The sequence below is a fragment of the Chitinophaga agri genome (assembly GCF_010093065.1).
Classification (GTDB): Bacteria; Bacteroidota; Bacteroidia; order Chitinophagales; family Chitinophagaceae; genus Chitinophaga; species Chitinophaga agri.
In genome coordinates, this window is the sequence record NZ_CP048113.1 from 807399 (window position 1) to 865069 (window position 57671).

The window sequence follows — 57671 nt, forward strand, 5'->3', positions numbered from 1 at the left end:
CAGTCGTAAGGAACATTTCGCTACGCAGGGAGATAGTGTCAGATTTGTTTATGAGCTGACTCCACCGGTCTTACAAAAACAGAACTGCAAGGATACAGCTATCTGCTACACTGGTATGTATGATCTGGAGATCCGTATCACAGATGATGTATTTAGCCAGCACCTGCCAGGTGGCAAACCAGTGGATACTGTGTTACGGGCTAAGCTGGACACAATCAGTGTAGACTGTGATCAGCCTGTTAAACCGATCCGTTTAGCATTCAGTCTCTGGCTGGATAAGGGTAGCTATACTTTTACGAAGACATTAACGATCAGTCAGGCTGCGATGGATTACTATCGTGATAGCGTGTTCCTGAAAAGTAATGTATGTAAGAGCTATGAGCAGATCCTGGAAGAACAAAAGGCGATACAACGTACGATCCCATGTGAGCCTGACTGTGCGAGCTGTCTGGCGGGTATCGGCCTCTGGGAAGAGTACCGTATCCGTTATATGACTGATAATGGTTACGTAGGTGATAGTGTCAACTACCGCGCAGAAGCATGGGCATCGTATAATGAAGCGTTGGCAACCTGTAACGAGTTATGTGGTAAAGGTACGGAGACAGACGCGATGCGTCAGGCGATGCTGCTGGACATGTCCGCTCCTGGCGGTCAGTATGCGCTGCCACGTGATACGGCGAACAGGTATTCTATCTTCTATCTTGACATGAAGGATACGACGTATAACTATGCAGATACATCTATCCACTATCTGAACGAGATCGGCGAGCGTGACATGGTGTATGATATAGCCGGTGGTCAGTATGTGTTACCGCAGAAATTAGGTCCTGCGGAGTTTGCGGCAGCTTTCAAGTCTTCGTGGGCGGAGGCATTACTGCCGTTGCATCCGGAGTATTGCAAGCTGTTGACTAAAAATGGCTACCGCCTTAGTGAGGAATGGGATATGGCGTTTGAAAAGGTAGAAACCTATCAGGAGGCGCGGGATGCCGGTTATCTGAACCCGCAGGGGATGAGTAATAGAAATTTCCCTATTAATAAGAAGGATCCCTTAGATAATACAACCTTAACGGGCAAGCTGATTAGTCAGTTGGAGCATTTTAACGGTGGTAGTTATGATATGTGGCGTGTGGCGGTAGCGTCAGTGAAATGTGACGAATCCGGAGCTGGTTGTATCAACAGTTATAGTTCACCAGAGGATGCGTTTAATTCGGCTAAATTATGCGAAGGCGATCTGAACATGGCATGGCGTAGTTTCCGGAGCATGTACCTTGGTGCTAAACGTACGGTAATAGATGACTACCTGAAGAGTCTGAATTGTGGCGCGAGTGCAAAAGAGCTATTGGACTCAGGTAAGGTATTACGCTTTACGTCCAGTACCGACCAGCTGGCGAATGCAGGCCTGGGTGCATCATCGGCTTATCTGAAAGATAAGAATGCCGCAGAGACGGCGTCAAGGACGCTCTCAGACAGTGCGTACACCGCCAACTGTACTGCGTACGTATCTTATTGGGTACAACAGTTATCTGGTTGTTATGATACAACGGCTATTAAAACTGATATTATCCCCAAACTGTTAGCGGTTTGTAAGGAAGGTTCAGATGTGGACCATCCCGCGGCTCCAGTTCTGTAAGGCCTGGTAGCACTAATGCTTACCGTAGTTTCGAGGAAGTGATAGATGAGTATAATCGTCTGCGAGGTAGAAGTAAAGACCTGGTGTGTAATGCGGATGTGATCACGATGCCGAAACCCTATGACCGTCAGGTAAGTTATGGAGATCAGCCGACGTATGCGCCACCAACTGATTGTCAGTGTGATAAGATATCCGAGCTGAAGCAGGAGTACGCGGCGATGAAGCATAGTGGGGAGACGTTTTCAGCTTATATCAGTCGCAAACGAGGTGTAAGTATCAGTCAGGACGACCTGGAAGCGCTGGCGACGGCGTGTAACAATCGCAACAGCAGCTGTAACTGGTTGCCGAAGCAACTGGTATTACCATCAATCTTCCAGTGTAATGTAGCGCCGGCGTGTGCGACATGTGAAGAGGTAACGCGTTTATATATCTCCTTTAAAACGAGTTATGGTATTACGCCAGAGATGAAGGAAGAAGACAGTGTGCAGGATAAGAAGAATGCATTATTTGCAGCGTATATGAACAACCGCCTTGGCTTTGCGAAGCAGGCGTGGGAATACCTGTCGTTTATCAATGACAGCTGTAAACAGCCTTCAGGTAATGTTGTACAGGTATGTAAGCCCGGATCACTGAAGGGTAATCCTCAGGTAAGCACGTATTCGAATGGATCAGTAGATGAGATCAATGATATCGTTCGTAGCCGTGATGGCGGTTACTTACTGGCTGGTTGGACAAGAGGTTGCAGTAATGGTGAGGAGGATGCGTACCTGATCAAAACGGATAGTACGGGAGCATTATTGTGGTCAAAGACCTATGGCGCAGAGAATCATGAAGAGATCAAACGTATCCGTCAGACGCGTGATGGCGGCTATATCGGTATCGGCTCTACAAACTCGTATTGTTATGATAATGGTGCTATCTTATTAGTGAAGTTTGACAGTGCAGGTGTGATCCAGTGGAATAAGGCGTTGGATCTGGGTAGTAATGGTTACACCGGTAAGGGTACTGATGTGATCGAGACGCTTGATAGTAATTATGCATTTGCAGGTCAGGGCCTTCCATCGAAATGGATCATGGGAGTCGTTACAGGTGAAGGTGAACTGAAGTGGAGCAAGGTATTGTCATCCAGTGACCGTAAGGAGCAGATGAATATAGTGGAGAATGGAGACACTTTGGTAGCCGGAACGGCGATAGCTATAGGTAGTGGTAAATATGATGCCGCAATATTGAAGTTCAGCAAGGTAGATGGTAATCTGCTGGAACAGAGTGGTTACAGTGCTGATAACAGCGATCATATCCCGGGTAGTATCCTGAAGACAGCCATGGGTTATAAGTTGGTTGGTCTGAATAGTGCGACGTTGGTTGATATTAGTAGTACAGGTTCTATTGTATCTGCGAGAAAGGCAGCGGCACCAGGTAGCATTATAGCTGGCTCAGTGACGGCGACAGGAACCAGGGATGGTAGCTTGTTGTTATCACAGTCCGTATCAGGTAGTACTGGTGGTGCATACTGGCAGAAGATAGGTATCAATAATGGTGTATTATGGAGTAGTCATGTAGGTGTAAGTGGCCAGGAGTATCTTCGCCACATTGTTTCCAATACTGACGGTACGATGGCCGGCGGTGGTGTAATGGATGGCAAAGCAATGCTGATGCTGGCGAATGCGAGTGGTAAGACAGGATGTAAGGACAGTAGTGAAATAATTAATAGTGTAGATATTCTAACCTCTACGTTGCGCAAATCACTGCCAGCACAAACCATTACCGATCTGAATCCGAACTTACTGAGTGCGGTAGCATTAAATGAGAAGAACTGTTCGCCAATAAGAAATATGAGCAGTTGTCCGGGCATGGATAGTTGTTATACAGTGTATGATCTGCCGTTACTGTGTGGTAACATGGGCGTATTCCCGACGGTACCGTTGGATGAGTCAACAGCCTGTTCCGATAGTACTTTCTTTGCGGAGAGTGCAGCGATGACCATTTATAAGGCTTACACAGACTCCGTGAAGAACGACTTTAATGAGAAATATCTTGCTACTGCCCTACAGGCAGCATCGTTAGAGAAATTCGCAGTGACGTATGCAACAAGTGAGTATCATTATACATTGTTTTATTACGATCAGGCCGGCAATCTGGTGAAGACGGTGCCGCCAGCGGGTGTAGTCAGAAATCTGCGTCAAAGCTGGGCGGATAGTGTGACGGTGGCAAAGGCAACAAATCAGCAATTAGTTCCGCCACACACACTGGCAACAGAATACAGATATAATTCACTCGATAAAGTGGTAGTCCAGAGAACACCGGATGCTGGCAGTAGTAAGTTTTGGTATGATAGATTGGGTCGTCTCGTAACTGCTCAGAATTCGAAGCAGCAGCCTATGCAACATTATGGCTACACGACCTATGATCCTTTAGGTCGGATAACAGAAGTGGGTGAGATCAGCAGTAGTACGTTCATGAGAAATACACTTAGCCGTAGTGTAGATAGCTTACAGTCCTGGTTTACTGAAGGCAGTAATAGTCGTACACAGATTATACATACATTCTATGACAAACCTAATGACTTCCTGGCATCAGGCATGATTTCTCAACAGAATTTGAGGAACCGTATTTCCTGGACAGCATTGTATAATGCTGCTGCAGAACAACTGTCGGGGAATTATGTTACCGGAACCCTTTATAGTTATGATATCGCTGGAAATGTGGATACTCTGGTGCAGGATTATAAGAGCAGTATTCTGAGAGATCTTGGAAACCGCTGGAAAAAAGTGGTATATAGATATGATCTCATCAGTGGTAAGGTAAATCATGTAGCTTATCAGCCAGGCTTTTCAGATGCGATCTATCATCGTTACAGTTACGATGCTGAGAATAGAATGACCAATGTGGAGACAAGTACAGATAGTATCTATTGGGAGAATGATGCTTTTTACCAGTATTATAAGCATGGTTTGCTGGCACGTACCGTATTAGGGCAGCAATCAGTACAGGGAATAGACTATGCTTATACATTACAGGGTTGGTTGAAAGGAATTAACAGTACAACGGTAGACGGTGAATTTGATATGGGGCATGACGGTAGTTCAGTAGCAAAGGATGTGTATGGACTTGCTTTGCATTACTATGGAGATAAAGACTATCAGCCGGTTAGCGATAACCGCCCTTTCGCTTCTTCGACAGGAGCAGGCTTTAGTCCGTTATATAATAGCAATATTGCTGCAATCAGTCAATTTATTCCATCTTTAGGAATACCATTGCAGTATAGGTATAACTACGATGTTTTGAACAGGTTAAAAGGTATGGTCGCCTATAAGGGACTAGATGCTGTTAGCAATGTCTGGAATGCGATCGAATTGCCAGACTTCAGAGAGCATGTGACTTATGATGAGAATGGTAATATCCTGACATATGGTCGAAAAGGGAATAACACATTCGCGAATAAGCCGCTGGAGATGGATAACCTTACTTATCATTACAAAACGGGTTCAAATAAGCTGGATTTTGTCCATGATAGTGTAGATCCTGCTTATTATGATGTCGATATTGATGGCCAGAATGCCGGCAACTATAATTATGATAGTCTTGGTAACCTGGTGGGAGATGTTGAAGGGAGAATTACAGATGTACAGTGGACAATCTATGGTAAAATCGCCAGTATAACTAAAGCTGATGGCGCCGTTATCAGGTATACCTATGACGCCGGAGGAAACAGGGTAAGCAAACAGGTAGGAGACATTTATACATGGTATGTAAGAGATGCTACAGGTAATGTGATGGCAGTTTATACGCAGGGAGACAAAGGAATAAACGGCGGAAAACTAACTAGGACCGAGTCCCACCTGTATGGATCTGGTCGTTTAGGTATTAATATACTGAGAATCAATGTTGAAGATAATAGTAGTTTGAATACTGATTTAGTGAATGGATTAGGTTTGGGATTTTATACTAATTTCATAAGAGGTCAAAAAGTCTTTGAATTAACCAATCATTTGGGTAATGTACTCGTGACGATAGGAGACCGGAAATGGTTGAAGGATGGGGAATATGTGGCAAGTGTAGCATCGGCGCAGGAGTACTATCCATTTGGGATGCAGATGGTAGGAAGAGGAATAGCAAGCGCTGGTGGATACCGTTATGGTTTTAATGCGCAGGAGAAAAGTGATGAGATTATGGAACAGGGGAATAGCTATACTGCGTTACATTGGGAGTATGATCCGAGGATAGGCAGGAGATGGAATGTTGATCCGAAAACAGATGTATCGATTAGTTCTTTTGCGACTTTTGCAAACAATCCTATCTTATTAACAGATCCCTTTGGTGATGTCGTTAGATTGAAGCGAGAGGACGGGGTTACGAACAAGGAGTTTAGACAGATGAAAAAGAATATAAAGGAGTTACGTAAACATTCAGATTCATTTAGCCAAATGTATAATGATTTGGATAGCCGCAAGGAAACTTACTATTATACTGCAACGAATGCAGATGGTGGTAAAACTCCGGATGGAGGTGACGAAATAAAAATTGGCGTTCATTTTAAGTTTAATTCGCCTGCTAATGGAGAAGAGTCCCAACATTATGCACTTCTTGGAATGATAGCACATGAAACAGGGCATAAAATAAGAGAACTATATCATTTAGATCCTCCGGCGGCGACTCTTAATCCTGATGCTTATAAAGAGAAGGGCAATTCATTATATAATGCTTATAATGTGGCATATCAAAAACAACATGAGGTTTCTGAATTGGGAGCACAGTTTATTGAGAATGTTGTTCGAGGTGAGTTGAAACGAAGTAATCACAATGATATTAAGTTACATCGATACTATTCACCAGGTTTTGAATTGGACTATAAAATCGATCCTAAAAAAGGAGTGATAACATCTGTTAAAATAGGGAAGGACTATGATTTATTTAAAAAGTATCCCCCTGAATATTTTCAGAATAGAATCAAACTTTATGAAGTACTTGGCATTATTTCTCATTAGTATGATATTAAAAGTAAATGGTGCAGTTGCGCAGGATTGTACTATTTTTATTGATTCATCTGAAGTGAGATCATCCTATTTTAATACTGACTACATTGACAAACAGGATGATTTTTCCATAACGTTAGCTACTATTTCAGGTAGTCAGTATTCTTTTTTTAAATTGTTCAGAAATAAAGAGAATTATTATGTAGAATATGGGATTAAGGGGCAGCCAACATCGTTATATAAAGTTGATTCGGTGATGCCGATACTAGATACATGTCAGATAAATAACCTGGATTATTACATATTATCCCGAAAATTGGTATTTCATTATTATGACATGATGATTATTAGGCGGGGGAGTCAATATCTGCAGATAATCCCCACGGGATCAACTATATTTGATAATAGAGAGTGTATCATCGAATGTGATAAAACTATAGGCTTTTTGTTTCTTGAGTTTGAAAAGGTATATAAAGCGCATTTAGGAAGAAAAAAAAAGAAGTCGAATGAAATTGCTGATTAAATAACATTGATATCTTCGTTCCGGATTGAGAAAATGCAATTAGCACTGAATGTTCGTATCATTTCTCCCTATACGTTAGACGGCGTATTGACGTAAACAGGCGGTTTGCTTACACTTTAATACCACACAAATGCCTGTTCGGCGAGCTGTATATTGTTTGAAGTACCAGATTTTCCCGTTTTTTTATCTCCGCCCCCAAGATTCTGCAGTTCACGTACATGTTCTTGCAGTTCACGCACATTGTCTGAAGTCACCTTGATAATACTCCTAACATTGTAACAGCAATCACCACATGTAAAGCAGCAGCCGTAGATCCGCTGTTTTACCTGGTGAGCATGATTGCGTGTGCTTTTCGTCGCATCCTGCTATATGCATGATATGCAGCACTTAGTCTATATTAAGACTAAGCGCTGTGTATAAAAACACAGGTATGCACCGGGAGCATACACACAGTTCTTTGACATCTTTACCAGCCGGTAATAACCAGGTGAATGCATCTCCTGATAACCGGCTTGTAATAACGGATTATTATTAACTAACTATTCATGACGTCATCTACGTCATTGTTAGCTTCATTGGAAAATGCGCTGATATCGGGAGGGAATTGTCCAGCGGCATGCACCATCATCATACCTGCATCTGCGTGTCTGCAGACATACGGATGCAGGCTTAATGATGGCATGATAATGGCACAATAATGATGAAATTGCACCCAATCAGCTGTTTAGTATGTTCGCTTATATAAAATTATAATAATCTCATTTACAATAATTAATAAGGTATTATTTCATATGTTACTTAAATCGCTTTCGCCTGCAATCTGCAATGAATCTCCGCAGCACGCTCCAACAACTTCGGATCCTGTATATAATCAACAATATTCAGTTTATCACTGATCCTGTTCTCATTGTACAGCTGCTTAAAGTCGTAGTACTCGAGATCAAACTGCCACTCATCAGACAAGTGCTTGTATATCTCCTGACTACTATTCTTTAGCTTTGGATGATCTACAACGATGTAATTAGAATCCGGCAACTGCTCTATATGTTTTAAGATCGCTTCATTATACGTGATCCATACCGCGAGATGCTCATTGCAATATTTCCTTAGCAATTGCTCTTTGCGAAACGGCTTCCTGAAATACCGCCATATCACACGCGTGAAAATATCACACTGCTCATACTTCCAGTCGTGCAATTGAAACATTCGCTGCACCAGCGAACTGACCACCGTCTTATAATCACGTACAATCGCCAGATACCTTGCTTCCGGCAGTATCTCTCTATAGAACGGCAAGAACAGGCACGTACGCGGATCCTTCCAACCCCACTGCGACTGCGCAGAAGACTTCCTGCTCACTAATGCTTTCAATGTCGTACGTTGATGGCCTGTCAGCGGACCAGGATGTGCAGGCACCAGACCATCCGCAGAAAGCCCATGCTCCAACAACACTTTCTCGTGATACGTGTAAAAATCGAGGTCTTCATAATGACCATCCACATTCCCGATGCCAGGAGGTAGGAGTTGATCTCCTACATGCAATCCGCATTTATTCAACCAGTGTGTAAGCAATGAAGTGCCCGAACGGTGCATGCCCGTTATAACCAAAACGTTGTTATTCATAATGTCTGATTAAATGGAAGCTGCCCGACTATACTTCGCTTCCTGGTGTTTTATATTTTGCAGAATAAATTGATACAGTGTATTTGTGCAGGCGGTAATACTATGTTCGTCTGTTCTTAAATGGAGATCCGGATGTGATGGCGCTTCAAACGGATCATTTACACCGGTGAGATTGTTGAGTTTATCAGGATGGTTATCAGATAATAGTGCTCGCTTATATAAACCTTTCGTATCGCGTGTGATCAGCTCATCCAGAGAACAATCAATATGCACTGTCTTCACGTGCGCATACTTCATTTTCAGCTCTCTGCGAACAGTTTCATATGGATTGATCGCGCTGATGATACAGATCACGCCATGATCTGAGAGCCGGCTGGCCACAAATCCCAGGCGTCGAATATTCTCGCAACGGTCTTCTTTTGAGAAACCCAGATCTCTGCAAAGTGATTCCCGGTAAGCATCTCCGTCTATTATTTCAATGGGTAATCGTGAAGCTGCCGCTTTACGCTGAACACTCCTGGCAATAGTAGTTTTTCCTGCTCCCGACAGGCCACATAGTTGTATAATCATCGCATATTGATTTACAGGTTGAAAAGCTGACAGCAGGGAGATGTAGGAAAAATGGAACAGTCTTCAATAGGTCAATGGCTGGGTGTATAGCAATGCTAAAAGTGCGCAGTTACAGGTTAATGGCGATGTGATTGATTTGCTCGTCGCTAAAGTAGATAATTAATATTCAGCGTGCAACAAATAATAGATAAAATTCAGAAATCTGCCGATATACTGTAGAATTTCTCTTATATATTTGTCTGCTATCTCAATAGTGTAGTATAGAGGGCTACCGATCCCCATACTTAACCCATCGATCAATTCGCCACGTAATAACTTGATATGCAGCAGAAAAGCAATCTATCCCGACGCTCATTTGTCAGAAACGCGGGTCTGTTAACCGCCGGATGGCCCGTACTGTCTTGTTTACCAGGAACCGCCGCAAATCATGCTGGTACGGCCGCGGCATCTTCAGTGAACTTACACTGGCTGGGTGGTAGGGCCCCTTCATTATCTGCCGGTGCTACCTGGGGTGTTCCCTGGCCGAGGGGAACAGTGAAGCAGAATGCTGGCTTCCGCCTTACAGGGGCAGATGGTGACCATATTAATATACAGTCCTGGTCTCTGGCCACCTGGCCGGATGGTTCTGTTAAATGGAGCGCTCATGCGATCGGTGCAGGTAAAGGATTGCCATCAGCTGCATTCACATTATCAGTAACAAAGCGTGAGACTGCCAATGGGGAGATACAGATCACCGACAATGCTGATCATATAATAATAGATACCGGCGTGCTACAGTGCGATATCGGTAAATCCGGTGCGCAACTCATACGCACATTAAAAAGAAAAGAACAGCTCATTGCAAAAGAGGGTACATTGGTGCTGCTGACCCAGGACATCCCTGACGAAGGCAACGGCCAATCTCCTAAACATGACGCATTCCTAAGTAATATATCATCTGTTACACTGGAACAGCAAGGCCCCGTCAGAGCCGTGGTGAAGATCGAAGGAAAGCATGTGAATGCTGCAAAACGTGCCTGGCTCCCTTTTATCATACGACTGTATTTCTATGAAGGCGCTGAGTCTATTCGCATCCTTCATACCATTACTTTCGACGGCAATGAGCAACAGGACTTTATCTGCGGACTAGGGATTCGTTTTGCCGTCCCGCTTAGTGGGGAACATTACAACAGGCATGTCCGCTTCACGGGTGAAGAGCAAGGCGTGTTCGGAGAAGCAGTAAAAGGCCTCACTGGTCTGCGTCGTGATCCCGGAGCAGCCGTCAGGACCGCCCAGGTGGATGGGGACGAGATCACAGGTGCTTTGCCGGCTGTTGTCGATAAAAGATTACAATACATCCCTTCATTCGGCGACTATACATTATTCCAGCCGACCCCCGACGCATTTGAGATCCAGAAGCGGACAAAAGCTGGTCACGGCTGGATACAGTCGGCCTATGGACGCAGATCGTCTGGGACAGGCTACCTGGGTACACCTGCCGGCGGACTCGCATTCGGCATCCGCAACTTCTGGCAGAGCCATCCCGCGCAACTTGATATCAGGAATGCTCATACGGAAGAAGGTAGTATCACCATGTGGTTCTGGGCGCCAAGGGCTAGTCCCATGGACCTCCGGTTCTATCATGATGGCATGGGACAGGATACTTTCGAAAAGCAACGTGAAGGCCTGGAAATCACCTACGAGGACTATGAACCAGGCTTTGGTACGCCATTCGGTGTGGCACGTACTTCGGAAGCACAGATATGGGTGCTACCATCAACACCATCCCACGAGCGGCTCGCCAGCATCGCCACTTATATCCAGGACCCGGCCATGATCACCTTTGATGTACCTCAGTGGCAGACCGCCGGTGTATTTGGTGGCAGCTGGGTCGGTCGGCAGACGCCATCTGCGGAAAAAGAGCAACTGCACCAGCAACTTGACTTCTACTTTGACTACTACAAACGACAAGTGGACGAGCAGCATTGGTACGGTTACTGGAACTACGGAGATGTGATGCACTCATATGATACAGACCGCCATGTGTGGAGATATGATGTGGGCGGCTTCGCATGGGATAACTCTGAATTATCTACTGACCTGTGGTTATGGTACTATTATCTCCACACCGGCCGTAAAGATGCTTTCCGCATGGCAGAGGCCATGACCAGACATACCGGAGAAGTCGATGTGCACCATATTGGACCTTTTGCACCTTTAGGATCAAGACATAACGTGCAGCACTGGGGATGCAGCGCCAAACAATTGCGTATATCCACCGTTACGAACCGTAGGTTTTATTATTATCTCACGGCAGATGAAAGAGTAGGAGACCTTATGCATGCAGAGATAGATGCAGCAGATACATTACGGACAATTGTGCCCGGTCGTAAGATCGGTCAGCAGAAAGGTGATCCGGATGGAAAGTATGCAGGCGTATCATTCGGTACAGACTGGGGATCACTCGCCGGGGCGTGGTTAACAGAATGGGAGCGTACCGGTAGCAAGACAGCGAAAGACCGTCTGCTGAACAGCATGCAGACCATCGCTGCCCAACCACATGGATTCTTTACTGGGAGTGCTCAGATGGAACTGGCCACGGGTAAATTCCAACCAGCACCTGCTGAACAGTTTGGCGCATCCCACCTGAGCGCAGTATTCGGTTTACCGGAAATCTGTACAGAGCTGATCGCCCTGGTAGAGATGCCTGCTTTTGAGAAAGCCTGGCTGCAATACTGTGAGATGTACAACGCACCGGAGGAAGAGCAAAAAGCTGTCCTGGGCAAATCATTGGGTAAGCTCAACCTGAAACAGGGACATGCCCGGCTGACGGCATTCGCAGCTGTCAGAAAGCAAGATAAACGCCTGGCACAACGCGCCTGGGTAGAGTTCCTGGAAGGAGAGGCCGGCATCCGTAAATTCTCAAAAGAAATACGCACATTGAGTGGTCCACTGGTATTGAATAAGGTAGAAGAAGCGGACGGCATCTCTACAAATGCTGTCGCACAATGGGGCCTGACAGCAATGGCTTTACTCGATTATGTAAACGAAGACTATCCGGCTAAATAATATGAAAAGAGTGATGGGAATACTACTGCTGATCAGCGGTATGGTGACAGCAGTCACTGCACAGAAGGTAGGAAGCGCACTGGTACAGGACAATTTTTGTAAACCATTGAATACGTCCAGATGGATAGTGGAAATGGTGCCCACGCCACAGTCATCCGGATGGCCACTGATCTCCGCAATAGACACCTGTTTACGCGCAACGGCGTCTTTGAGTCGTATGACTCGTTAAGTCTCTATTATGTCGGCATGGGTGGCAATACGAACACGACTACCCGCTTCCGTAAGTATGAAGGCAATGGTCAAAAGATACTGTTGCAGGAATACCTGGACGCAGCACATCTGCTGACAGCCAATCAGACATATCATGTTGATATTGTTGTCAGAGATGGCGTGGTGACGTTTTCCGTTGATGATATTGTTTACTTTTCCTACAATGATCCTTCACCATTACAAAAGGGGTATTTCGGGTTCCGTTCTACCTGGTCGAGACAGGAGATCAGTAACTTTTCCGTGAAGCAGCTGCCCTGAACTATACGGCAAACCGCTTGAATGTTTCTTTTGTGATGATCCGGCAGTTTTCTGCTATCTGATCCAGTGTACAACTCATGATCTGGACGTTATATGGAAGGTTATCCCGCATCTCTATATACTCAATGCACAGGCCACACTGATCGGTAACATCACGATTACCTTTTAGCTGATGAAAGATTTTGTCGGCTACCGTCTTATCATCGCCAATAGAGAATTTACCAAAATTTTCATGTCCATCTGTAGTCTTCAGGTGTAACAAAATATAAAAGGTAGTTTCCATATGAACTTCATTTAGGTAACAAAACTGTTGACAAATTTACCTTTTTCAGCCCGGAAGGATCGCAGAGATATGTTAAATTACTTTTTATGAGATTGGATGAGATTGCCCGGGTTACTGTCTCCCAATAGTTTACCCCATGGCTTCAGGCCATCAATATGATCAAAAATGATTTTCAGGATGGCGACAAAAGGAATGGACAGGAACATCCCGCTGACGCCCCATAATGCACCACCCATGAGTACTACGACAATGGAAATGAGTGCATTGATCGATACTTTGGAGGCAACGACTTTCGGTACGATCAGGTGGTTATCAATGAATTGTATCAGTAAGTAAACACCAATAATCAGCAGGGGAGTCGTGAAGCTATCATTTGTCACGGTGGCGATCATGACAGGCAGTGCAATAGCTATCAGTCCGCCGATATACGGTATCAGGTTCAGGATCGCACCAATAGTACCCAGCAGGATCGCATATTTTACACCCAGTATCAACAGTGCAATGGAATTCAGCACAGCAATAATGGCCGTTTCAATGAGTAGTCCGGCGATATAGCTCTGAATAGCGCCTTTTGTAGATTGCAATACATCCTGCACATGTTCTTTGTGTGCACTCCCGAAACTCTCGTACACAAAATTCACCAGTTGCTCCTTATACAGCAGTAACAGAAACGTATATACCGGCAACAGGAGAAATACGCCCAATACGCCGAAAATAGAGCCAAGCGTATAGCCGATATACTGCTGACCATTATCTGTCAGTTTATGGATCATATCCGTCTGTTTCTGCATGGAAATACCCAATTTCTGGGCTGCCCAGTGCTGTACCTGTGACAGGAGCTCCTGTGAGCGGGATTTCAGTTCGGGAATCATTTCTCCAAACTGACTGATCTGGGAAGACAGAAAATACAAAAGACCCGCCAGTACAAGGGCAGCGATAAACATACTGATGGTAATTGCCCACGGTTTGGGAATCCTGAATCTTTCCAGTCTGTTACACAATGGATTAAGCAGAATAGCGATCAGTCCTGCGAAGGCAAAAGGCACCAGGATATCTTTCAGGAGATAGAGGATGTAGAAGGCGAGATAAAGGCCAATAAGTATCAGGGGCGCTTTAATAAAGAATGGGTACTGCTTGTTTGAAGTAGTTTGCATATGATATATTTTGGATCAGCTTGTATAGATCCCAATACCTTAATCATGCCAATTTAAATTAGGAATTAATGCTACTAATATACTGATATAAAGAAAAGAGCGCTCATGATTGAAATGATCATGAGCGCTCTTTTTAAAATGGGAGTCCGTTAGTAGACTGATTCCTGATTATTTAAGTATTTCCGCCAGCTTGGTTTCCAGCAGCTCGTAATTCTCGCCGCCATTACCAAACCTTGCTATGATCACTCCTTCCGGATTGATGAGGATCTGAGTAGGGACAGCATGTACGCCGTACATACTGTAGATATCGCCGGGTTGTGGTTTACCGTCTTCTTTGAACTTGACAGGGTCCAGCCCGCGCAGTACATGGTTCCAGATGCCGATGCCATCTTTGTCGATGGCTTTTTTCCAGTCTTCAGGTCGGCTGTCATTATCGGCTACACCGAGAATAGCCAGTCCTTTGTCTTTGTACTGTGCATAGATGTCTTTCAGATGGACGTTGTTCTTACGGCATGGCAGGCACCAGCTGCCCCAGAAATCCAGCAGGAGATATTTCCCTTTGAAATCCATTAAGGTCAGCGGTTTACCATTGACGTCCGGCTGACTGAATAATTGCGCGCGGCTGCCGGGGGCACCGTTCTGGAGTTTTTCCAGGAGATCGGAGAGTTCCTGTCCGTAGATGCTGGTTTGCAGAAAAGGCGCCATTTTCGAGATATACGATTTCAGATCGTCAGGCTTCATATAGCTGACAAAGAGCCGCATCTCAGCTGCCGTCACATAGGAGGCCGGATGTGAGCGGAAGAAGTCGTAAGTGGTTTCGCGGAACCTTTCCTCGAGTGGGAGCAGTCTGCTTCTGGCAACATCTGTTTTAGATTTCAATGCAGCCAGTTCGGCGTCAGATTTCCTGGCCTGAATAGCATTCAGGTACTGTTTGTTTGCCTCTTCGAGTGTGTGGGAAATGGGTGCCATTTCCTGGTTCACGCCGGCCCGGGCTTCCAGTAGTTCCATGTATTCGGTTTGCGATGCGGAGCCGGTTACGGTGGCTTCTTTGAACGTAGGCGATTTCACGTTGATGGTCTGTTTACCAGGATCAAGGTAGAAGTCATAGCCGTCGTCGCTGCCGCCGCTGATGGTGGCCATCACAGGTTCACTGAGCATACCTTTAAAAGAGAAGCTGCCATTGCTGATAGCGCAGCTGTCCTCCATATAAAAGCCGTTGCCATAGCGGATATGTACGTAACCGCTGTTTTTGCCTGTAATAGTGCCATCTAACTGGAATGGTCCCCGTTTTTCCTGTGCCATGGAATGAGTGGTTACAGCAATGCCTGTAACGATAACAAGTAGTCGTTTCATAGGGTTGTGGTCGGAATAATGATTAATGCTTCTTCAAAAGATTTCAGTTGTAATCAGGGTATCAATATAGTAACTTTTTTTAATAATATCTAGGGGATTATGAGTAGAGTTGAACTTTCTCCATCATTTCTATGACGTTGGAGACCTGGAGCTTTTCGAAGATCCTTTTCTTGTAGGTGCTGACAGTAGAGATCTGCAGACTGAGCTTGTCAGCGATTTCCGCTACACTGGAGCCTTTTATCAGCAGTTGCATGATATTGTTCTCACGACTCGACAAGCGCTGAATGGGGTTAGTCGCCGTTTTTTTATTGGTGAAATTATTCAGTAAGGTTTGTTTCAGGGTGGGACTGAGGTATTTTTCATCCCTGAGAAGGGTCTTGGCGGCATTTTTTATCTCTTCTATGCCGGTTTTTTTGGACAGGAAGCCATCAGCACCTGCCTCAAGGTACCTCCATCCGAAGATCTGCTCGTCATAGCTGGAGAATATCAGGATCTTAATATCCGGGTGCCTGAGCCGGATCACATCCAGCATCTGGTGATTGTTCCCCCCGGGCATGTCAATGTCCAGGATGACGAGGTCGAATTTTTTGGTAGAAAGGATCTTCAGGGTGTCCTCAAAACTACCCGCTTCACTCACCTGCACGTCATCAATTGATTTCTGCAGTATGAGTGTAGTGCCGTATCGGACTACCTCCTGATCATCTACAACAAGTATATTAGGCATAGTAAGTAATTGTGTAAAAGTACGTTACAACATTTAAATAAACAACGCATGTAATATACTGCGACAAAATCTTGTAGTAAAACTACTACATATTAATACAAGTTATTCTAAATAATTATATTAAACAAGTATATAAATTTGTAACATGTGAAAACCGTCTTTTGACACCAAACAATAAAATACCTATGAATGATCCGGGACACCCTGGCAATGTATCCCCGTTCAAATACACCTTCACCAATTATTTTCCGATGAAATTATTTCTACGTAAATGCTTGGGCTGCATGCTGTTGTGTTGCCTTTTCGTTCTTACATCCTTTGCTCAGACAGGCCCGGCCGGCGTGAATAACGGCGCTGTGCTATGGCTGGATGCAGGTGATGTACTGAACGGAGGTACTGCACCAGCTTATGGTAGTACGCTCACCACTTGGTTTGATAAATCGGGTAGTGGGAATAATGCTGTCAGCTTTGGCGCTAACTCCGTGACTTACAATAGCGGCGGTGCTAACGATCGTCCTGTTGTTCATTTTAACCGGACATCTGCCACTGCAGGTTCGGGTATGACTGTCAGCGGTCTGAATATAAGAGCCGGTACGCTCTCAGATGTGACCATTTTTGCAGTATACCGTCCAGGGACCAACGATGGCAATGCCCAGGCGGTCTGGGGAAATGACAACGGAGGAACAGCACAACGTTACTTTAACAGTAAAGCGGCTACGGGGACCACGAATGCGAGTCTGAATACAGGAGGAACGGCCGTCGTCATACCAGGTGGCGCCCAGTCCGGAGAGACAAGGCTGGTCACCGCCGTTTATAGTAGTAGTGGTGGAAATAATGCATCTGCAGTTTACCTGAACGGTAAGCTTATTGCTGCTTTTACGGACCAGACGGCCGGTGCCACTGGTCGTGGTGATTTCAGAATAGGATTGGATGGTGATAATAATTATTATAATGGTGATATCAGTGAACTGGTTGTTTACAACAGGAAACTGTCTGCCTGTGAAATAGAACAGATCAATATTTATCTTGCCAATAAGTACACGACCGACTTTACCGACATGGCGTCTAACTACACGCTCGGTATTCCGTATAACAATGATGTGAATGGCGTAGGTATCCGTACCTCTGCCTGTTCTGGTACTTATAATATGAGTGCCTCTTTCAGCGGCATCGTGTCGGTGACCAATCCTTCTCAGACCAATACCAATGTGGTACTGAGTTTTGGTAATGACCGTGCCGGCTACGGCCTTTCTTCCCAAACCCCTTCTTCTCATATTTCCCGCCTGCAACAGGTGTGGAGAGCTGACCTGAATGGTAACATCGGTACAGTGGATATCTGCTTCGAACTGACAGGACTGGGTATCGATGTATCCAACTCGGGAAACTTCGCCCTGCTGATCGACAAGGATGGTGACTTCAGTAATGCGACTGCCATTAGTACCGGCATCACCACCCTGGTGAACCGCGTATGTATTTCCGGCGTTAGCCTGACCAAGGGAGATTATTTTACCCTGGCTACAAAGGCGTCAACCAGTGTAGCCGCCGAAATTACGTCTACCAATCAGGGTACGCAGCAGAAATCCCTATTTACTACCGCTACGGTTGTTGATAATCAGATACTTGTAAAAGGGGCAGCCAGTGTAACCGATGGCCGTGTATATATAGATGCAGGATTTGTAAATGGTGACGTGATCAGCTGGGGCACGCTACCTGCTGGTATAACAGCTAATTATACTGCCAGTACAGGTGTAGCCGTGTTTACCGGATCTGCATCGGCCACTGCCTGGCAGGATTTCTACCGTACCATTAAATTCAATACGACCAGCGGTAACACCGGTAACAGGACGATCAAGTTCGTGCTGGGTAACGTCGTGAGTTATACGGTGGGTACTAAACCTCACTATTACGAATACATTACGACACCAATGAGCTGGACAGCGGCAAAAGCTGCTGCAGAAGCCAGGACGCTATATGGCTTACAGGGATATCTGGCCACAATTACCGCTCAGATTGAAAACGACTTTATTACGTCGAAGCTCTCCAGCGATGGATGGGTGGGTGGATCCTGTGATTACCAGTACGTAAATACCGCTTTGGGACGCACACAATTCAATGACCAGGCATCTGCTTATGGATATTATTACTGGGTGACCGGACCAGAAAAAGGTACGGCGATCTCCACAGGATTGGTAAATCCGGTGGCTGTGAATGGCGCCTATATGAAATGGAACGGTGCAGAACCCAACAACTATCAGAATACCGATGAGCGGTACATGCAGCTCTATTCTACCAATCAGGGTAGATGGAATGACCTGAGTAATTCTAACAATCTCGGATATGTGGTGGAATATGGTGGATATGCTTCTGATCCGGTATTGAATATTGATTACAGCAGGGTTATCGCGAATGCACCGCCCGCACCGAATATCGTTTCCATTACAGATGATACAGGCCTTAGCACAACAGACACTATTACCAATGATGCTACTTTAAAGCTCAATGGTACTGGTCAGGCATCTGCAACTATAAAGGTCTACAGAGCTGATCTGGGATCAACAATATTGGGCTCTACAACAGTAGATGCTTCAGGTAACTGGACATTTGACTATACAGCGACATCGCTTACAGATGGTACTTACTCCTTTACAGCAACTGCAACAACTGGTAGTAACACCAGCGCTGTAAGTCCTGTATTTAAAGTAACAGTCGATCTGACGGCACCTGCTAAGCCAGGCATGCCGGCACTGGCATCCGGACCGGGTAATGCAACCAATGACGTAACACCTGACCTAACAGGTTCGGCGGAACCTGGTTCTCAGGTAAAGGTGTATGATGGTGCTACACTGATCGGTACTATCTTCACAAATGCGGCTGGTGTATGGAGCCTGACGGCACCTACAATGACTGTTTCACTCCATAATATAACAGTAACCGCTACAGACGTTGCAGGTAATACGAGTGTCAGCAGTGATCCGTTCCCGCTGACAGTAGATGTCACTGCTCCGGCAAAGCCAGCGGCACCAACATTAGTGGGTGGTGTAGGGAATGTGACGAATGATAATACACCTGATATTAAAGGTACGGCTGAAGCTAACAGTACGGTGACCGTGTACAGCGGCAATACTATTGTAGGTACAACGAAGGCAGATGCCAGCGGAAACTATACCTTCACTTTCCCTGTATTAGCAGATGGTCCGTACGTCATCAGAGTAACAGCCACAGATGCCGCAGGTAACACCAGTACGAAGAGCAATGCACTCAACTTCTCTGTAGATACACAGGCACCTGCTGTACCAACTTTGATCACAGCAGCTACATTGACGACTAATAGAACCCCTACTGTAACAGGTAAAACGGATGCCAATACAGCAGTGACCATTTATAAAGATGGTACAGCTGTAGGTACTGTCACTTCAAATGGCAGCGGAGACTATACTTATACCTTTACACCGGCGTTGCCGGATGCAACTTATGTGATCACCGCAACGGCGGCGGACGCGGTAGGTAATGTGAGTGCGGCAAGCACGCCGTTGTCCATTACAGTGGATGCGACGGCACCTGCGCCACCTGTGATCACTACCAGCAAAGTGGTAACTAATAATAATACACCAACAATAACCGGTACAGCAGAAGCCAACAGTGTAGTGACCATTTACAGGGGAACAACAGCCGTAGGAACTGTAACAGCCACCGCTGGTGGTACATTCACTTACACTTTCGCTACACTCGCAGATGCAGTATACGCGGTATCTGCTACCGCCAGAGACGCAGCAGGTAACGTAAGCGGCTATAGTAATGTACTGAATATCACAATAGACACACAGGCGCCTCTGGCTCCTGTAGTAATTTCAAGGACAACACCGGCCAATGACAACACGCCTACACTGACAGGAACAGCAGAAGCAAATAGTACCGTGACTGTCTATGCAGATGGTGTCTATGCAGGAACGACTACTGCGAATGCATCTGGCGCGTTCACATTTACCTTCAATACTTCACTGGTGGATGGACTGCGTGCTGTCACCGCTACAGCTACAGATGCAGCGGGTAATACCGGTCCGCTGAGTGCCGCGCTGAATATCAATGTAGATACGCAGGCGCCAGGTGCACCGACCATCACAACGGCTAAGAATCCAACAAATGACAATACACCGGATGTAGCAGGTAAGGCAGAAGCCGGCAGCACTGTCACCATTATCGTAGATGGCACTGCTGTAGGTTCAACAAATGCAGATGGTGCGGGTAATTACACTTTTACAATACCAACACCATTAGCTGATGGCGCTCATACTATAAAAGCCACTGCGACAGATGGGGCAGGCAATACCGGCCCGGAAAGTAATACGCTTAATCTGACAATAGATACGCAGGCTCCGTCTGCACCAATCATCACTACAGCGAAGAACCCAACAGGGGATAATACACCAGATGTAACCGGTACTGCTGAAGCAAACAGCACGGTTACGATCATCGTAGATGGAGCAGCTGTAGGCACCACCACCGCCACTGCTGGTGGTACGTACACTTATACATTGCCCGCGCTGGCGGACGGTCTTCATACAGTGAAAGCCACTGCGTCCGATGCGGCAGGTAATAGCAGTGCAGAGAGCAATACGCTTAATCTCACAGTAGATACGCAGGCTCCGTCTGCACCAACGATCACTACAGCAAAGAATCCAACAAATGATAATACGCCGGATGTAACCGGTACTGCTGAAGCGAACAGCAGGGTTACGATCATCATAGATGGTGTAATTATTGGCACCACCACCGCGACAGCCGGTGGCACATATACTTATACACTGCCAGTGCAGACAAATGGTGCTCATACGGTGAAAGCCACTGCGACCGATGCGGCTGGTAACACCAGCGGAGAGAGCAATACCCTGCAACTGAAGATAGATACACAGGCGCCATCGACACCATCTGCACCTATCTATGCAGATGGTCGTCTGGGGGGATTGACCAATGATAACACGCCAGATATCAAAGGACAAACTGAACCAGGAAGCACAGTGACCATTTATGTAGATGGTATTTCTGTAGGCGCTACTACCGCGGATGGTAGTGGAGCGTATACTTACACGCTGCCTTTACAGATTGATGGGGATCATACAGTTGCCATCACAGCTACTGATGCTGCGGATAATACCAGTGGTATGAGCCCTGTGATGAATATTACGGTGGATACTGAGGCACCAGGTGGGCCAACTATCACTACGACGAAGAATCCAACAAATGACAATACGCCTGATGTAACGGGTACAGCCGAAGCTAACAGCACGGTCACTATTATAGTAGATGGTGTAGCAGTAGGTACAACCACTGCTACAGCGGGTGGTACTTACAGCTTTACACTACCGGTAGCGTTAGCAGATGGATCTCACACTGTAAACGCCACTGCTACCGATGCAGCAGGTAATATTAGTGTAGAAAGTAATACGCTGAATCTGATGGTTGATACGCAGGCACCAGGTGTAACGACGATCACTACCGCTAAGAACCCGACAAATGACAATACACCGGATGTAACGGGTACTGCTGAAGCTAACAGCACGGTCTCTATCATTGTTGATGGTACAGTCGTAGGCACCACTACCGCTACTGCTGGGGGTACTTATAGCTATACATTGCCGGTACAGGCAGATGGTGCTCACACGGTAAAAGCCACCGCCACCGATGCGGCAGGTAATACCAGTCCAGAGAGTAATACACTGACCCTTAGGATAGATACGCAGGCTCCGGTAGCACCGACCATCTCGACGTCTAAAAATCCAACAAATGATAGTACGCCGGATGTTACCGGTAATGCCGAAGCGAATAGCACCGTGACCATCATTGTTGATGGTGTGGCAATCGGTACGACTACTGCCAGTGCGTCTGGTAGTTATATCTTTACCCTGCCAATACAGGCAGATGGTGCTCACACGGTAAAAGCTACCGCGACTGATGCGGCAGGTAATACCAGTCCGGAGAGCAATACGCTGAACCTGACCATAGATACAAGTGCGCCATTAGCACCGACCCTTACCACCGCGAAGAATCCAACAAATGACAATACACCGGATGTAACGGGTTCTGCTGAAGCTAATAGCACTGTAACTATCATCGTAGATGGTACAGTTGTAGGCGCCACTACCACTACTGCTGGTGGTACGTACACCTTTACATTACCAGTGCTGGCGGATGGCTCTCATACGGTAAAAGCCACTGCTAGTGATGCGGCAGGTAATAACAGTGTTGAGAGCAATACGCTGAACCTTACAATTGATACTGGTGTTCCCGCTACACCAACGATTACTACGGCGAAGAATCCGACAAATGACAATACGCCGGATGTAACGGGTACTGCTGAAGCTAACAGCACCGTTACGATCATTGTAGATGGTGGAGCTGTAGGCACTACTACCGCTACCGCTGGTGGTACCTATACGTATACACTACCAGTGCTGGCAGATGGCCCTCATACGGTAAAAGCTACCGCCACCGATGCCGCAGATAATACAAGTGTAGAGAGCAATACCCTCACTCTTGTAATTGATACAGGTGTTCCAGGTGTACCAACTATTACCACGGCGAAGAATCCAACAAACGATAATACGCCGGAGGTAACAGGTGATGCAGAAGCTAACAGCATCGTTAACATCATAGTGAATGGTGTAGCAGTAGGTATAACCACTGCTGATGGTGCTGGTAAATACAACTACACATTGCCAGTACAGGCGGATGGGCCTCATACGGTAAAAGCCATAGCAACAGATGCTGCGGGTAATACCAGTGCAGAGAGCAATACGCTGAACCTGATAATTGATACCGGTGTTCCATCTGCTCCAACTGTCACTACGGCGAAGAACCCGACAAACGACAATACACCGGATGTAACGGGTGATGCAGAAGCCAACAGCACTGTTACTATCATTGTAGATGGTACAACGGTGGGTACAACCACTGCTGATGGTGCGGGTAAATACACTTATACACTACCAGTACAGGCAGATGGTCCTCATACGGTAAAAGCTACAGCAACGGATGCTGCTGGTAATACCAGTCCTGAGAGCAATACGCTGAACGTAACCATTGACACGGGTGTTCCAGCTACACCCACTATTAATACGGCGAAGAATCCAACCAATGATAACACGCCTGATGTAACGGGTACGGCGGAAGCTAACAGCACAGTTACGATCATCGTAGATGGTGTGGCTGTAGGCACAACCACCGCTACTGCGGGCGGTAGCTATACTTATACACTGCCAGTACAGGTAGACGGCCCTCATACAGTAAAAGCCACAGCAACGGATGCTGCGGGTAACACCAGTGCTGAGAGCAATACCCTGAACATGAACATTGACACGGGTGTTCCAACTGTGCCAACCATCACTACGGCGAAGAATCCAACTAACGACAATACACCAACCGTAACGGGTACTGCCGAAGCGAATAGCACCGTAATTATCTATAACGGCATTACTAAAGTGACCGACGTTACCGTTGATGCTACGGGTAACTATACATATACCTTTACCACCAGCCTCGCGGATGGTACATACCCGCTGACGGCTACGTCTACAGATGCAGCTGGCAATACCAGTGTGAAGAGTACGGTACTTACCCTGGAAATTGATACCAAGGCGCCAGCTGCACCAACCCTTACGACGGCGAAGAATCCAACAAATGATAATACCCCGGATGTAAATGGTACGGCGGAAGCTAACAGCACCGTTAAGATCATCGTCGATGGGGTAGCAGTAGGTACTACCACTGCCGATGTTGTGGGTAATTACACGTATACCCTGCCATTACAGACAGACGGTACACATATTGTAAAGGCGACAGCAACTGATGCTGCCGGTAATACCAGCGCGCCAAGTGATCCGCTGAACCTGTTTGTTAACACAGGTACACCAACTGTACCAACCCTTACGACGGCTGAAAATCCTACAAACGATCATACGCCGATCGTAACTGGTAACGCCGAAGCAAATAGTGATGTAACTATCTATGAGGGTACTGCTATTATCACCACGGTAAGGGCTGACGGTAGTGGTCACTATACCTATACCTTCACAAGTGCACTGGTAGATGGCACGCATCCGCTGACGGCTACTGCAACCAATACCGCCGGCACTACCAGTGGGGAGAGTGCAGTACTGAATCTGGTGATCGATACGCAGACGCCACCTGTACCAACGATACTGACGGCTAAAAATCCAACAAGCGATAATACACCAACGGTGACAGGTAGCGCAGAAGCGAATAGCAGTGTAACTATCTATGATGGTTCGACAATTGTGACAACGGTCATGGCTGATGCTAGTGGTGATTATACCTATACTTTCACGACAGCGCTTGCAGATGGTACCTATCCGTTAACAGCGACGTCTACTGACGCTGCTGGTAATACCAGTGCAAAAAGTGTGGTGCTGGATCTCGTGGTAGATACACAGGCGCCAGCTGTACCAACGATTACAACTGCGAAGAATCCTACCAGGGATAATACGCCAACAGTTACTGGTACAGCGGAGGCAAACAGCAAAGTGACGATTTATGAAGGAAACACGCCCATCACCACAGTTATTGCGGATGCTTCGGGTAACTATACTTATACCTTTACAGCGGTACTTACCGATGGTACACATCCACTGACGGCGACTGCAACTGATGGTGCCGGTAACACCAGCGCGAAGAGCAACGTCCTGAACCTAGTGGTCGATACCCAGGCGCCAACTGCCCCTGTTGTGACAGCAAGAACAACACCTGCAAACGATAATACGCCAACTGTGATCGGTACAGCGGAAGCAAACAGCACGGTGACGATCTACGCTGATGGTGCCGCTGTCGGTACCACGACTGCTGATGCTACCGGTAAATTTACCTATACGTTTACAACGGCATTGTCTGATGGTATGCACGCCATCGCAGCAACGGCCACTGATGCCGCAGGCAATATCAGTCCGGTAAGCGCAACCCTGAATATCAACATAGATACCAGGGCGCCAGCTGCACCAACCCTGACAACAGCAAAGAATCCGACGAATGATAATACGCCGACTGTTACCGGCAGAGCGGAGGCTAACAGCACAGTTACCATTTATACAGATGGAACTGCTATAGGGACGACTACCGCTGACGTAAATGGTCTTTATACCTATACATTCAATCCGGCGCTGACAGATGGTACACATGCTTTAACTGCACGTGCTACTGACGCCAGTGGTAACACCAGCGTATCCAGTGCGGCACTGAACCTGGTAGTAGATACCCAGGCGCCTGCTGCGCCGACAGTAACGACTGCTAAGAATCCCACGAATGACAATACGCCTACCATTACAGGTAAAGCAGAGCCCAACAGCACTGTAACGATCTATGATGGTAATAACGTAGTGGGTACGGTGCCTACTGACGCAAACGGTAGCTACTCCTATACATTTAACCCGGCATTGTCTGACGGTCCGCATAATATCACTACCACGGCCACTGACGCTGCAGGTAACACCAGCGACAAGAGTGCGCAGCTGCCGGTCGTAGTTGATACACATGCACCGGCTACACCGCCTTCACCAGTACTTGAAGATGGTCGCACAGGTGGCCTGATCAACGACAATACGCCTTCTATCAAAGGCACGGCAGAAGCTAACAGCACAGTCACCATTTACCTGAATGGCAAAGCAGTGGGTACTACCAAAGCAGATGCCGCAGGTAACTATACTTATACTTTTAGTCCGGCCCTGGCTGACGCTAGCTATGCTATTACAGTGACGGCAACAGATGCCGCAGGTAATACCAGTGCACAAAGCCCGGCCTTAAATATCACCATTGATTCAGCTGCGCCTGCAACGCCAGCTGCGCCTCAACTGATAGGTGGTAAAGATGGCATCATCAATGATGCCACGCCATCTATCAAAGGTGATGCGGAGCCTAACAGCACAGTGACCGTATACGTGGACGGTAAATCAGTCGGCACTACCAAAGCAGATGCTGCCGGTCACTACACCTATACCATCAATCCTGCGCTGGCTGATGGTAAACATGACATCACTGTTACCGCTACTGACGCAGCAGGTAATACCAGCGGTCAGAGCCCTGCATTGTCAATCGTGGTCGACACCCGGGCGCCGAATGCTCCGACGGTAACAACCGATAAACTGCTGACCAATGACAACACTCCAGTTGTAACGGGTAAGGCAGAACCTAACAGCACTGTCACCCTCTATGTAGATGGCAGATCTGTAGGTACTGTAACCGCGGATAACAAGGGCGACTACCATTATGAACTGACACCAGCGCTGACAGATGGTGGACATAGCATAACCGCGACAGCTACTGATGCGGCAGGTAATGTCAGTCTGGCAAGTGCTACATTATATATTACGGTGGATACTAAACCACCTGCTGCACCAACAGTAGTACTGGTAACTCCTGATACCAAAGGTGTGGTGAACACCACCAGACCAACTATTGGCGGGTCTGCAGAACCTAACAGTACTGTTACTATCTATGCTGACGGCAAACCGGTTGGAACCGGGGTCGCAGATGCAAGTGGTCGTTATACCTATACCTTCAATCCCGGTTTATCACAGGGTGATCATGTGATCACGGCAACGGCCACTGACGCAGCGGGTAATACCAGTGCGCCAAGCGTTCCGCTGCACTTCGGTATAGATGCTATTCCTCCGGCTGTACCTGATCCACCGACCTTACCTGGTATCAACATTCCTGGTTTGGTGAATATCACTGAGCCAACGATCACCGGTCATGGTGAGCCAGGTACCCTGATCACTATCTATACAGACGGCAAACCTGTTGGTAACACCGCTGTGAAAGCAAATGGAGAATGGGCATATACCTATAATCCTCCGCTGTCTGAAGGTCCTCATTACATCACTGTTACTGCTGTCGATGTATTGGGTAATGAAAGTGCTCATAGTTCGCAGGTAGTATTGACTGTTGATCTGACCAGACCAGAAATCTCTATGCTCACCCTGAGCGCAGAACCGTTATCGGGCCCAGTAACTTTCAGCTTGACGTTTACGGAAGATGTGATCGGATTTGAATCTTCTGACATTAATATAGTAGGAGGTAAGGTGACACAGTTCAAACAGTTATCTTCATCTTCCTACGCGGTCGTTATTGCTCCTGACGTGGAAGGTGTCATGTTGGTCAATGTACCGGCTGATGGTGCCACTGATCTGGCAGGCAATGGTAACAAGGTCTCCAGTACGATCGCACTTCGCGTGAAGTTTGGTTCCGGTATCGACCTGGTATATCCACAGCCGGCCACAGATATCCTGAACGTGCGTTTCAACGGCGTAGATGATGGCAATGCGACTTACAGTCTGACCAGCATGGCGGGACAGGTGTTGATGCAGCAGTCGGGCGCTATACACAATGGTATCCTGACCATTAACACACAGCGAGTGCCTTCCGGCACCTATGTACTGTTCATCAGAACAAAGGAGAAGACGCTCAATACTACTATTGTAATCGCTAGATAAACACTGAGAGCCCCGGCAGTCAATGCCGGGGCTATACAAAAAGAATGAGATGATACGTATCTGTTTCCGCTCTGCGACATTAGCTTTATTGGTAGCTGCCTGTTTGCCAGCTGCTTCCTATGCACAGGAGAAAACGCTGAATGTTGCGACATCTGCAGCTCCTTTCCTGCGCATATCTCCTGACGCCCGTGCCGGCGGCATGGGTGATATGGGGATCGCTACACAGGCAGATGCTAATTCACCCTTTTACAATCTGTCGAAGGTAGCATTCGCAGAGGCACCCAACAGTCTCGCTGTTTCCTATGTGCCATGGCTGAGAGAGGTGAGTAATAAGATCTATCTGGCAACGATCAGCGGGTATCATAAACTGGATGACAACCAGGCAGTAAGCGGTGCACTGCGTTACTTTAACCTGGGTAATATTCAGTTTGCTGATGCGGCAGGTAATGCGCTGGGTAGTTCCAGTCCGCGGGAGTTTTCGCTGGAAGGTGGATATGCCCGTAAACTGGGAGAGCATTTAAGTCTGGCGCTGACGGCCCGTTATATCTATTCGAAACTGGCCAGCGGCAATGCCAATAATTCCGGGATCAACTACAAGGCCGGCAATGCCTTCGGTGTAGATCTCTCTATGACTTATAATCTGGTGGATGAAGACGGCAAGGGCCTGACAGCTGGTGCTACGATCACCAACCTGGGATCACGTGTCAATTACAGTAACAGCAGTACAGCCAGGGAATACCTGCCTTCTAATTTCGGAGCAGGTGTGGCTTACAGACTACCGATGGAAGAGGGACATAAATTCACGTTCGGCCTGGAAATCAATAAACTACTGACCCCTGTCGTACCAACTGATTCAGCAGGCATCTCGTCTTATTACAGCTATAGTGTTGTGAAAAGCTGGTTCAAATCTTTCAGTAGTGCAAATGGGGGCTTTAAGTCATTCCAGGTGTCACTGGGAGGTGAATACAGTTTCGATGACCAGTTCTTTGTCAGAGCAGGTTACTTCTGGGAAGACAAGACCCATGGTGACCGGAAGTATGTAACGACCGGGCTGGGTTACAAATATGGTTCCGCCATGATCAACGTTGCCTATATAGTGCCATCAGGCAGCGGGTTTAACCGCAGTCCATTGGCCAATACGCTGCGTTTTGGCGCAACCATCGATCTGCCCTGGGAATAAATCAGTATCCAATCTACCCTGTATATACCTACACCTATGTAAGGTCCGCCAACTGGCGGACCTTTTGTTTATTATTAAAAATCTTTATATATTGTTATGCCAAATCAGCTATTATTGCCTAAACCTATAAAATCTAAACCCAAGAACCTATGATCATTTATGGACGTAACAGTTTCAATGCGAAAACTGTACAATTATCTGAAATCGGTATCCACGAGCAGGTGCCGGGTATCGTGCAGTTTGAGCTGAGACAACAATATGCCCATCTTTACTGGATCCCGATGTTCCCGATCGGCTCCAATTGGTGTGTACGTAAAAGTGACAACAAATTGTATGAGGTGAATTATGAGTTATTACCGGCTTTAAATGCCCTACCAAGACGTAAGCTGGGCTGGGTAGCATTTATCGGTCCGATCCTCATTGCTGGCGGATTGCTGTTTGCGAGGATCTTCATCCGCTAATGCTTACAACTGAAGAGATACGAAGGGAGTCTACCACGGTGGATTCCCTTTTCGTTTGTTCCCCTGCCGGCAATTGTTAAAAAAACAGCCATTCCTCCCTATACTTTTCTTGTCATCAGTGTTTTTTTGTACATTCAGCTTATACCACGCCACGTTAAAAACAAAAACATGAGCTCAAGGAGAATTTTTATGCAGCAGGCTGGCTTGATAGCAGCCGGATTAATGATCAATCCATCAGGTATTTTCAGCCGAAGCAGAGAGAATACTGTTACAAAGATCGGCCTACAGCTATATACCCTGCGTGATCCACTGGCAAAGGACGTGAAAGGTACGATCGCTAAAGTTGCGGAGATAGGTTACAGCCATGTCGAAACATTCTACGGATATAAGGAGCGTGGTCAGAAAGACCAGTTCTGGGGACTGGACCCGAAGGGATTAAAGGCTTTACTGAAACAGCACGGTCTGGCTACCCATAGTGGGCACTATCAGCTGAATGATTATCTGACCCGTGGTAACGGTAAAGATGAGGCCCTGAAGGTACAGCTGGAAATCGCCCACGAACTGGGACAGCAATACCTGATCGTGCCAATTCCGCCATTAGCTTTGTGGGATAAGTTGACCGCGGATGACTATAAGTTTATTGCAGCGCAGCTGAACAAGGCAGGAGAGGAAGCCCGTAAGCTCGGAATGAAAGTAGGATACCATAATCACTTTTGGGAATTCAGGACACAACCGGATGTAAATACCACCGGCTATGAGATCATGCTGAAGGGTACAGATCCATCATTGGTGACATTTGAACTGGACCTCTTCTGGGCTATTAAATCCGGTGTCGATCCGGTAGCGCTTTTCAAAAAGCATCCAGGAAGATTCTCTATGTGGCATGTGAAAGATATCGACAAAACGACACAGGGCAAGATTGCCGGCGGAGATAACGATAAGCTGACATCCATGGAGATACTCCCTAAAGTGAAATTTGCGGAAGTAGGTACAGGAGCAGTCGACTTTAAGCATATTTTTTCAAATGCCAGCGTAGCAGGCGTGAAGTACGCTTTTGTAGAACAGGATATGATCACTATTGATCCTTTCGAGAGTATTAAAACGAGCTACGGATATGTAAAAAATAGTTTACTGAAACGATAGTTTATTAATAAAGAGATAAACGGGGAATAGCTGTAGGACTTACAGGTATTCCCCGTTTATCTTTTGCTACCTTTATTACGCACTATTTACGTACTTTCCGAAGAGCGTATTTCCCGCAAACCCTTGTCTATTAAATGTTTCCTGCCTTTTATCTTCTCATATCCACCATTTACCATTCAATTTTTACCAGATAGGAATTACCATTTTTCTTTCGCTTTCTGATGTACTTACTTTGCCTTCGTAATAATAATTCAACCCCAAAAATTACGTTGTATGAAAATTCTACTCTCTGCGGCAGCCGCATTATTGTGTATGCAGGCATTTGCGCAGGAACCACAAAAAGAAGAAAAAGAAAGTCCGGAATTGCTTTATAAAAGCATTCAGAAACCTACGTTACCTGTTGCACAAGGCCCTGATGGTGATGAGATCAGTAACAAGCCTGTTGTTGGCAGATTAAGAACGATCACACCTTCAAGAAGGATGGTGGCTCCTAAACAGATAGTATTTACCGAAGCAGATGCGCCGGGTATTGCCATGTTCCGTAGTGGTGCCTGCGCACCTCCCGTAGTAGAAGATGGCCTTGATCCGGTTTACAGTGGTGTAAAAGCACACATGCCGCTATATTTCCCCTACAAGAGCAGTGCGGTAGGCGTATGGCAGGGCTTCTATTATAGCTGGGATAATGACAACAATGGGGCAAATGATCCACACCGGGCAATCGACTATGGTAAGTCCAGCGTTGCGGCGAACGAGGATCCTACTTTTGGCGTATATGCCATCGCTCCAGGTAAAGTAATAGATGTATACTGGTCAAACGGAGGCGGTAATATCGTTATCATCGAACATACTGCTCCTGATGGATTTAAATACCGCAGCCGTTATCTGCACCTGCGTAATGGTTATGATAATGATCGCGGACTGGCGAAAAATTCTCCAACGGCCAAGTATAAGTCATTTGCTACCAATGGTACCAGCAGCAACCTTTGCTGGGGCACCAATTCCCAGACCATCAAGGTGAAGAAGAATGATATTGTACAGGCTGGCCAGTTCATCGCTTATGCAGGTAATACCGGGTCAGGTGGTATTGGCGTGATCCTGAAGGATGATGGTACCATGAAGAACCCTGATACACGTTCTTTCAATGTTCACTTGCATTTTGAGGTGAGTGTGCAGGATACCCGCGCCGGACACAGTGGAGACTGGGTAAACGTAGATCCATATGGGACCTACAATCACAGCGGCGTAAGCTGTTATGACCTCGGGTCAGTGACACCATATGCCCGTTTGTATGCGCCTTTTTATCCGAGCTTCCACAACGTGCCGCTGGATCTGGTTAATAAATACTGGTCTTACTACACAGGGATGGGCATGTCTTTGCAAACAGTCAGCGTAGACCGCAATGGCAGCAATTTATATGCGGCCGGTTCGTTCCAGTGGGGACTTTCGGGCGAGTGGTATGCACGCTTTTACATGACAGGTTCCGTATATCAGAACTATTTTAATACCTATAATGCACAGGGCATGCGTCCGCGTCAGATCTCTGTAACCAAGGACGGCAGTGGTAATCCGAGGTTCTCCGTTATCTGGGAAAAAAATCCTGCCGGACAGGCTGCTTATTCGGTGCACAATGCGGATGATGCCACCTTTGACAATGCGTGGAAGACTTACGTAACCACTAAGAAATGGCATGTACAGGAGCATGTTGACTACACCGTGAATGGTAAGAGACTACATGCGGCTGTTTTCGTGAACAAGCCTAATGACAATGGCTTCTACCTTTACTACGGCATGAATGCTGCCGATTTCAACAATAAATTCAATGAACTCTACCCTAACTGGGAGTTGAAAAGCATCTGCGTAAATGGCAGCAAAGTAGGAGGGGTATGGCGTCCTAAAAAGAGCAACTATGCCGCCTACTATGGTATGACATCAGCAGACTATCAGTCCAAATTTGATCAGTTCTCTGCTCAGGGCCTTCGTCTGGTGAAGGTACAGAACTACGATGATAACGGACGTTTTAGTGCCGTATGGGGCAAGTAAAGCAACGTATCCAATATCAGTGGGCGTTCCGCCGCCGGCGGAACGCCCCTTCTGACCAAACATAATATGCCCCCGTTTCAATAAGCTCGCGCCGGTGATATATGATTATCTCCTTTACGCTGATACGGCTGCCTCTTAATAAAGTGGCCTGTTTATTCACCACGACACACTTATAATCGCCACTCAGTTTTTGCCCCGGCCTTTCGCCATTGTTTTGCCCTGTGTTTGCTTTTTTCCTGACAGCTGATCGGCGAGTTTTTCCAGTATTACTTCGATGGAGTAAAAGCGACTTTCAATCTGAACATCCTGAGCAATCTGTTTTTGTTCTACATCAATGAGCCGGTTTTCGATATTATTAAGTTTACTAACAGTATTGGCCAGTTTGGCATCCATAGCAATCATTCTTTCATCCATTGTTTTAAATTCCTCACTTACTATTGTTTCTAATCTCATTACCCTGGTTAGCAGTAAGTGTATAGTCTCGTTGGATACGTCTGCCATAATAAAAAATTTTAAAAGTATTCTTCCAGGCTAAAGTTGCTGCTAACCTTAACCATGTCGTATTAGGCTGCTGCCTCATTTACCTGATGATCACCGGTATCCGTTGTTTTTTCGCTCGCTGTATCCGGCGTTGTTTTGTTAGCAGTCGCTTTCAGCGTTGTTAACTCTTTTCTCATCTGTTTCAACTGTTCAGCGAATTGCACTGCCCGGGAATAGAAGTGTTCAGACCTGGCGATCGCGTATTTCAGCTCACGTTTTGCGTTGTCGTTTTTGATGATTGTTTTCGCAAGACAGGCTTGTGTAAGTACATTATCCGCCTGCATTTCATTGATTGTCTTTTCGAGGCGTGAGATCCTGGTTTCATGGGTCAGAACGTCTCTGTGTAATTGCTTGAAATCCATGACAAGTTCACCCAGTGCCTGGTCGGATTCTTCGAATTTACTCGCAATGAATTCAACTATTTCCTTCCTGAATTTGTGCTTTTTCATAGCTGTTGTTTAGATGTTTAATATTGATTGTTTGTGTTAAGGTTATCACGATTGTTGTAAGCATAATTCTGGTGACTATACAGACGACGAATGGCAGTTACTGACACCCGGAACGGTAGATATGATGTACCCGTTGTTTTGTCATCAGCGTATATTCGTCGAGTCTATTCCTGGGTAAAGACACAAAAGTGATGTTCAGCTGTTATCCACGATGCTAAATGTCTTTCGCCCATCTCCATGGATGCAGGTAGTTTCTACGCAAGAGATATAACCAGGCGTATCTATATTCATCTGTTCTGCTGAAAACTTCAGTAGCCGTAAATACTATCCACCACATGCGTATCACGTTTATATGCATTATTGTAGACAACATCGTATGTGACGGGCTACATGTGTCGCCCTTACATGTCTGCCCTGTCGGGAGTACATCATATCGGATATATTCCGCCGAACAGGCGTTTCAGTTCCGCCTTACACAGATGAAACACCAGAATGTGCTGGTGCTATCAACTGGCATATCTTCCTATACCCACCCCGGCAATAAGTATAAAATGACAGGAGAACATCATTAGTCAGGATAGTCAAACATCCGGACATACCAACACAACATCTGTTCATACAACAGATGGGTATACTTTTTTAATAATGGTGTTTATTTATGATTGTAGTTACAAATGATTCTTTGTAACCGTGCATTTAGGTGGTTCCACAAACAAGTGCCGGCGAAGGTGATCGCGTATGATACATTCAGTGTCCCTGTTCTGCAATAGTAATCTTCTTATTCGTGCTACGTGCCTTTCCCATCGCCCCGGAAGCATGCCGGAATATGCGTTCCCGAAGGTTTTCAGATGTAATCTCTATCATAAGTGTCCTTTATATATGGCTGGTTAATCCGGTGGAAGCATATCTCTGTTTACTTTTACATAAACAGAGATATGCATTGATATTGAAAGAAGTAGCATTGGTTATCTGCTCTCGTACTTTTGCCGCTGAATAGCATTTCATCTTCTGTACTACCGTTATGCAGATATTTGCTTCGCGACGTTTTTATAATCTTTCTGAATAGCTAAAGTCCCCTTTTGTCGTGTTGTTAATCTCCATAGATACTCCCGACGTCATCCTATCACTATGCGTTGAATCTGGAATAATGATGCGCTATATCGTCGGACAGTCGATGCTTTCAGCGTGATGGAACAAAATTATCAAACACTTTTTGCTTTTTCACCATTCATTTTGTTCATTCTAAAATTCAAAACTATACCTCCGGTCAGGAGGAGCAACATTATGATGTAGCTGGTCAGTGACAACTTAATGCCAGCGTAGTATGCGTTCGGTTCAAACCTGAACGCGATGGTATGTTTACCTGCCGGTACCGTCATACCCCGCAGTGCATAATTTGCTCTTACATACGGTATTTCCCGTCCATCAATGAATGCTTTCCAGCCCTGTTTGTAATAAACTTCTGAGAATACTGCAAACTGCGGTGTGTTTGAACTGGACGCATAACTGATTTCATTCAGGTTATTGGCAATCAGGCTGATAGTCGCCGCTGAATCATATACCAGCGTACTTTGCACCGCTTCAGCGTACCGTTGATCTATGACCACCGAATCTCTGGTGTTCATGTGGTCCAGTATACGCATTTCTTCATCTGCATTTTTCGCCCATACAATATGCTTTACAAACCAGGCATTGCCTAATGCTTCCGGATTACGTTGTGCTACTGGTTGCCCGTCCTGCCCGGGTACAATCACATATTTTGTATTGAGCATATTGAGCACCTGCAGGTTGTTTTTGCTGATCTGCCTTTCAATAAGATCAGCATAGAGTTGCAGCTTTGCCGCGTGATAACCGCCTACACTCTTATGGAAGTAGGATGTCATTGCGTCATCAAACGGTTTTGCTGTCAGGTTGAATACCCTGTAATGTGGATCTTTATCCTGCAATATCTGCTGGTCAACCGATGAAGGCTGGAACGATCCGCCATAACTGGTCTCATCCATGAAACTCTCACTGTTCAGATAACGGGCATCGACCTGCAGCAGATCAATCACGGCTAACAACGTAAGCGCAGGTAGCAGCCACTTTTTATCGAGCCGGTTGGTCTGGTAAAGCCATAATAGCAGAAAAGCTAACCCTGCGAAAAGAATAGCCCGATATACATCACTATGATAAAGTTGTTCTCTGTCCGCATACAAGGCAGTCATCAGTTCCCCCGACAACTGCGCATTCCCCTGTAACATCTGGGTCAGTTGTGCCTGGAACATATCATCACCTCCCGCACGTTGCGGATCATTTGTCGCATTCGTATAATTGGCACTGAAGGAAGCCAGATAGATTACAGCCAGCAGGCCACCAGTCAACAATCCAGTCCATCGCAGTTTCTTTTTCAGCGCTTCCTTGGATAACTTTCCGCTTACCAGTTCCTGGAGCGCCAGCACAGCGAGTACGGCAAAGGAGAACTGTGGAATGACCAGCGCCTGTGATGGTGCGCGGAACTTATTATACAGCGGGAAATGATCGAACATAAAATAGTTAAAGGCCGCAAAGTTGCTACCCCATGCCAGCAGAATACCGAGTACACTGATCCCGATCAGCCACCATTTATGCCAGGAACGGATAATGAACAATCCCAGTAACGCCAGCATACAGATCACAATGCCGAGGTATACGGGACCGGAGGTGCCTAATTCAGACTGAAAACCCCAATACAGATTCCAGTGTTTAATCACCTGTTCGGCCTGATTTTCAGGTACGCCTATCGCAGACAGTTTCTTAAAGGTTTCAGAATCCTTGCCCAGTGTTCCCGAAGAGCTTCCGCCGTAAATGTTGGGTACCAGAAGGGTAAAGGTTTCAAATTTTCCATAGCTCCAGCGGAAGGCATAGTTCCTGTCCAGGCCTCCCTGTGGTTTATCATCTGACGCACCAGGTAGTGGTGTCAGTTCAGATGCGCCGCCGCGGGTACTTTCCTTTGAATATTCGTAGGTTGTCCAGAGACTCACCGCGTTAGACCCGAATGAGAGTACTATTGCCAGCAGCACCAACGATCCACTGATGATCAGGTGTCTGAATTCTTTTTCGCGAATACAGTATACGACATATGCTATGCCGATCACGCCCAGTACCAGGAAGAAATAGTAGGTCATCTGCAGGTGATTGGCGGCGACCAGATAGGTGAGTGCCAGTGCCATCATACCTGTGCCGAGCAGGTAGCGCTTACGGATGATCAGTACCAATCCTGCAATCACAGCAGGCAGATAGGCCAGCGCCAGCATCTTGGTCTCATGCCCCGTCACGATGATGATGGGACTATAACTGGCATATGTATATGCTACTGCGCCAAGGAAACCGATCCATGGATTCGTGCCGAGGGTCATGCAAAGCAAATAGAAGCAGATAGCCGAAAGGAACAATACGTTGATGGGTTTGGGTAATCCCAATGTCAGCACAGACGGAATATAGTTCGCAAAGTCATAAGGCGTTTCCATCGCGATCTGATAAGTAGGCATACCCCCAAACATGCTGGTGGTCCACAGAGGGGTGATGCCATGTGCTTTTTTATAATCCATGGCTTCCTTTGCCATTCCCTGCCATTGCACGTTATCGCTCTGGCTGAGTATTTTCCCGTTCATAGCTGGCCGGCAATAAATAATTGACAGCAACAGCAATGCCAGTATGGCCGCTACGTGTGGTAAGAACGATTTCAGCTTGTTCATCATTGCAGGGTCTTGTTGAGTAGTATCGCGTTAAATTAATATTTACCTGGGCAAAAAAAGAGCACCATTTATGTAATGGTGCTCCTAAAGTATTTGTAGAACGAATTATTTCTCCTCGTCCTTGTCTTTGTCTTTTTCGACATTACAGATATGTACCTTGGCGATACGGTGCTGATCCATCTTGATCACTTCCAGCTTCAGGTTACGCCAGGTGATACTGTTACCTGCTTCTGGTATCTTACCCATTCTGTCCAGGATGAAACCACCCAGGGTAACGAAATTGGTCACATTTACCTTTTGTGGATCTGCGTCGATACCCATCATTTCGAGGAACTCAACGAATGGCAACTGGCCGTCTACCAGGATACTGCCATCCTCATTGCGTATTACCTCATATTCAAATTCGTTGGTCTCAGAGATGTTACCTACCAGCGCATCCACGATGTCATTGATGGTCACCAATCCCTTGATCGAGCCAAATTCGTCGACTACCATTGCCTGGTAGATCCTTTCACGCTTGAACAGTTCGAGCAACTGGTAAGTACGGTTATGTACAGTTACCACCAGCAGTTTACGGCTGATCGCTTCCAGGTTATTAATAGCGCCATTGAAGTTATCGCTCAGCAGGTCTTTAGAATATACAAAGCCGGTGGTATGGTCCAGATCGCCTTTGGCGATCGGATATACTGTGTGCTTCTGGGTGAGGATTTTTACCTTGTTCACTTCCGGATCATCATCCACATCCAGCCATATGATCTCGTTACGTGGCGTCATCAGGGCTGATACATGACGGTCGCCCAGATTAAATACGTTCTGGATCAGTGCTTTTTCTGTCTCCTCGATCACACCACCCTGATGACTTTCTGCGATGATGACACGCAGCTCTTCTTCTGTGTGTATATCCTCATGTTCATGCACAGGGCGGATGCCTACCATACGCAGAATGACATTCGCAAAACCATTCAGGATCCAGATGAATGGCCGGAACACTGCATAGAATAATTTGAGGGGAATTGCTACGGTAAAGGTGGTTGGTACAGGTTTACGGATCGCCAGCGATTTCGGTGCCAGCTCACCAAATACGATGTGAAGGATGGTAATACCGAGGAATGCAATAGGGATTGCTACTTTGTGAGCAACGTCTTCCGCTATATTGAAATTAAGTGCATGGAAAGCATTCAGTATCAGGGTTGTCATCACTTTCTCGCCGACCCAACCAAGCCCCAGGGATGCGAGTGTAATACCCAGCTGTGTGGCCGCCAGATAGCCATCGAGGTTATTGACTATGCTTTTGGCCACTTGCGAGACCGTTTTGTTGCTGCCCGCATTTACTTCGATCTGCGATGACCGGACCTTTACGATCGCAAATTCTGCCGCTACAAAAAATCCGTTCAGCAGTACCAGAAAGACGGTAAAAAATATGTCTAACGTCATGTATTGATGTGTCTTATTTTAAACTAAAGTTTCTTAAGATAGTACTAATTTGTCTTATTGGGCCTGTGTTTATCTCCCCAGGCTGAAATACATTCTAACATTGGTTTCATTGACGCACCGTCGTTTGTAAGCTCGTATTCCACTCTCGGAGGTACTTCTGCATACACCAGTCTTTTGATCAGACCGTCCTTTTCCAGCTCTCTCAGCTGCAATACAAGGATGCGCTCGGATACGTCAGGAATATTTTTTTTCAGTTCGCTATACCGCAGTTTACCCCCCAGTAATGCCCAGAGTATGTTTGGTTTCCACCTGCCACCGATCAGATCGAGGGTGTAAGCCATGCCGCAATTTAGGTTTATCTTATTCCTGTTCAATGTATTAGTTGAGCCTTCCTTTCTCATTACTTACATTTTTGTCAGTACTTAATAATCTTGTCAGTACCTGTAAAATTACGTATACCTCTTTACTTTTACAAACAAGTAACAAAAATAGTTATTATGAAACATCTTGAAAACAAAGTCGCATTGGTAACAGGCGGTAGCCGCGGTATGGGTGCCGCTATCGTAAAAAGACTGGCGGATGCTGGTGCAAATGTGGTATTTACCTATGTAAGGTCTGCTGTTAAAGCGGAACAACTGGCCCGGGACGTAGCGCAAAGTACCGGACGGAAAGTATTGCCGATCCTGGCTGACAGCGCTTCTCAGGAGGCGGTTGCGAATGCTGTGGATACGGTTATATCCCAGTTAGGAGGTATTGATATACTGGTGAACAACGCTGGTATCTATGGAGAAAGTCCGCTGGAAGAGCAAACTCCTGATCAGTATGACCGGATCATGGATGTGAATGTCCGCGCTGTCTATATAGCTTCTGTGGCTGCTGCCAGACATATGACTGCGGGCGGTCGGATCATCAGCATCGGCAGCAACATGGCCGATCATGTCGCTAACCGGGGGGCAACGCTCTATTCCATGAGTAAGTCCGCATTGATCGGTATGACAAAGGGAATGGCCCGGGAACTAGGCCCTAAAGGGATCACTGTCAACCTTGTCCAACCCGGTCCTGTAGATACTGACATGAACCCCGCTGATGGTGCACATGCCGCTTCGCAGGTAGCACGCCTGGCGCTGGGTCACTTTGGCAAGGCTGCTGATATTGCCAGTCTGGTTGCTTATCTCGCCAGTCCTGAAAGTGGTTATATCACCGGGACAGCACTCACGATAGATGGTGGGTCGAATGCTTAGGGAGCATGAGCTGTTGAGACATTTGTCGCTGTTAAGTAGTTTTCTCAACACCTCTTCTGCTCCCTAAACTTCAAACTGCTGCATCAATAGCTGATGCGGCTTTTGGAGTTTAATTACCCCTTTCAATGGCAGGCCACTTTACTTCTTCATCCGCCCTTGAGAGGCACCCCGTCAGTTAACCTGCGATGCATCACGACCCTTCTTTTGCGCAGCATTAGTGATAAAATACACGCCTACCCTGAGGGTGTGTACGCTTTGTCTGGCGTTACTATCATGGCAAGAGGGCTCCACCTTGTCATGATGAAGCCCTCCTGGTATTTTTAACACTAATATTTTCAGAGAATAGAGATCAGTAATAAGGTAATGAGCGCAGGTAGTCCCTGTACGAAGAAGATACGCTTCCCTGCAGTCAGTGCCCCATAGATACCCGCTACTGCGATACAGCTCAGGAAGAAGGTGGCTATATGCAGCGACCAGGCGCCATCCTGAATAAAGAATGACCAGATCAAACCTGCTGCAAGAAAGCCGTTATACAGTCCCTGATTGCCAGCCAGTGTTTTTGTGGGCTCAAAGAGATGTGCGGGAAGCTGTTTGAAGACCTTAGGTGCTTTAGTGGTCCAGGCAAACATTTCCAGCCATAGAATATAGAGGTGTTCAAGGGCACAGAGACCAATGAGGATTTTGATGACGATTAGCATGAATAGAGTGGTTTAGGTAGTATACAATTGAATAAAAGTAAGGGTTTTCCTCCTATTCCAGCCTATTGTGGTCAATAACGGGAATGGGGCTCACATTTCTAATAATATCCTACCTTAGTACTGGTTTTCGATGGATATAAGATATAATTCCACGTGCATGCTGGCCTATGTTGCAAAAAGTATCGCAACGATACTGCTATGCTGTTACTGTACAATGGGACTGATTGCCCAGAACCTGGTGCCAAACGCTTCCTTCGAAGATGTAAATATCTGTACAGAATATACAGCTCCCTGTGCCCCCTCAGCCTGGCTTTCAGTTGCGCCGGAGGTGGCGAGGATGAAATACCTGTGTAACGGCACTGCTCTGCACGGGCAACACTACGTTAATCTTTTACTGGAAGGCAAGGAAAATCCTGATCTCAGAGTCTATATACAGACCCGGTTGCGCTGTTCATTGGAAAAAGGGAAAAAATACCGGATACGTATCTACATGAATACGGATAATTACCCCTTACGCGCAGGGATACGCTTTGACACCGCTTTTGTATTTAGCCAGCATGCCAGTTGCCTGACTGCGCCTGCCAGTCTGGAACTAAATGAGAATGATGTACAGAAGAAACTATTCCGGCTCAATCATCCCTGGTACATGCTGGAGAAAACCTACGTTGCCACGCAGACGGCCACGCATATGCTCATCGGTAATTTCAGGGCACCACAAAAGAAAGAAGGCGCCGGAGGCGGATACAATAATGCGCAGCTGCTGATCGATAGTATCAGTGTGACGCCCGAAGAAGGGGGTACCGCCTGTGGTAATCCCGACAGTACAATAATGCTGTTGTACAAAGAACGGCACCGTCATACCATTCCTGAGGCACTGATCGCTGCTGGTGACCTTATACACCGTCTGGATGGCGCTGCTGGTTGTGATACGATCATACTGAAAGATGACCTGTTCACTGCCGATAAAACCAGCCTCAATGACCGCTATAAACAACAGATAGATGACGCGTTGAACCGCTACCGGGGCAACCGTGCACGTATCCTGCTGATCGGGTATGCCTGGCAGGCGGCGTCGGAAGAATATAACAGGATCGTTTCTGCGGATAAGGCAAAAGCCGTTGCCAATTATATGGTGTATAATGAGGGATACAGCTTTGACGATTTTGAGATAAGGGGGGAAGGGCGGACCAACCCCAGATATGACACTGCTGGTGGTGCAGCCGGTGAGAATAATCGTGTTGAAATGATCGTATGCCGGCCGCCACTGATCAAAGATACCCTGCCAACTAAATTGATCGCTCATCATCCCGATACATTGGTCATTCCCGATATTCTCTTTAAATTCAATAGTAGTGAACTGAACAGAAACCTGTATGGCTCGCTGGACAGTCTTATGAAAAAAATACCCCGGGACGGCAGTATACAGCTACAGGTGAACGGGCATACGGACAATGCCGGTACCAGTGCCTATAACAATACGCTATCGATGAAAAGGGCCAATGCTGTAGCCAGTTATATGCAGGAACACGGACTAGGCAATGACATCCGGCAGATCATAGGTGTTGGTGAGCATCAGCCGGTAGCAGATAATCAGTCAGCTGAAGGAAGAAGGCGGAACCGCCGGGTAGAGATCATTATTTTTTATAGCCCCGATTGAACCCATCGTATCGTATTAGTGTTAAATTGATACGTGAAAATCTTGCAAAAGAATGATTGTTTTTTTATTTTGTCTCATCAGGAAGTAAAACTGCTTGTTTAACCAGGGAAAGCCCTACATCTGATAAGGGAAAATTTGCTTATGTCGATGACACACTGAGTTGATCACAGACTCCGGGGAATAATCTATAGCACACTAAACCAAAATCATGTTGTACCATGTACAACGAGGATAACTCATGCTTTTTCACATCACTCATTCTAAACTTAACAGCTTATGAAAGTTTCTACAGGGCTGGCGCTGATCCTGTTATTGGCAGTCTGCTCTACTGCCTTTGCCCAAAAAGGGAAAACCCTGCGCGGACACGTTGTGGGAGGTGATACGCAGCAACCGCTTGAGCGCGTCGTCATCATAGAAAAAGGTACGCAGAACCATGTGTTCACTGCCGCTACAGGCGATTATACAATTACTCTCTCGGGTGATAATGCTACATTGATCTTTTCCTATGTAAGCTATACTACACAAGAGTTGCCAGTTGGTACCGGCGATGTGCTGAATGTAACGATGCAGTCTTCCCGGAAGGACCTGAATGAAGTGGTAGTTACTGCCTTCGGCGTAAAAAAAGAGAAGCGTGCACTGGGTTATACGATTCAACAGGTAGATAATAAGGATCTGAATGTCAATCACCAGTCCAACGTAGTGAATGCATTGCAGGGTAAAGTAGCTGGTGTACAGATCTCCAGTGCTGGTGGCGGTCCCGGCCAGGGCGCCCGTATCATCATCAGGGGCATTAACTCCATTGCGGGCGATAGGAACAATCAGCCGCTTTTCATCGTAGATGGTGTGGAAATTGATAATAATACGTATACCACCGGTGGTGCAGAAACAAGAGGTATGAGTAACCGTGCCGCCGATATAAACCCCGACGATATTGAAAGCGTATCGGTCCTGAAAGGTGGGGCTGCGACGGCATTATACGGTATCCGTGCTGCTAATGGTGCCATCGTGATCACTACGAAGTCAGGCAAGTCAGGTAAGCTACAGGTGACTTACAGTGGTATGTACGGGCTGGATAAAGTCAATAAAACACCGGACGTACAGTCTAAATTTTCGCAGGGCTATCTCGGTTTATATGATCCTGCGAGTTTCTGGCCCACGTTCGGTCCAACGGTAGAGGAGGCAAAAAAGCTCGATAATACGCACCCGGATCAGTTATATAACAATTATAAACAAGCCTTCCGGACGGGTTCCCAGACGCGTCATACGGTGAATGTCAGTGGTGGAACAGATAAGGCACAGTTACTGGGTTCGCTTTCTTACTTAGACCAGGATGGCGTGATCCCGTTCAGTGACTATACCAGTTATAATGCAAGGATCAATGGCCAGTTTAAGATCAGTGAAAAGATCAGCGCGGGTGTGTCACTGAACTATATCAATTCCGGCGGTAACAGGGTGAATGCCGACCGCTATGGAGAGCAGATCATTTACTGGTCGCCCAGGTGGGATATGAAAAATTATGTGAAACCCGACGGCACACAACAGACTTACAGCAGTGGTACCAACAACCCGATCTATACATTATCAACCAATAAGTTCCGGGATAATGTCAATCGTACCATTGCCAGCACGTTCATTACATATAAACCGGCAGAATGGCTCAACTTCTCATATCGGGTGGGTAATGACTTCTATACAGATGGCAGGGTACATCAGGCGCCTGGTCCGCTGGGCCTGGTAGGAGAAGCGCCTAATCTGGACGATAACGAATACGGCTTTATGTATGAATATAACCTGCGCAGCCGCACGCTGACATCCACCATTATGGCAAATATCTCACATACTTTCAATAAGAAATATTCTATTGATCTGAAGCTCGGTCATGACCTCCGCGATCAACGTGTGAGAAGGAACAGTGTAATGGGCGATACGCTTGTAGTACCTGACCTGTTCCTGCTGAATAATGCCAAACGTGTAACTGGTGAATCCTATATTTCTGATTACAGGAACTACGGCTATTTCGCCGATCTGACACTGGGTCTCAATAATTACCTGTTCCTTGAAGTGACTGGCAGGAATGATTACACGTCTACACTTTCCAGGAATAACCGTAGTTATTTTTATCCTTCTGTCAGTCTGAGTTACATTTTCAGTGATCAGTTCAAATTGCCGGACTGGTGGACATACGGGAAGATCAAGGCCTCCTGGGCGAAGATCGGTAAAGACGGTGATCCCTATTCCATTACCAATGGTTTTAAGGCGGGTACCACTATCGGATCCAGTGTACCGTTCTATCAGAACAGAACATTGGGCAACCCTAATCTGCGTCCTGAATTTACCCAGACCACAGAACTGGGTACCGAACTGCGGTTCCTGGAAAGCAGGGTAGGGCTGGAAGCAGTGGTCTATCAACAGAAAAGCAAAGACCTGCTGGTGCCTGTCGATGTCTCCACGACCACTGGTTTTGACAAGGCATATGTTAATGCCGGAGAGATCAGCAATAGGGGCCTGGAGATAACCCTGTCAGCCATGCCGGTACGTACAAAAGATTTCAGCTGGGACTTCCGGGTGAACTTCTCCACCAACAGTAACCGGGTAAAGAAGCTGAACGAAGAACTGAAACTGGCTGAAATTATCCTGTCTTCCCAATATGGCTACCTGAGTTCCACTGTGAGCACCAAGCTGGTGCCGGGTCAGTCATATGGTGCGTTGTATGGAAGAACTTATAAGCGTTACTACGGTAATGAAGTGGATGATAAGAAGACGCTGCGTAATGACCTGCCGCTGTTAATTGGTGCGAATGGTTTCCCCGTGCTGGACGATGCTTCCAATCAGCGATACCTGGGCAGCACCTTACCTAAGTGGATCGGTAATATGACGCAGACATTCTGCTATAAACAACTGTCTTTATCGGTGTTGTTTGATGTACGTCAGGGTAACTACAAATACAACCAGCTGTCTAACTTCCTGGCAGCATTCGGTGAGTCCAGGCAGACAGAAGACCGCGACCAAACCATCGTCTTCAATGGTCTACTGGCAGATGGTACAGCTAACACGAAGCCTGTCTATATGGGACAGGCAAAAGGCCCCGATGGTGTTGACTATGGCGCCGGTTTCTACAGGAATTACTACAGGGGCGCAAGTGAGAACTTTATAGAGAATGCCTCCTGGGTGAGACTACGTTCGCTGTCATTGTCCTATACAGTGCCTGGCCAGTGGCTGAGTCCTACAAAGGCTATCAGCGGCGCAACCGTATCATTTACCGGAAATAATCTGTGGCTGCATACGAAGTATACTGGCTTTGATCCGGAGACAAGCTCCAGTCCTTCAGGAAGTAATGCGTCCGACTCCTTCTCCGGCTTTACTTATCCGGCAACGCGCAGTTTCCTGTTCAGCCTTAATATTCAATTCTAAATCTGTCATTCATGAAACGTACATTCCTTCATCTATATACACTGATACTGGCAGCGGGTTTGCTGAGTGTGTTGCCCGCCTGTAAAAAAGGGTATCTGGACATCAACCAGACAGACCCTAACCTGAGCCAGCGTCCACCTATCAACGGATTACTGGTGGCGACGACCTATCAGTCGGCTATAAATGTATATTCGACCGGATATATCACATCCTACTATGTACAGCAATTAGCCTCGCCAAATACAGGCAGTGGTTCTGACATCTATGATGATGTAGACAGAAGTACCAACTGGCGGAATATTTATCTGAATGTGACGGATATCCGTCAGATGAAACAACTGGCTATTGCACAACGTGCATATGAACACCTGGGCGTAGCCAGGATACTTGAGGCATTGAATATGAGCATGGCGGTAGACCTGTACGGGAACCTGCCATACCGGGAAGCCTGGTCGGAAGGAGAAAACCTGCGACCCGGCTATGATGATGCAAAGGCGGTGTATGACAGTTGTTTGTCGCTGATAGACCAGGGTATCGCGTCGTTGAACCAGGCGGACCCACTCGTAACGCTCGATCCGACGAATGACCTGATACATGCGGGCAATAAGGCGGCCTGGATCAGGACGGCTTATGCACTGAAAGCACGTTTGCTGAACCGGAAGAGTAAGCAGGCGGATTATGATCCTGCAGCTGTATTGGCAGCATTGGAGAACGCGTATACTTCTAATGTGGACGATGCACAGATCACCCGTTTTGAAAGTCTGAGCCCCTGGAATGGTGTGGCAAAGAATAATGCGAGCGGCACACTCGATGGCTGGCTGAGTGCCAATTTTATCAATGCGCTGAATGGCACAACCTACGGCGTCTTCGATCCCAGGTTGCCGTTGATCACTGATCTGACCCGTTTTGGTGATTACCGGGGTACGGTGAATGGTGTCGGACGTACCGGGTCGGGTACGGATAACTCTCAATGCGCGTTATCAGTAAATGGGTTCTATTCCCGGGGGGGAGCGCCTCTTTTGATACTGACCTACGCTGAGATGAAGTTCATTGAATCCGAGGCCTCTTTTGCGGTAAATAGGACCAGATCTTATCAGGCGTACCTGGATGGTATTGCAGCCAATATGGACAAGGTAGGGGTGGCGCCGGCGGATAAACAGACTTACCTGGCCAATCCGGTAGTTGCTGCAGGCGAAGGCGCGTTTACCAAAGAGCTGATTTTCAAAGAGAAATATGTCGCTACGTTCCTGCAGCCGGAAACCTGGACTGATGCCCGCCGTTGCGACTATAAGTATAAGAATTTTCAATTGCCGCAGGGCGCATTGCTGAACACCTTTATCCGCCGGGTGGGGTATCCTGCATCAGAGACCAGCCGGAACCCGGAGAACGTGCCAGCTATAGGGTCACTCGCGGATCATCTGTGGTGGGATGAATGATTGTGGTAGCTAATAACAGGCAGCAGTATACCTGAGTTATACTTGAGCTATACCTGGAAGTGAAAGCCTTCCCGGATATAGCTCAGGTACATCTCAATGCTATTACAGGCTTGGCAGCCGTCGCAGCAACAGGTGCATCAGCAGATCCTGGACAATATAAATCATCAGGCCGGCAACGTGCTGCCCGTTACAGGCACCTCGCTCAGCGGGAAGCTGGCGAAAAAGGTAGTCCCTTCCCCAGGGGTACTTTCAAACCAGAGTTCTCCGTTCTGTAGGGTAAGGAGTTCTTTACAGAGTACCAGTCCCAGTCCGATACCTTTTTCATTGTTGGTACCAAAGGTAGACTGTGTTTTCAGCGAAAATATTTCGTCATGATGAATAGGGTCAATACCGATACCGTTATCGGCTATCATCAGGTGACAGTTGTTTTCCTGTATGTGCAGGCTGATCTCTATGTGGCCGCCGGAAGGCGTGAATTTAATTGAGTTGTTGATCAGGTTCCTGATGATCAGTTCAAGCATGTTGTGATCCGCTGTGATATAAACATCCGGGTCTACCCTGGAAACGATGCTGACAGATTTTTTATCAGCCAGCAGGCGCTGTATAGTAAGCACACGCTCCACTGCGTCATGCACATTCTCGTTAGACAACCGTACACCCTTCCCGTCCATCTGTAGTTTTGACCATGTCAGCAGATTGGTCAGCAGACTGGACGTATTCTTAGTGAGCGTCAGCAGTTCATCCCCCAGCATTTTCTTTTCCTCTTCCTCCAGGTCGTATTCCGCTATGAGGTGGAGGGTGGTGATGATGGAATTCAGCGGGCTTTGCAGGTCATGAGCAATGATCGAGAACAGCTTATCCTTTTTCTGGTTCAGTTGCTCCAGATTGATATTCTGGATGTCAATCTTATTCGCCTTCTCTTCTGCATTTTGTTTTTCCCGCTCGTAATTCTTTCTCAGATAATTGGTGATCAGGTAGATACAGGTCAGTGTGATGAGGTAACTGGAAAGGATGTCAACAAACCTGTTCTCCACATTACCGTAACTATCCCTGATCCAGGAAGGATCTATGTATTCTTTTGTCAGCAGGATACCTGGCAGGAGCAGATGAAGAAGAGCCCATATCCAGTGGCGGCTTCGCGGACTGAAAGCGATAAGCAGGTTAAAGGTCAGGAAGAACAGCAGCAATGCCGGCCCGTGGCTACCTGAATTGAGATAAAATGTGGCTGTCAGGGTGATATAACTCACAATCACATATGCCAGCATACTGGCATTGTAGATCTGTTTGTAACGAGACAAATAGAAGAAGAATATCTGAAGCACCAGCAGGGTTGCTACGATGGCTGAAACAACGCCAAGCCCCAGCCACATGTTAAACGGCAGCAACACGGTCAGCAATGTCATAGTGACAACACTGATGGAGTTGAACGCACGATTTTCCAGGGAGAATGATGCAGGATCTCCCACAAGATGTTCCCAAATGTCGGCTAGTTTACGGGCTATTTTATGCAAATGTTGGTTTTTATTAGTATAAATGCTGATAATCGAATAGTTACGCAAAGTTCTAAGTTTAAAAGCGAATATTTATAACACATAGATGTTATAACGTCTATGGTGGACAAAATGTGGAATGATCTTCGCACGTTAGATAGTAAAACAGTTTTTATGAGAAGGGTACAGTTCAAGTGGTTAGCCGTGTTACCACTGTTTATAGGATTGTTTTTCAATAGCTTACAAGCACAGGAGACGAAAGGAACGAAAGAAGTTACAGTGGAGAAAATGGTCACCGCCCGCAATTTTGTTTTTAAAGTACAAACGGTCCAGCCAACGAATCCGTCACCTAACCGTCTGCTGACGTCAGATTATGATCTGAGGATCGCACCGGATTCTATCGTCAGCTTTCTGCCCTACTTCGGTCGCGCCTATACGGCGCCAATGGACCCAACCAAAGGTGGCATACAATTCACGTCGACGAAGTTTGAATACAAGCAGGAGGTACGTAAGAAAGGCGGATGGGATATTACTATAAAGCCCCAGGACGCGCAGGATACAAGACTGATGACGCTCACTATATCTGATAACGGTTACGCATCCTTGCAGGTCATTAGCAACAACCGGCAGCCCATTTCATTCACAGGTTACATTAGCGAAAGGAAAAGTAAAAGATAACTAAACAATAAGTTAAAATTATCTTAACAAGCACGAAAAGCTGGCATACAGGAACAGTTCTTGTTTTATGTCTACCGAACCAAAAATTAGAACTATGTCAAAGAATAACAGAGAAGGCGTTAAGCATGAAATCCAGGAACTCGCAATGGGTAACTACAGGAGCTATCCCGAGGATTACGGTGTTAATGTGCAGGATGTAAGCACTAATGTGCAATCTTTGGCCAGGGGCTATTGGGATAGTCGTGAGATCAAGGAAGTAGACCGAGATGAGAAGTTGGGTATTAACCTGGCAGATTATCAGGAGTGGACACAGGAAGCTTTCGCCGCATTTCAGAAGACGAATGAAAATTCACTTAGTTAACGTATAGCGTAGGAAAGAATTGCCTTTTTCGGCTGCGGACAGTATCGTTGTTTGACAACGATATTGTCCGCAGCTTTTTTATGACTTGCCGATTTACAATTATTAATTATTCATCATTTATTGTTAATTTTCTACTATCTTTAAGAAACCCTCAATCTCCGTTCGTTATGAAGACAGACACAGCCAGTCGTACGGCCCAGTATATGGCGTTGTTCCGGGCGTTGGAGACGAACCGCCCGTCCGGGAAAAGACTGTTCACCGATCCTTATGCTTTTTCATTTTTAACTGCCCGCTTTAAGTTTATCACCCAGTTATCCGTATTTCCCTTTATCCGTAATCTGGTTGACCAGATTATCCGTAGGCGTATTCCGGGGGCATTGTCTTCTGGTGTTGCCCGAACCCGGTATATTGATGAATTACTGCAACAGGCTGTACGTGATGGTGCTCGCCAGGTCGTGATACTTGGGGCAGGTTATGATACCAGGGCATTACGGCTGGGTTTCCTGCATGCCTTGCCTGTTATAGAGATTGACCACCCGGCGACTGCCAGATTAAAGAAAGAAAGACTGATGAAAAGTCTCGGCGGGTTGCCCCGGCATGTCCGTTATCTGGAAATTGACCTTAATGAACAGAAGCTGGAACAACTGGTAGACGCAGGGGACATCGACACGTCTATTCCAACTGTATTTGTCTGGGAAGGTGTAAGTAATTACCTGTCGCATGAAGCGGTGGCAGCTACTTTTGCTTTTATGGGCTGCTTTCCTTCCGGTAGTCATGTGATATTTACCTACGTGGATGAAAAAGTCCTCCGTTACCCGGCGGCATTTTTTGGTGGAGAGAAATTACTACAGGACCTCCGGCAGATAGAGGAACGCTGGACCTTTGGACTGGAGCCTTTCCTGATGCGCCGGTACCTGGATGATTTTGGAATGGATCTGCTGGAAGACTTCAGCGCAGTAGAATACCGCAGGTATTATCTGCCCGACCGTGCGGAAAAAGGATATGAGTTTTATAGAGTCGCCTTTGCCATAAAAAGATAAATAGCCTACATTTTAGTATCATTTTTATATTTTTATTGAATAACATCTCCCGTATGAAAATTTATGCTCTTTTACTGGCATCTGCTGTCATGTCAACTACTATTTGCTTCGCACAGTCTAAAGATGAAAAAAACGTTGCCACCCAGGTAGAATCACTGAAGAAGGCACTGGTAGATGGTGATAGGGCATCGCTGGAAAAGCTCACAGATGATAAACTGTCCTATGGGCACTCTAATGGAAGAATAGAAGACAAGGCTACATTTGTCTCTAATCTCGTGACAGGAAAATCTGATTTTGTGACGATAGATCTCACTGATCAGAAAATAGCCATCGCAGGTAATACCGCTATAGTAAGACATACCCTTTCAGCTGACATCAATGATAACGGTGTAGCTGGCCATGTAAAGCTATATGTATTGCTGGTGTGGAGCAAAGAAGATGGTCAGTGGAAACTGCTGGCCAGGCAAGCCGTGAAGGTACCTGCCTGAGTCCGTCCGCTATTTTACACATAGTGGAGATAAGCTTACACCAGGTTCTACGGAATCTGTAACTCATTACAGGGGAAACTGCTATGGCATAGTTTTATCATTGTATCCTGTATAACAATCAGGGCGCAACAGCCTTATCTGTTAACCAAAAAATATTGTGTTATGCAAGCTACAATTGAAACTATCGAAGTACTGAATGATCTTATACAGATTAACAATGACCGTATAGAAGGTTATGAGAAAGCGTTAAAAGAACTGAAAGAAGAAGATTCCGATCTGAAAGCATTGTTCTCTTCCATGATCAGCGAGAGCCATGAGATACGTCTTGCATTGGGAACGGAAGTGAATGCGCTGGGCGGTGACATGGATCATTCTACGACTACAAGTGGTAAAATTTATCGTGCCTGGATGGACGTGAAAGCGGTGTTTACCGGCCATGACCGCCATACAGTACTGTCAAACTGTGAAGCAGGGGAGGATGCCGCACAGCGTGCCTACGGAACTGCTTTAGAAGACGAAGATCTGCCTGCTTACCTGCGTGAAATGGTAGTGGAGCAACAGCGCACGCTGAAGCAATCACATGATCAGATCAAGGCGCTAAGAGACGCAAATAAATAATTCCAGTGAATGATTAGCCATAATAATTGACATCCTGCGCGAAGTACTTAAGAGTTGTAATGCATGCAGGTTCAATTATTCAATCATGCGCTAAATGAGAACAGGGCGTCCAGTCATTATTGGCGGATGCCCTGTTCTGTTATTGGGAACAATAATTTTCTAACTCGTTCAGGTTCCTTCTACCTCTTTTGCGATCTCCTCCAGGTCTTTTTCCATCATTGGCTTTATTTGTTCCAGGGTTTCCAGTAACCCACTCACACATTCAGTGGTGGCAGGTGTCCAGGAACTGGAATCACTTACGCTACGAAGTACTTCACCGGCGCCTTTCACTTCGAGGTTCATGACGCTGGGTTTCATCTTGTGTAATAATTTTTTTAGTTCTGCAATATTCTGCGTGTGTAGCAGGGCTTTCAGCTCGCCCATATATTCGTCGAGCGATGAGACGAACAGTCCTATCATTTTATGGATAAATGAGGGGCTGGAACTGGTTATTTTATAAAGGTATGTATATGTGTATAAATGATGTTCGCGTTGCATGATAGGTAATAATCTCATTAGGCGCCCTCTATTTCGCCCGTCTGTAACATTTTGTAAATAGTGGATTTGCCAATATCCAGTTTCTCTGCCACCAGGAGCACATTATCATCATATCGTTTAAGATAGTTACGGATGATCAGTCTGGTGTACTCACGAAGTGTCAGCTCAGTATTCAGCACCGTGTCAACATCGTGGTTGTTGCCGGAAAGAAAGGTGATGTCCTCAGGTTCTATCGTGTTGTTCTCAGACATTACAGCGGATAGTTCAACCACAGATTTCAGCTCGCGGATGTTACCCGGGTAGCTGTAACTCAGTAGCTTTTCTCTGGCAGCCGGTGAGATCCTGATTTCACTGGTTTTGTTCTCCTTGCTGTATGCCGCCAGGAAATATTGTGTCAGCAACAGAATATCTTCCTTACGTTCCCGCAGGGGAGGCAGTGTAATGGGCAGTCCTACGATACGGTAATACAGGTCTTCCCTGAAATTATTCTTCTTTACTTCATCCGCCAGATTCTTATGTGTAGCCACAACAAGCCTGAAGTCCAGCTTTACTTTCGACGTGCCACCGAGACGGGTCAGTTCTTTTTCCTGTAGCACACGCAACAATTTACTCTGGATATTAAGATCCATTTCACCTATTTCGTCCAGGAAGAGTGTTCCTCCATTGGCTTCTTCAAAGCGCCCGATCTTTTTGTTCTGCGCACCAGTGAAAGCACCTTTTTCGTAGCCGAACAGCTCACTTTCCACCAGTTCTTTAGGGATAGCGGCCATATTTACCGGCACGAATGGCTGACTGCTTCTGGCTGAATTATAGTGAACAGCCCGGGCGACCAGTTCTTTACCTGTACCGGTCTCTCCTGAAACGGATACATTAATTAAAGAGCCGGCAGCTTTGTCTATCAGTTTAAAGACAGTTTGCAATGCAGGGCTGTTTCCGATAATAGAACGCGAATAGTCGTACTTGGTTTTAAGTGCGGCTTTCAGTTCCGAGATCTCATTCTTCATGGAGAGCTTTTCGCGCAGGCGGATAATGGCTTTCCACAGCAGTTGCTGGGTGTTGTCATCCTTTACCAGATAGTCTTCCGCGCCCATTTTAAGCAGGTCTACGGCAGTTGTAATCCTTTCCTGTGCGCTGATAATGATAACAGGCAGATTGGGTTGCGCCTGTTTGATCTTTTTGTAAAGTTCCTCACCATTCATGTCGGGTAGACCGAAATCAATGGTAACAAGATCCGGTTTCCGGTTTAGCTGGGCCAGGCATTCTTTGCCTGAGCCGATCAGGGTTACTTCGTAGTCGGGGTTCTGACTTAAATAGTGATGCAATAGGCCTCCGTACCACTTATCATCCTCAACAATAAATATCTTGAAATCGAGCATTCATGGAATTTTCCGTTAATTTAGGAATTTTCCAATTATCAACAGGCCTCCTACACTACACTTTTTTGAAATGCAGCTTTGGAGGCCGTGGGTTATTATGAAATAGGCAAGCAAAAATATTTTCAGTTCACTGTTCTATATGGTAGTCTGTTTAAAAAAATAGGCCCCTTTGCCTTCACTAGTCTCTTCGCATTGGGGCCATGATCAAGCACTCTCAAGCTGGTTAGTATAACATCCACATTAATTTCTTTGTAACTGTCATCTCCTGGCCCCGCTACTACACTGATGGCACCTACACATGGGGCCGGGATGAAAGTCCACATACTCAACACAATATTTTAATAATTTAATGATCTCTCAGGGTACATCTCCAGGCCCTGTCTCATCACTGTTCTTTTTTCACCAGGGCCGGGATGACTTAACTCAAAAGCGGCACAGGAATATCACCCACGTTCCAATTAATTAATTTTAATCAGCTCCAACGTCATCTCCTGGCCCCGCTTCCACACTGACAGCAACAGCACACGGGGCCGGGATGATTGTTCACATACTCAATACTCAACACAATATTCTCGATAATTAAAGATCTTTGTTGTACATCTCCAGGCCCTGTCTAGTCCCTGTTCTCATTCACCAGGGCCGGGATGACTTAACTCTAAGCAGGCATAGGGATCTCACCACGTCCAATTGATTAACTTTCCATTTTTTCTACTGTCATCTCCTGGCCCCGCTCTCTCTCTGACAGCAACAGCACATGGGGCCGGGATGAAAGTCCACATACTCAACACAATATTTTAATAACTAAATATCTTCCTGGGTACATCTCCGGGCCCTGTCTAGTCCCTGTTCTCATTCACCAGGGCCGGGATGACTTAACTCTAAGCAGGCATAGGGAATCTCACCACGTCCAATTGATTAACTTTCCATTTTCTCTACTGTCATCTCCTGGCCCCGCTCTCTCTCTGACAGCAACAGCACACGGGGCCGGGATGAAAGTCCACATACTCAACACAATATTTCAATAACTAAAGATCTTCTTGGGTACATCTCCAGGCCCTGTCTAGTCCCTGTTCTCATTCACCAGGGCCGGGATGCCTACTCTAAACTGGCATCAGTGGTCACACCACATCGTCTAATAAATTTTCATCAACTCCATTGTTCACTTCCGGTTCATCTCCTGGTCCCCCTCTTTCACATTTCCCTGTTCACCGGGACCTGGACGATGCTCACCTCTACAAAAACAAACCTCTAAAAAACCCCTAATTGAAATCTGTAAAAGTCCCCCTGAGTAATATCTTAGTTCCTTGCATTATTAATATATTCCTGTAAAGCGGCGGGGTAGAGCAGTACTTCTGCCAGTTGTTCCTTTTTGCGTGGCGTGAAGAACGTACCTACTGCAAAGAGGTCTTCTACCTGCTGCTTGAAAAATTCCGGCTTGAACTGAGAAGCTACCAACTGAGCCGCGCAACTCATATCTGCATACAAAGGCTTATTGTTCAGCAGCTGTTCTACGTGCTTGCGCACCTTGTCTACGTAATGTCCGCTGATGCGATAGCCATTCCATCCGTGCGCCACCAGTTCGTTGGCGCCTCCTGCCAGTGGTACAATAACTGGCCGGCCGTAACTCATTGCCTGCAGGATGCTGAAGTCGAACGTATCCTGATATTGCTCTGCGTGAGAGAGGTTCAGCACCACAGCCGCACGTTGATAAAAAGGGTGCAGATTGAGCTGTGTGCTGTAAACCATCAGATTGTCAGGGATAAAATGTTGGTCGAAATAAGCATCAATATCTTTCTGACTTGCGTCAATAACCAGTTCAAATTTGGTGGCCGGCATCAGCGTAGCCAGCTGTAACAGTTCCGGCAGCCCGCTTTCCGTGTCCAGCGGTGATATCATTAGTACAGTTTTACGGGAGCCATGGTTGGAGTGCAATATGGCCTCCTGTACGAATGATTGTGGCAAACAGCTATGCACGATATGCTTTTCTGCCTTTGGAAAATTAAATTTCGACTGCAGATAGCGGGAGCCAAACACCACCTGTGTGGCAGTGCGTCTGGCGGTGCTCAGCATCATACTGCGGAGATAGGAAAATGCCACCGCTGTTTCATGAATGTGGTACGTGATCGGCGCCTTCTTCAGCCTGCCAGCCCATGCCGCACCGAAAGGCAGTAGTGTATTGATGTACACTTTTGCTTCCGGCTCAAGCAGTCCCCATACTTTCCTGAATACCACGATCTGGGCCAGCAGGAAACTGAAGAATAATCGCCATCTGTTCCCCCGTTCTAAATAATTTATATAGTGGTACTGTACGCCGGGAATACCTGTGAGGAAACCGGGAGTATCGCCAGTACGATTTGTGATCAAATGAACTTCTAAACCTCTTTCAGATATAGTTTCTAATGACTGACGGAATACCAGGGTATTACCGTTTCTATCGTTTTGAAGGTGTATTGCTATAATCTTGCTCATAAGAAAACATTGTGGTATGTGAATCTAGGTATAGGGATAAACAGAACGCTCCTTTAACAATTATAGGTGTAAACAGGCTAATGTGTGTGGTGCCCGCAGGCTCGGTGTATAGGTTATGAAGATCTCAATACTTCGTATAAATAACTGAAAAGAGAACAGGAGGCGAGTACCACTCCGAAGAAAAGAAAGAACCTGTTGTTCAGACGTTTCCGCTTCAGGTAATCCTGGACGATGAACAGTTTGTTCAGCGTCGTACTGATGTGTTCCAGCACACTGTCATCTTTAATAATGTAGTCAAACGCGCCGTTCTTAAGTGATTCATTAGCGATCTCCGATTGCTGACGTGAGCTGGCGAAGATGACAAATATGTTGTTGTTAAAGCGTTTGATCTCTTTTAGTACTTCCAGGCCGGTCATATCACCAAGGTCATGGTCCAGCAGCACAATATCCGGTTCACTATCACGACCCAGTTCGCTGAGGAAGTCAGCCCCGGAGAGGAAGCACTGTACGTGTTCGTAACCTTGCGATCTCAGGTGCTTGTCGTAGGTGGCGAGACAGAAAGGATCATCATCCACTATGTATATCTTGCTTTCGAACTTGTTAGCCATTTGCCGTTGTTTGATATAAAAGAATCCATTTAAATGCCAGTTTCCGGGAACGTTGCCAATCGGCCATGGTGGCTGGTTTGGTGTTTTGGCATGGTGTGCCGGACGTCTACTTTCAGGAAAAAATTCCAGAAAATGGAAAAAAGAAGGGGGAAGGCATAAAAAAACGCCCCGGGGATTGCCGGGACGTTTCATATACAAGGTGAAATTGTCTGTTCCTTATTGCTGAGGGGTAGTTTTACCACCGCTATTATTCTTACTCCGTTGTTGTGGATGGCCACCATTAGGGCGGGGCCCATTATGATTGCCACCTGGTTTGCCATTGCGCGGACCACCGGGACGCTTTTTGCCATATGGCCGTTTACCGCCGCCGCCAGAACGGGATGGTTTGGCGGTATATTCCGGCACAGGACCCAGGGCGGCGGGCACTTCTGCCTTCGTTACCGGTTTGCCCAGCACCTCTTCAATACGGGCAAATTTCCGCTGTTCCTTCTCGCTCACAATAGTATAGGCCGTGCCATCGGTGGCAGCCCTCGCAGTACGGCCAATGCGATGGATATAATCCTCGGCATCGTTTGGCACATCGTAGTTGATGACCAGGTCTATATCTTCAATATCAATACCTCGGCTCAGAATGTCCGTTGCCACCAGCATTTTCAGCTTTTTATTCTTAAAGTCCATCAGTACCTGTTCCCGCTT

At 46.5% G+C, this 57671-nt stretch carries 39 protein-coding genes (2 of these 39 cut by a window edge); 20 read left to right on the top strand and 19 right to left on the bottom strand.

All coding sequences use genetic code 11. The annotated features are described in order from the left end of the window. The 3 genes in view from GWR21_RS03035 to GWR21_RS03045 are tightly spaced (at most 38 nt apart) and all read left to right on the top strand, a layout consistent with a single transcriptional unit that may run on beyond the window. Positions 1-1630, top strand: partial view of a hypothetical protein gene (locus GWR21_RS03035; RefSeq protein ID WP_162330308.1) — the 3' end only. The gene continues 1700 nt to the left of window position 1, outside the view; only the last 1630 of its 3330 coding nucleotides appear in the window; the start codon falls outside the window, past its left edge; its stop codon occupies positions 1628-1630. Between the two features lie 38 nt (positions 1631-1668). Next, positions 1669-6615 carry an RHS repeat domain-containing protein gene (locus GWR21_RS03040; RefSeq protein ID WP_162330309.1) on the top strand — a complete coding sequence of 1649 codons (4947 nt, stop codon included), beginning with the start codon at positions 1669-1671 and terminating at the stop codon, positions 6613-6615. Between the two features lies 1 nt (position 6616). Further along, the gene (locus tag GWR21_RS03045; RefSeq protein WP_162330310.1) at positions 6617-7126 is read left to right on the top strand and encodes a hypothetical protein; all 510 of its coding nucleotides are present in this window, start codon (positions 6617-6619) and stop codon (positions 7124-7126) included. Between the two features lie 535 nt (positions 7127-7661). Here GWR21_RS03045 and GWR21_RS03050 read toward each other — a convergent pair. The 3 genes from GWR21_RS03050 to cysC form a co-directional block, all read right to left on the bottom strand. Beyond that, complete coding sequence (locus tag GWR21_RS03050; protein WP_162330311.1) at positions 7662-7808, bottom strand: hypothetical protein; 147 nt, start codon at positions 7806-7808, stop codon at positions 7662-7664. 116 nt (positions 7809-7924) lie between these two features. Further along, positions 7925-8749 (bottom strand): sulfotransferase, encoded by an 825-nt coding sequence (locus GWR21_RS03055; RefSeq protein WP_162330312.1) that lies wholly within the window; start codon positions 8747-8749, stop codon positions 7925-7927. A 9-nt stretch (positions 8750-8758) separates the two neighbouring features. Further along, positions 8759-9319, bottom strand: coding sequence for an adenylyl-sulfate kinase (gene cysC / locus GWR21_RS03060; protein ID WP_162330313.1), 561 nt, complete (start codon positions 9317-9319; stop codon positions 8759-8761). A gap of 321 nt (positions 9320-9640) precedes the next feature. Between cysC and GWR21_RS03065 the strand changes: the two genes are divergently transcribed. Genes GWR21_RS03065 through GWR21_RS03075 form a run of 3 tightly spaced genes read left to right on the top strand, consistent with a single transcriptional unit; the run spans position 9641 to position 12895 of the window. Continuing rightward, positions 9641-12367 carry an exo-rhamnogalacturonan lyase family protein gene (locus tag GWR21_RS03065; protein WP_162330314.1) on the top strand — a complete coding sequence of 909 codons (2727 nt, stop codon included), beginning with the start codon at positions 9641-9643 and terminating at the stop codon, positions 12365-12367. 1 nt (position 12368) lies between these two features. Beyond that, positions 12369-12596 carry a hypothetical protein gene (locus tag GWR21_RS03070; protein ID WP_162329735.1) on the top strand — a complete coding sequence of 76 codons (228 nt, stop codon included), beginning with the start codon at positions 12369-12371 and terminating at the stop codon, positions 12594-12596. After that, on the top strand, positions 12527-12895 hold the full coding sequence (locus GWR21_RS03075) for a DUF6250 domain-containing protein (RefSeq protein ID WP_238430398.1): 369 nt from the start codon (positions 12527-12529) through the stop codon (positions 12893-12895). Before GWR21_RS03070 ends, GWR21_RS03075 begins: the two co-directional genes overlap by 70 nt. A 1-nt stretch (position 12896) precedes the next feature. Here the strand turns inward: GWR21_RS03075 and GWR21_RS03080 are convergent, their stop codons facing one another. From GWR21_RS03080 to GWR21_RS03095, 4 genes are all read right to left on the bottom strand, one after another. Next, the gene (locus GWR21_RS03080; RefSeq protein WP_162330316.1) at positions 12897-13178 is read right to left on the bottom strand and encodes a hypothetical protein; all 282 of its coding nucleotides are present in this window, start codon (positions 13176-13178) and stop codon (positions 12897-12899) included. 77 nt (positions 13179-13255) lie between these two features. Continuing rightward, positions 13256-14332 carry an AI-2E family transporter gene (locus GWR21_RS03085; RefSeq protein WP_162330317.1) on the bottom strand — a complete coding sequence of 359 codons (1077 nt, stop codon included), beginning with the start codon at positions 14330-14332 and terminating at the stop codon, positions 13256-13258. Between the two features lie 168 nt (positions 14333-14500). Beyond that, positions 14501-15685 carry an AhpC/TSA family protein gene (locus GWR21_RS03090; RefSeq protein ID WP_162330318.1) on the bottom strand — a complete coding sequence of 395 codons (1185 nt, stop codon included), beginning with the start codon at positions 15683-15685 and terminating at the stop codon, positions 14501-14503. 97 nt (positions 15686-15782) lie between these two features. Next, complete coding sequence (locus GWR21_RS03095) at positions 15783-16409, bottom strand: response regulator (protein ID WP_162330319.1); 627 nt, start codon at positions 16407-16409, stop codon at positions 15783-15785. A 284-nt stretch (positions 16410-16693) separates the two neighbouring features. On the opposite strand from GWR21_RS03095, the gene GWR21_RS03100 reads away from it, so the two are divergent. From GWR21_RS03100 to GWR21_RS03120, 5 genes are all read left to right on the top strand, one after another. After that, positions 16694-27904, top strand: coding sequence for an Ig-like domain-containing protein (locus GWR21_RS03100; protein WP_162330320.1), 11211 nt, complete (start codon positions 16694-16696; stop codon positions 27902-27904). A gap of 49 nt (positions 27905-27953) precedes the next feature. Beyond that, complete coding sequence (porV, locus tag GWR21_RS03105; protein ID WP_162330321.1) at positions 27954-29084, top strand: type IX secretion system outer membrane channel protein PorV; 1131 nt, start codon at positions 27954-27956, stop codon at positions 29082-29084. A 149-nt stretch (positions 29085-29233) separates the two neighbouring features. Next, positions 29234-29545, top strand: a complete 312-nt coding sequence (locus GWR21_RS03110; RefSeq protein WP_162330322.1) for a hypothetical protein — start codon at positions 29234-29236, stop codon at positions 29543-29545. A gap of 168 nt (positions 29546-29713) precedes the next feature. After that, entirely contained in the window at positions 29714-30688 is a 975-nt protein-coding gene (locus GWR21_RS03115) for a sugar phosphate isomerase/epimerase family protein (protein WP_162330323.1), read from the top strand. A gap of 273 nt (positions 30689-30961) precedes the next feature. Continuing rightward, positions 30962-32728: a M23 family metallopeptidase gene (locus tag GWR21_RS03120; protein ID WP_162330324.1), complete on the top strand. Its 1767-nt coding sequence runs from the start codon at positions 30962-30964 to the stop codon at positions 32726-32728. 183 nt (positions 32729-32911) lie between these two features. On the opposite strand, the gene GWR21_RS03125 is transcribed toward GWR21_RS03120, so the two are convergent. From GWR21_RS03125 to GWR21_RS03145, 5 genes are all read right to left on the bottom strand, one after another. Further along, positions 32912-33181, bottom strand: a complete 270-nt coding sequence (locus GWR21_RS03125) for a hypothetical protein (protein ID WP_162330325.1) — start codon at positions 33179-33181, stop codon at positions 32912-32914. Positions 33182-33291: 110 nt separating this feature from the next. Next, positions 33292-33717 (bottom strand): hypothetical protein, encoded by a 426-nt coding sequence (locus tag GWR21_RS03130; protein ID WP_162330326.1) that lies wholly within the window; start codon positions 33715-33717, stop codon positions 33292-33294. A gap of 1202 nt (positions 33718-34919) precedes the next feature. Then, positions 34920-37436 carry a YfhO family protein gene (locus tag GWR21_RS03135; protein WP_162330327.1) on the bottom strand — a complete coding sequence of 839 codons (2517 nt, stop codon included), beginning with the start codon at positions 37434-37436 and terminating at the stop codon, positions 34920-34922. Positions 37437-37538: 102 nt separating this feature from the next. Continuing rightward, positions 37539-38867 carry a hemolysin family protein gene (locus GWR21_RS03140; RefSeq protein ID WP_162330328.1) on the bottom strand — a complete coding sequence of 443 codons (1329 nt, stop codon included), beginning with the start codon at positions 38865-38867 and terminating at the stop codon, positions 37539-37541. 44 nt (positions 38868-38911) lie between these two features. Beyond that, positions 38912-39208: a winged helix-turn-helix transcriptional regulator gene (locus GWR21_RS03145; protein ID WP_202929038.1), complete on the bottom strand. Its 297-nt coding sequence runs from the start codon at positions 39206-39208 to the stop codon at positions 38912-38914. 156 nt (positions 39209-39364) lie between these two features. Between GWR21_RS03145 and GWR21_RS03150 the strand changes: the two genes are divergently transcribed. Then, the gene (locus tag GWR21_RS03150; RefSeq protein WP_162330330.1) at positions 39365-40108 is read left to right on the top strand and encodes an SDR family NAD(P)-dependent oxidoreductase; all 744 of its coding nucleotides are present in this window, start codon (positions 39365-39367) and stop codon (positions 40106-40108) included. A gap of 335 nt (positions 40109-40443) precedes the next feature. On the opposite strand, the gene GWR21_RS03155 is transcribed toward GWR21_RS03150, so the two are convergent. Beyond that, on the bottom strand, positions 40444-40806 hold the full coding sequence (locus GWR21_RS03155; RefSeq protein ID WP_162330331.1) for a DUF1304 domain-containing protein: 363 nt from the start codon (positions 40804-40806) through the stop codon (positions 40444-40446). Between the two features lie 157 nt (positions 40807-40963). On the opposite strand from GWR21_RS03155, the gene GWR21_RS03160 reads away from it, so the two are divergent. The 3 genes from GWR21_RS03160 (at position 40964) to GWR21_RS03170 (ending at position 47310) form a co-directional block, all read left to right on the top strand. Then, positions 40964-42463, top strand: coding sequence for an OmpA family protein (locus GWR21_RS03160; protein WP_162330332.1), 1500 nt, complete (start codon positions 40964-40966; stop codon positions 42461-42463). A 276-nt stretch (positions 42464-42739) separates the two neighbouring features. Beyond that, a complete protein-coding gene (locus tag GWR21_RS03165) occupies positions 42740-45874 on the top strand; it encodes a SusC/RagA family TonB-linked outer membrane protein (RefSeq protein WP_162330333.1) in 3135 nt (1044 codons plus the stop codon). Positions 45875-45885: 11 nt separating this feature from the next. Then, a complete protein-coding gene (locus tag GWR21_RS03170; RefSeq protein WP_162330334.1) occupies positions 45886-47310 on the top strand; it encodes a SusD/RagB family nutrient-binding outer membrane lipoprotein in 1425 nt (474 codons plus the stop codon). Positions 47311-47474: 164 nt separating this feature from the next. Here GWR21_RS03170 and GWR21_RS03175 read toward each other — a convergent pair whose 3' ends face one another. Further along, the gene (locus GWR21_RS03175) at positions 47475-48821 is read right to left on the bottom strand and encodes a sensor histidine kinase (RefSeq protein WP_162330335.1); all 1347 of its coding nucleotides are present in this window, start codon (positions 48819-48821) and stop codon (positions 47475-47477) included. A gap of 153 nt (positions 48822-48974) precedes the next feature. Here GWR21_RS03175 and GWR21_RS03180 point away from each other — a divergent pair, with 153 nt between their 5' ends. The 5 genes from GWR21_RS03180 (at position 48975) to GWR21_RS03200 (ending at position 51985) form a co-directional block, all read left to right on the top strand. Further along, positions 48975-49478: a DUF4251 domain-containing protein gene (locus GWR21_RS03180; protein WP_162330336.1), complete on the top strand. Its 504-nt coding sequence runs from the start codon at positions 48975-48977 to the stop codon at positions 49476-49478. Between the two features lie 94 nt (positions 49479-49572). Then, on the top strand, positions 49573-49839 hold the full coding sequence (locus GWR21_RS03185; RefSeq protein WP_162330337.1) for a hypothetical protein: 267 nt from the start codon (positions 49573-49575) through the stop codon (positions 49837-49839). Between the two features lie 167 nt (positions 49840-50006). Next, positions 50007-50879 carry a class I SAM-dependent methyltransferase gene (locus GWR21_RS03190; RefSeq protein WP_162330338.1) on the top strand — a complete coding sequence of 291 codons (873 nt, stop codon included), beginning with the start codon at positions 50007-50009 and terminating at the stop codon, positions 50877-50879. A gap of 53 nt (positions 50880-50932) precedes the next feature. After that, positions 50933-51367, top strand: a complete 435-nt coding sequence (locus tag GWR21_RS03195; RefSeq protein ID WP_162330339.1) for a nuclear transport factor 2 family protein — start codon at positions 50933-50935, stop codon at positions 51365-51367. 162 nt (positions 51368-51529) lie between these two features. After that, positions 51530-51985 (top strand): PA2169 family four-helix-bundle protein, encoded by a 456-nt coding sequence (locus GWR21_RS03200; RefSeq protein ID WP_162330340.1) that lies wholly within the window; start codon positions 51530-51532, stop codon positions 51983-51985. A 168-nt stretch (positions 51986-52153) separates the two neighbouring features. Here GWR21_RS03200 and GWR21_RS03205 read toward each other — a convergent pair whose 3' ends face one another. The 5 genes from GWR21_RS03205 to GWR21_RS03225 all read right to left on the bottom strand — a co-directional run. Then, positions 52154-52444 carry a hypothetical protein gene (locus GWR21_RS03205; RefSeq protein WP_162330341.1) on the bottom strand — a complete coding sequence of 97 codons (291 nt, stop codon included), beginning with the start codon at positions 52442-52444 and terminating at the stop codon, positions 52154-52156. Between the two features lie 95 nt (positions 52445-52539). Beyond that, entirely contained in the window at positions 52540-53898 is a 1359-nt protein-coding gene (locus GWR21_RS03210) for a sigma-54-dependent transcriptional regulator (RefSeq protein ID WP_162330342.1), read from the bottom strand. 1296 nt (positions 53899-55194) lie between these two features. Then, positions 55195-56367 (bottom strand): glycosyltransferase family 4 protein, encoded by a 1173-nt coding sequence (locus GWR21_RS03215; RefSeq protein ID WP_162330343.1) that lies wholly within the window; start codon positions 56365-56367, stop codon positions 55195-55197. 113 nt (positions 56368-56480) lie between these two features. Next, entirely contained in the window at positions 56481-56975 is a 495-nt protein-coding gene (locus GWR21_RS03220) for a response regulator (RefSeq protein WP_162330344.1), read from the bottom strand. A 216-nt stretch (positions 56976-57191) separates the two neighbouring features. Continuing rightward, a protein-coding gene (locus tag GWR21_RS03225; RefSeq protein WP_162330345.1) for a DEAD/DEAH box helicase crosses the window boundary here: on the bottom strand, positions 57192-57671 show its end. 843 nt of this gene lie beyond the right edge of the window; the window shows 480 of its 1323 coding nt (coding positions 844-1323); the start codon falls outside the window, past its right edge; the stop codon is at positions 57192-57194.

What these genes read in the sequence shown, in the direction of transcription:
- GWR21_RS03045 (WP_162330310.1), top strand. Translation starts at nt 6,617, where the DNA reads ATGATATTAAAAGTAAATGGTGCAGTTGCGCAGGATTGTACTATTTTT.
- GWR21_RS03050 (WP_162330311.1), bottom strand. Translation starts at nt 7,808, where the DNA reads ATGCCATCATTAAGCCTGCATCCGTATGTCTGCAGACACGCAGATGCA.
- GWR21_RS03055 (WP_162330312.1), bottom strand. Translation starts at nt 8,749, where the DNA reads ATGAATAACAACGTTTTGGTTATAACGGGCATGCACCGTTCGGGCACT.
- cysC (WP_162330313.1), bottom strand. Translation starts at nt 9,319, where the DNA reads ATGATTATACAACTATGTGGCCTGTCGGGAGCAGGAAAAACTACTATT.
- GWR21_RS03065 (WP_162330314.1), top strand. Translation starts at nt 9,641, where the DNA reads ATGCAGCAGAAAAGCAATCTATCCCGACGCTCATTTGTCAGAAACGCG.
- GWR21_RS03070 (WP_162329735.1), top strand. Translation starts at nt 12,369, where the DNA reads ATGAAAAGAGTGATGGGAATACTACTGCTGATCAGCGGTATGGTGACA.
- GWR21_RS03075 (WP_238430398.1), top strand. Translation starts at nt 12,527, where the DNA reads ATGGCCACTGATCTCCGCAATAGACACCTGTTTACGCGCAACGGCGTC.
- GWR21_RS03080 (WP_162330316.1), bottom strand. Translation starts at nt 13,178, where the DNA reads ATGGAAACTACCTTTTATATTTTGTTACACCTGAAGACTACAGATGGA.
- GWR21_RS03085 (WP_162330317.1), bottom strand. Translation starts at nt 14,332, where the DNA reads ATGCAAACTACTTCAAACAAGCAGTACCCATTCTTTATTAAAGCGCCC.
- GWR21_RS03090 (WP_162330318.1), bottom strand. Translation starts at nt 15,685, where the DNA reads ATGAAACGACTACTTGTTATCGTTACAGGCATTGCTGTAACCACTCAT.
- GWR21_RS03095 (WP_162330319.1), bottom strand. Translation starts at nt 16,409, where the DNA reads ATGCCTAATATACTTGTTGTAGATGATCAGGAGGTAGTCCGATACGGC.
- GWR21_RS03100 (WP_162330320.1), top strand. Translation starts at nt 16,694, where the DNA reads ATGCTGTTGTGTTGCCTTTTCGTTCTTACATCCTTTGCTCAGACAGGC.
- porV (WP_162330321.1), top strand. Translation starts at nt 27,954, where the DNA reads ATGATACGTATCTGTTTCCGCTCTGCGACATTAGCTTTATTGGTAGCT.
- GWR21_RS03110 (WP_162330322.1), top strand. Translation starts at nt 29,234, where the DNA reads ATGATCATTTATGGACGTAACAGTTTCAATGCGAAAACTGTACAATTA.
- GWR21_RS03115 (WP_162330323.1), top strand. Translation starts at nt 29,714, where the DNA reads ATGAGCTCAAGGAGAATTTTTATGCAGCAGGCTGGCTTGATAGCAGCC.
- GWR21_RS03120 (WP_162330324.1), top strand. Translation starts at nt 30,962, where the DNA reads ATGAAAATTCTACTCTCTGCGGCAGCCGCATTATTGTGTATGCAGGCA.
- GWR21_RS03125 (WP_162330325.1), bottom strand. Translation starts at nt 33,181, where the DNA reads ATGAGATTAGAAACAATAGTAAGTGAGGAATTTAAAACAATGGATGAA.
- GWR21_RS03130 (WP_162330326.1), bottom strand. Translation starts at nt 33,717, where the DNA reads ATGAAAAAGCACAAATTCAGGAAGGAAATAGTTGAATTCATTGCGAGT.
- GWR21_RS03135 (WP_162330327.1), bottom strand. Translation starts at nt 37,436, where the DNA reads ATGATGAACAAGCTGAAATCGTTCTTACCACACGTAGCGGCCATACTG.
- GWR21_RS03140 (WP_162330328.1), bottom strand. Translation starts at nt 38,867, where the DNA reads ATGACGTTAGACATATTTTTTACCGTCTTTCTGGTACTGCTGAACGGA.
- GWR21_RS03145 (WP_202929038.1), bottom strand. Translation starts at nt 39,208, where the DNA reads ATGGCTTACACCCTCGATCTGATCGGTGGCAGGTGGAAACCAAACATA.
- GWR21_RS03150 (WP_162330330.1), top strand. Translation starts at nt 39,365, where the DNA reads ATGAAACATCTTGAAAACAAAGTCGCATTGGTAACAGGCGGTAGCCGC.
- GWR21_RS03155 (WP_162330331.1), bottom strand. Translation starts at nt 40,806, where the DNA reads ATGCTAATCGTCATCAAAATCCTCATTGGTCTCTGTGCCCTTGAACAC.
- GWR21_RS03160 (WP_162330332.1), top strand. Translation starts at nt 40,964, where the DNA reads ATGCTGGCCTATGTTGCAAAAAGTATCGCAACGATACTGCTATGCTGT.
- GWR21_RS03165 (WP_162330333.1), top strand. Translation starts at nt 42,740, where the DNA reads ATGAAAGTTTCTACAGGGCTGGCGCTGATCCTGTTATTGGCAGTCTGC.
- GWR21_RS03170 (WP_162330334.1), top strand. Translation starts at nt 45,886, where the DNA reads ATGAAACGTACATTCCTTCATCTATATACACTGATACTGGCAGCGGGT.
- GWR21_RS03180 (WP_162330336.1), top strand. Translation starts at nt 48,975, where the DNA reads ATGAGAAGGGTACAGTTCAAGTGGTTAGCCGTGTTACCACTGTTTATA.
- GWR21_RS03185 (WP_162330337.1), top strand. Translation starts at nt 49,573, where the DNA reads ATGTCAAAGAATAACAGAGAAGGCGTTAAGCATGAAATCCAGGAACTC.
- GWR21_RS03190 (WP_162330338.1), top strand. Translation starts at nt 50,007, where the DNA reads ATGAAGACAGACACAGCCAGTCGTACGGCCCAGTATATGGCGTTGTTC.
- GWR21_RS03195 (WP_162330339.1), top strand. Translation starts at nt 50,933, where the DNA reads ATGAAAATTTATGCTCTTTTACTGGCATCTGCTGTCATGTCAACTACT.
- GWR21_RS03200 (WP_162330340.1), top strand. Translation starts at nt 51,530, where the DNA reads ATGCAAGCTACAATTGAAACTATCGAAGTACTGAATGATCTTATACAG.
- GWR21_RS03205 (WP_162330341.1), bottom strand. Translation starts at nt 52,444, where the DNA reads ATGATAGGACTGTTCGTCTCATCGCTCGACGAATATATGGGCGAGCTG.
- GWR21_RS03210 (WP_162330342.1), bottom strand. Translation starts at nt 53,898, where the DNA reads ATGCTCGATTTCAAGATATTTATTGTTGAGGATGATAAGTGGTACGGA.
- GWR21_RS03215 (WP_162330343.1), bottom strand. Translation starts at nt 56,367, where the DNA reads ATGAGCAAGATTATAGCAATACACCTTCAAAACGATAGAAACGGTAAT.
- GWR21_RS03220 (WP_162330344.1), bottom strand. Translation starts at nt 56,975, where the DNA reads ATGGCTAACAAGTTCGAAAGCAAGATATACATAGTGGATGATGATCCT.